This window comes from Tardiphaga sp. (assembly GCF_044336785.1).
Taxonomy (GTDB): Bacteria; Pseudomonadota; Alphaproteobacteria; order Rhizobiales; family Xanthobacteraceae; genus Tardiphaga.
Genome location: NZ_JBIIOT010000042.1, coordinates 1 through 42643 on the forward strand (window position 1 = coordinate 1; position 42643 = coordinate 42643).

Genomic DNA, 42643 nt, shown 5'->3' on the forward strand with positions numbered 1-42643 from the left:
CGCAGGAGGCTCTCATAGATCTTGCCGCCCAGCGTCAGCGTCGGCTGCTGCTGGTTCAACGCGGTGACGAGAATCGGCGGTTCCGGCTGGATGATGGTGTTGAGCGTACCGCCCTTGGTCTGGCCGGCAGCGCGCGTTATGCCCAACGGAATGCCCGAAAGAGCCACCGCACTCACGCCCATCATCTTCGCGAATTCACGCCTATTCATAGTCTTTCCTTTTCACAACAGCGATCGCCAGATGCGTACCATCAGATCTGGCACGCCCGGCGATCGCCGCCCTATGCTGACTTTCAATTTCAACCGAGTGTGACGGCTCCGAATGTCTCATGCACGCCGATGCCGGAGGTGATGACATTCTTCAACCGCTTGTCGATGAAGTTCGGGAAGTCTTGCTCGACCATCCATGCGATCGGGACTTCTTCTACGACGATTTTTTGCACAGCCGTGTAGAGTTCCTGACGTTTGGCGTCGGATGTCGCAACGGCGGCTTCCTCGAATAGCCTGTCTACCTCAGGATTGGAATAGCCCGCGACATTTGAGAACAAGATACCTTTTCGGATGTTCGACGACACATAGCTGCGCGCCACACCCAGAGCGGGATCGCCGAGCTGATAGAGCAGATTGCTCGTCATCTCGTAATTCCAGTTGCTGACACGCTCTGCCCAACCGGCCATGTCGTGATTTTCGAGTTGCAAGTCGATGCCGACACGACCGAGCGACTGCTTGAAATATTCGGCGCAGCGTGTCCACAACTCGCCATAGGGCGGCACCAGATATTTCAGCGTGACACGCTTGCCATCCGCACCGGGCTTGAGCCCCATTTCGTCAAGCAGCGCCTTCGCCTTGTCGAGCGAGTAGTCGTACTGCTTGACGTCCTTCTCGTAGAACCGCGTCTTCGACGACACAGGTCCGGTGGCCACCTTGCCGAGGCCGAAGAACACACGCTGCAGCATCGCCTTGCGGTCGATGGCAAACATCACCGCCTGGCGGAAGCGCTTGTCGTCCATCGGCTTCACGCGCAGATTGAACTCCAGCCAGAAATGCGGCGCGAAGAATTCGTAGCCCTTCGTCGTCATCTCCAGATTGGGCAGCTTCGACAACCGCGCCACATCGAAGAGTTCGACGTCGGTCCATTGCGTCAGCTGCACCTTGCCCTGTTCGAGCGCGACGGCACGCGACGCGCCGTCCGGAATCACGCGATAGATGATCTCGTCGAGATGAGGCTCACCCTTGCGGTAATAGCCTTCATGCTTGACGAGATGGACATGCGATCCCTTCACCCACTCCTTGAGCTTGAACGGACCGCAACCGATGGCCTGCGCATTGGCGGGGTTCTTGCGGAAATCGGTCCCTTCATAAATATGCTTCGGCACGATCGGCGCCGTGGTGCAGTCGAATGAGCCAAGAAAAGGTGCGAACGGCGTCTTCAGCTTGAAGATCACCGTCAACGGGTCCGGCGCTTCCGCCTTTTCGATACGCATGAACGTGCCGCGCGCACGCGCATGGGTCTCGGTGAGCACCTTGGTCACCGAGAACACCACGTCTTCCGATGTCAGTGGCTTGCCGTCATGGAAGGTGATGCCGGGAAACAGTTTGAAGGTGTAGGTGAGACCATCCGGCGACATTTCCCAGGATTGCGCAAGACCAGGCATCGGCTTGAGATCGGCGCCGTAGCGCAGCAGGCTCTCATAGATCTTGCCGCCGAGTGTCAGTGTCGGCTGCTGCTGGTTAAGCGCAGTGACGAGGATCGGCGGCTCGGGCTGGATGATGGTGTTGAGCGTGCCGCCCTTGGTCTGCCCGACGGCACGGGTGACGCCGAGCGGAATGCCCGAAAGGGCGGTGGCGCTGAGGCCGAGAAGTTTCGCGAATTCACGTCGGTTCATCTATATCCCCTATTCAATACTCGAAAGTGATAGACAGTCAGTAAATTGAGATGCTGCACCGCGATCGCTGCGCAACAGTGACATTCTCGATGCTTGGCGGCTCAGCCGAAATGCACGGCCCCGAAAGTCTCGTGCACGCCGATGGCTGTCGACAATACGTTCTTCAGGCGCTTGTCGATGAAGTTCGGATAGTCTTGTTCAAAGGTCCAGACCACCGGCACGTCCTCGACCAGAATCTTTTGCACCTGACTGTAAAGCTCCTGCCGCTTGTCATCGGACGTCGCGACCGCCGCTTCCTCGAACAGGCGGTCCACCTCCGGATTGGAGTAGCCGGCGGTGTTCGAGAACAGGATGCCCTTCTTGATGTTGGACGAGATGTAGGTGCGCGCCACGCCGAGCGCGGGGTCGCCGAACTGATAGACCAGGTTGGCGGTCATATCGTAGTCCCACTCGGCGAACTTCTGGGCCCAGCCGGCAATGTCCGTGGTCTGCAATTGCACATCGATACCGACGCGGCCGAGCGACTGGCGAATGAATTCGGCGGCGCGCGTATTCGCCTCGCTGACCGGCGAGATCAGATAGCGGAGCGACACGCGCTTGCCGTCCGGGCCCGGCTTCAGCCCCATCTCGTCGAGCAGCGCCTTCGCCTTGTCGATCGAATAGTCATAGGTCTTGACGTTCTTGTCGTAGAACCGCGTCTTCGACGAGATCGGACCGGTCGCCAGCTTGCCAAGCCCGAAATAGATCCGCTGCAGCATCCCCTTGCGGTCGATGGCATGGGCGATGGCCTGACGAAAGCGCTTGTCGTCCATCGGCTTGATGCGGTTGTTGAGCTCGATCCATTGATGCGGCGCGAAGAATTCGTAGCCCTTGGTGGACATCTGATAGTTCGGCAGCTTGGACAGCCGCGCCACCTCGAAGAATTCGATGTCGCCCCATTGCGTCAGCTGCACCTTGCCCTGCTCCACCGCCACGGCGCGCGACGCGCCGTCGGGTATCGCGCGATAGATGATCTCATCCAGATAGGGCTCGCCGGGGCGGTGATACCCCTCGTGCCGGACGAAGTGGATATGCGATCCCTTGACCCACTCCTTCAGCTTGAACGGGCCACAGCCGATCGCCTGCGCGTTGGCCGGGTTCTTGCGATAGTCGGTCCCCTCATAAATGTGCTTGGGGAGGATCGGCGCCGTGGTGCAATCGAGCGAAGTGAGGAAAGGCGCGAAAGGCGATTTCAGCGTGAAGACGACGGTGAGCGGGTCCGGAGCCTCGGCCTTCGCAATCCGCGCAAAGGTGACGCGGCCGCGCGCATGGGTCTCCATCAGCACCTTGGTCATGGTGAAGATGACATCGTCCGCGGTCAGCGGTTTGCCGTCGTGGAAGGTGATGCCCGGAAACAGCTTGAACGTATAGACGAGCCCGTCGGGCGAGACATCCCAGGACTTGGCGAGGCCGGGAAGCGGCTTGAGGTCGAAGTCGTAGCGCAGCAGGCTCTCATAGAGTTTTCCGCCGACCGTGAGTGTCGGCTGCTGCTGGTTGATTGCGGTGACGAGAATAGGCGGTTCGGGCTGGATGATCGTATTGAGCGTGCCGCCCTTGGTCTGGCCGACAGCGCGGGTAATCCCGAGTGGAATACCGGACAGGGCCGTGGCGCTCAGACCAAGAAGTTTCCCGAATTCACGTCTGTTCATTCCCGCTTCCCTTGCATTGGCGCCAGGGAAAGCGTCGCGGTTGTGCGCCCTGGCCAGTGGGGAGGAACTTGCAAATTTCGCGCCGCAGCATCATCGCCAGCAATGATGCTGGCAATTGCCGCCATGCCCCAGTGGAATTGCTCGAATTTGAGCTGACTGCCTCAGACGCTGCCTAAGACTTGTCTTCCGCCTGCGCATCGGCCGTCGCGCGGAGGCGACGAATACCGGTCATGATCGCATCGATGTCCTCTTCGAGCTGCCCAAGCAGAACGCCGAAGTTGAAATCGGAGCGATCGCGGATCGAAGCGGCAAGCTGCTCGCGATGCGCGCGAAGATCGAGCAGGGCATCGAGCTGGTTGGTCTGAACATAGGCGGCAACGATCGCCTCGATAGCACTGGTCACGTCGGTGAGTTTTCCTTTCGCGGCCGGATTTCAGCCCGCGGTCGCACCTCACTTCGCATGCGACCAGAGTTCGAATTATGGCGGAGACGGCTACATGGCCTCTCGCCACCAGTTCCGCGGTCCAGCTATCGCGCTGCGACAAACAGACCGATGCGAAGTCCCGAAATGTCGGAACGTGTCGTGAAGGGCGCAGTTGGCGAGGCAGGGGAAGAAACCGAACAGAGGACTGATCTTATGAAGAAGATGATGATCGCAGCGACTGCCGCCATGCTGATGACAGCGCCCGCAGCCTTCGCTCAGAGCGGCGCAAATCCAAACGCTCCGCAGATGAACTCCACCGGTACCGGCGTGACACAGCCAGGTACCAATAGCCGCGGCACCGCCGTGGACGTGCCGGAGCGGAGCGGCAGCAAGATGGCGCCGAGTGCCACCGGTTCGCAGGCAGGTAATAGCTCGAACTCGATGGGCGGCTCCAATGCAGCAACCGGCACGACCGGGATGGGCGGCAACAATTCCGCTGAAGGCCGCACCTCGGGTGGCGGCGGTGGCGCAGGCGGCGGTGCTGGTGGCGCCGGCGGCGGCAACTAAGAACGCAATCGCGTCCTGCTAAAATTGTAAAATGGAAAGGCTCCGGATCGCTCCGGAGCCTTTCGTTTGTTTGCTGCGGGATCGCGAAGCTTACATGATCACTTCGATCAGCTTCGGACCCTGCGAGGCATTGGCATTGTCGAGCGCCTTGCTGAATTCCTCGGCGGTGGTCACCGCAACGCCGGGAACACCCATGCCCTTGGCCATAGAAACCCAATCCAGATTCGGACGATCGAGCGTCAGCATGTCGAGGGCGCGGCTGCCCATGGCGCCGGCGCCGACATTGTCGAACTCGCCCTTCAGGATCTGATAGTTGCGGTTGGCGAACACGACGGTGGTGACGTCAAGATTTTCGCGGGCCTGGGTCCACAGCGACTGCGGCGTATACATGGCCGAGCCGTCGCCGACCATGCAGATCACCTTGCGATCCGGGCAGGCCACGGCAGCGCCGGTCGCGACCGGGGTCGAGAAGCCGATCGAGCCGCCCATGTTCTGCAGCCAGTCATGCGGCTTGGCCGCAGCGGTCGGGGCGAAGAAGCCGCGGCCGGTGGTGATCGACTCGTCGATGACGATGCCGTTCTCGGGAATACCGAGTGCGATGGCAGCAGCGATCGACGCGTGGTTCAGCGCGCCGGTCGGCTTGACCAGTTCGGCATGCTTCTGCGGCTTGACGTCCGACGGCTTGGCGCCGACGGCGCTGGCCAGCGCTTCGAGCGCCGCCACCGAATTCTCGCCATTGGCGGTCATGCGGTGCACATTGCAGCCTTCCGGCTTCAGCACGCTCGGCTTGTTCGGATAGGCGAAAAAGGCCACCGGATCGTTGGCTTCGATCAGGACGATGTTCTTGAAGTTCTTCAGCACCGGAAGTGCCGAGTCGACCACGTAGGGCACGCGCTCGACGAAGAAGCGGCCCTGGCCACGGGCCATGCGCGGATTGTAGGTCTGGCTGATCACCTTGCAGCCCGTCTTGCCGGCGATCTGCTCGGCAAGTGCCAAGCCCTGCTCGGTCAGCGCCGAGCCGGTCAGCAGCAGCAGCGTGGTCTCGCCTTCCTTGGCAAGCTTGGCGGCGACATCGACAGCCGGGGCATGGAAGTTGGCGCGCTGCTCCGGCGCCGGCACCTGAGCAATGCCATCGGCTTCGTTCCAGGCCGTGTCGGCCGGCAGGATCAGGGTGGCGATCTGCGCCTGCGCACCGCTGGCGGCGGCGATGGCGGCAGCGCCGTCGGCGGCCACGGTCTTGGCGCTCGGCGAGGTACGCACCCACTGCGACATCGGACGGGCCAGCCCCTCGATGTCCGAGGTCAGCGGCGCATTGTGCTCGATGTGATAGACGGCATGCTGGCCGACAATGTTGACGATGCCCGAATTGGCCTTCTTGGCATTGTGCAGATTGGCGAGGCCGTTGGCGAGGCCGGGGCCGAGATGCAGCAGGGTCGAGGCTGGGGTGCCCTTCATGCGGTAATAGCCATCCGCCGCACCGGTCACGATGCCTTCGAACAGGCCGAGCACGCAGCGCATGCCTTCGACACGGTCGAGCGCCGCAACGAAATGCATTTCCGACGTTCCCGGATTGGCAAAGCAGACGTCCACGCCGCCTGCCACCAGTGTCCGTACCAGGCTCTCCGCACCGTTCATTATCCAGCTCCAAGTTTTTTCTGCGAAATCGCGGAGTTGATCAATCATTGTTCGGGGAGCGCGTCAAAGGGGGCAGGCGCAACGCTTCGTCGCAAGACATGCGTGGCAAGCGGCCAACGCCGTCAGGCGATTGCGCCGCCGTCTCCCTGCACTTCGAGCGGTTCTCGACAAGCCGCGTTTCTTAAGAGGCTATGGGTTGCGGAGCAGCTTGAATTGTGGCCAGTCTGCGGCTCATTCCATCTGGCGAGGAGTCCATGAAGCGCATCGTTGCCGCCCTGTCCGTCGCAGCCGCCCTGATCGCGGTTGCCATGCCCGCTGAGGCCCGCGTCCGCAATCAGCCGGCGCAGCCCGATTTCGTCGTTGATGACGGCCCCTCGCTGTCCAACTTCTTCTCCAATTTCGGCAATGGCGGCGGCAATGGGGCGAGCCCAATTCCGCGCCAGACCGTTGGCTTCCAGAGCAATTACGCCCCCGGCACCATCGTGGTGAACACCGCCGAACGCCGGCTCTATCTGGTCCAGCCGGGCGGCAGTGCACTGCGATACGGCATCGGCGTCGGCCGTGACGGTTTCCGCTGGGGCGGCGTGCACCGCGTCACCGCCAAGAAGGAATGGCCGAGCTGGACCCCACCGGCCCAGATGCTGCGCCGCCGGCCAGACCTGCCGCGCCACATGGAAGGCGGCCCAGACAATCCGCTCGGCGCCCGCGCCATCTATCTCGGTTCGACGCTTTACCGCATCCACGGCTCTAACGAGCCGGAGACCATCGGCCAGGCCGTCTCGTCGGGCTGCTTCCGCATGACCAATGAAGACGTTACCGACCTGTACAACCGCGTCGCCGTCGGCGCGACGGTCATCGTCAAGAACTGATCGGATCCCCGAAGGTCTCGCCGCATGCGAGACCTTCGACTCCCTGCGTCACTTCTGCGTGGGCGCGACCAAAGAGCCCTTGCGCTGCTGCGCCTTGTGCGCGAACTTGCGCAAAATGCACTCCCCAATTCCATATTCGGGCAAGCGTCTTGGCCTCGTCCTGATCGCGGCCGGCACTCTGCTCGTATCAATCCCTGCTGGCGCCAGCGAGCCTGCGATCATCGCCGCGCATCAGAAGCACCAGAAGAAAAGCTTCACCGACAGCCAGATCATCGACGGCTTTCTGAAGACTGCCTTTGGCGCCGAATATCATCTCGCCGGACGCGTCGATCGCATCCGCAAATATGAGATACCGGTGAGGGTCTTCACCGATGGCGGCTCGGCAACGCGCAAGAAGCAGATCGGCAAAGTGGTCGCCGATATCGGCCGACGCGTGCAGCATCTCAACATCGCGATGGTCGAGAACGGCAACGAAGCCAATGTCACGGTCAAGCTGGTGCGCGACCGGGACCTTTACCCCACCCTAGCTTCGTTCTATGGCGAGGACCGCGCCAACGAAATCCGCACCTCGCTCGATCCGCAATGCCTGTCCGGCTTCCGCAAGAACGATCAGTTCGAGATCGAACGCTCCGACGTGATCCTGACCACGGACAACGGCGATTTCACCTTCTACGACTGCGCCTATGAAGAGATGCTGCAGTCGCTCGGCCCCATCAACGACACCAATTCCGTGCCGTGGACCATGTTCAACGACAATGTCTCGATGGGCTTCTTCGACATTTACGATCAGTATCTGCTCAACATCCTGTACGATCCCCGCATCAAGGCGGGCATGACCGTGCAGCAGGTGCGGGCTGTGCTGCCGCAGGTTCTCGCCGATGTCCGCGTCTGGGTCGGCAAGATCAATGAATTGCCGGCGGATTAGGTCATCTCATCGCAAGGCGTGCGAGATAGGTTGAGAGACCTATCGGAACCCTCCCCGACGCGTTAGGTTGTCGCAACAGACATCTCCCGCGCCGGGATCATTTGCATGACCACACTGCTGCTCTCCCACAAGGCCTCATTCGATCACCTGACGCCGCCCGGCCACCCCGAGCGGCCGGATCGGATGCGCGCCGTGGCGCAGGCGCTTGGCGACCCACGCTTTGACGCGCTGGTGCGCGCCGATGCGCCGGAGGGCAGCCTCGATCACGTCAGCCTGTGCCACGACAGTCACTATATCGACGAGCTCAGGCACGTCGCGCCCGCCAGCGGCCTCGTTTATATCGACGGCGACACGTCGCTGTCGCCCGGCACATGGGAGGCCGTGATGCGCGGTGTCGGCGGTGCCATCGCAGCCACCGACGCGGTCATGAAGGGCGAACACACCAACGCCTTCGTCGCCACGCGTCCGCCCGGTCATCACGCCGAGAGCAACAAGGCGATGGGCTTCTGCTTCTTCGATCAGGCTGCCATTGCCGCGCGCTATGCCCAGCGCACCTATGGCATCGGCCGCACCGCCGTGGTCGATTTCGACGTGCATCACGGCAATGGCACGCAGGAGATCTTCTGGGGCGACAAGACGGTCATGTATTGCTCGACCCATCAGATGCCGCTGTTTCCCGGCACCGGGGCCACGCAGGAGCGTGGCGAGCACGACAATATCGTCAATGCGCCGCTGCGCGATGGCGATGGCGGCGCAAAATTCCGTGCGGCCTTCGATAATCTCATTTTGCCGCAGCTGCAGAAATTCTCGCCGGAGCTGATCATCATCTCAGCCGGCTTCGACGCGCATCGCCGCGACCCGCTGGCGTCGCTCGAACTCGACGCCGCCGATTTCGGCTGGGTGACGCGAAAACTGCTCGACCTTGCCGATCAGACCGCGGGCGGCCGCGTTGTGTCAGTGCTCGAGGGAGGCTACGATCTGCAGGGCCTGCAGGAATCTGTCGCGGCGCATGTGACCGAACTGATGGGCAAGCAAGCACCGGTCTAACCTTGCGTGCAATGCAATCGGGCCGCCACATTGCGCCCGCAAACATCCCTATAGAATCATGCGTCCCAAACGCACACGGAAGAGCGAATGGCCGAGAACACCCACGCTGACGTCAAGAAGCTGACTTTCGAGACCGCGATCGAAGAACTGGAATCGATCGTGCGTCGTCTCGAAGAGGGCAAGGTGCCGCTCGAGGAATCGGTCGCGATCTATGAACGTGGCGAGGCTCTCAAGCGCCGTTGCGACGAATTGCTGCGGCAGGCGGAAGCGCGCGTCGACAAGATCACCACGGATTCGAACGGTCAGCCCGTCGGCACAGAACCGCTGGACGTCCAGTAATCGGGCGCATTGTCCCGACGGCACAACCCATAACCGGCGTATGCGCGTCGATTTTAGCGCTTGGCGCTCGGCGCGGCCTGTTATAGTCCGCTGTCAGTTCGGGGAACCAGCGTGCGCGTCCAGCACCGTCATGTCATCTATGTGCAGGGATACGACCCACGGGGCCTCGCGCAGTACTACCGTATGTTCCGCACCGAGCTTCGCAAGTTCGGGCGCCTTTACTGCCTGACCACCACGGTCGGCCGCCCGAAGGAACATGCCCCCGGTGAATTCGCCCACGAATCCGCCGGCTGGACCATCGAAACCACCGGCGACGGCTGGCAGACCAAAACCGATTACGATTTCCTGCGCTGGGAAGACCTGATCCAGCGCGATCTCGCCGCCCCGATCTGGCGCACCGCCATCCACGGCATGCTGATCTATTGGGGGCTGGTGTTTTCCGGCACCATGGGACGCTTCTGGCGCGCCCATTGGCGCTTTGCCACCTTCATCAGCTGGCCGCATTTCGTGCTCCTCAACGAAGCGATCTGGTCGGCCGCAGCGGCCTGGCTGGTGGCGTGGGGGCTGAAGGGGCTTGGCGTGCACGGCCTTCTGGTCGGCTGCGCCGCAGCCGCCGTGTTCATCGCCGTGCTTGGCTCACTGATGAAATACACGGAAGAGCGGACCTACCTGCTCTATTTGATGGCCGACACCATCTTCACCTGGCAATTCGCCCACGGAAACCGGCCCGAATGGGACGCCCGCATCGATCGCTTCGCGCAGCATCTGGTGAAGGTGGCGCAAAACTCCGACGCGCAGGAGATCGTGCTGGTCGGCCACAGCTCGGGCTCGTTCCTCGGCTCGGAAATCCTTGCCCGCGCCCTGAAGCTCGATCCCGATCTCGGGCGCCGCGGACCCCGCGTGGTCTTGCTGACCCTTGGCGGCAATATGCCGATCGTCGGCTTCCACAAAGGCGCGCAGGACTTCCGCGACAATCTACGCCTGCTGGCCACCGAGCCGTCGATCGACTGGATCGACTGCCAGTCCCGCAAGGACGTGATGAATTTCTATCCGTTCGATCCGGTCGCCGGCCATGGCATCGATGTCGGCAGCGCGAAGCGGAACCCGACCATCATACCGGTGCGATTCCGCGAGATCGTGCGTCCCGAGCACTACAACAGCTTCCGCTGGAAATTTTTCCGGGTCCACTTCCAGTTCGTGATGGCCAATGAGCGGCCGCATGCCTACGATTTTTTCATGATCGTCTGCGGCCCGGTTCCATTGCGCGAGCGGATGGCGCAGCCGGCTACAACCCTCGCACTGGTCGATGGCGACCTCGCAACCCGCGAAAATGCATGGAAGAAGCTTGATTTGGGTCAAAGAAGCGCGGTTTCCGGCGCCTCAGGCGGTGCGTCGCCGGCGGTCCGCCGCATCGGCTGAATGTCCCGCGCGAATGTGCGGGCGGGAACCCGGCCTAACCACCATGGTTGGCTTTGGCGGTGGCTTTGGTGTAAAGGGACAAGGTTCATCCGTAGGCAACCAGGCGCTGGGCCGGTCGTTAACGGTGATAAGCGCTTCAACCATCTGACGAAAATGTTCGGATGACGAAGTTTTCAAGCATGCTAGATACCACGACGAAAAATCGAAGCCCATTATAAGGCCTCGAAACAAGCTTCCCGGTTCCGGGGAATGCGATTGGTCCGAACCGTCTGCCGCCTTCGCGCGACGAACTGGACACTACCGCAATCCCGGACATGTCAAATTGGAATAGTGCCGTGACCAATTTTAGTAAGACCCCGCTGCTCGATACCATCCGGACCCCGGAAGATCTGCGCAAGCTGAAGGTCGAGAAGGTGCGCCAGGTCGCCGACGAACTGCGTCAGGAGACCATCGACACGGTGTCCGTCACCGGCGGCCATTTCGGCGCCGGCCTCGGCGTGGTCGAGCTGACCACCGCGCTTCATTACGTGTTCGATACGCCGCGCGACCGCATCATCTGGGACGTCGGGCATCAGGCCTATCCGCACAAGATCCTCACCGGTCGCCGTGACCGCATCCGCACCTTGCGCACCGCCGGTGGCCTGTCGGGCTTCACCAAGCGCAGCGAGAGCGAATACGATCCGTTCGGCGCCGCGCACTCCTCCACCTCGATTTCCGCTGGTCTCGGCATGGCCGTGGCGCGCGATCTGTCGGGCGGCAAGAACAATGTCATCGCAGTCATCGGTGACGGTTCGATGTCGGCGGGCATGGCCTATGAAGCCATGAACAATGCCGGCGCGATGAATTCACGCCTGATCGTGATCCTCAACGACAATGACATGTCGATCGCGCCGCCGGTCGGCGCCATGTCGGCCTATCTGTCGCGCATGTATTCGGGCAAGACCTATCGCGGCCTGCGCGATGCGGCGAAACAGTTGGGCAAGCATCTGCCAAAACTGATCGCCGATCGTGCCGAACGCGTCGAAGAATATTCGCGCGGCTTCATGGTCAATGGCGGCACGCTGTTCGAAGAACTCGGCTTCTATTATGTGGGCCCGATCGATGGTCACAACCTCGATCACCTGCTGCCCGTGCTGCAGAACGTGCGCGACATGGAGACCGGCCCGATCCTAGTCCACGTCGTCACGCAGAAGGGCAAGGGCTACGGCCCGGCCGAAGCTGCCGCCGACAAGTATCATGCGGTCGTGAAATTCGACGTCGCGACCGGTACACAGTCGAAGTCCAAGCCGAACGCCCCGGCCTATCAGAACGTGTTCGGCCAGAGCCTCGTCAAGGAAGCCGAGAAGGACGAGAAGATCGTCGCCATCACCGCGGCGATGCCGTCGGGCACCGGCGTCGATATCTTCAACAAGGCCTTCCCGAAGCGCACCTTCGACGTTGGTATTGCCGAGCAGCATGCGGTGACGTTCGCCGCCGGCCTCGCCACCGAAGGCTACAAGCCGTTCTGCGCGATCTACTCGACCTTCCTGCAGCGCGGCTATGACCAGATCGTCCATGACGTGGCAATCCAGAACCTGCCCGTGCGCTTCGCCATCGACCGGGCCGGCCTCGTCGGCGCCGACGGCGCAACCCATGCCGGTTCGTTCGACAATGCCTATCTGGGCTGTCTGCCGAATATGGTGATCATGGCGGCTTCCGATGAAGCCGAACTGGTCCACATGGTCGCCACCCAGGTCGCCATCAACGATCGCCCGAGCGCACTGCGCTACCCGCGCGGCGAAGGCCGCGGCGTCGAGATGCCGGATGTCGGCGTCCCGCTCGAAGTCGGCAAGGGCCGCATCATCCGCCAGGGCAAGCAGGTCGCTCTGTTCTCGTTCGGCACCCGTCTCGCCGAATGCGAAAAGGCCGCTGACGAACTCGCAGCGCATGGTCTCCAGGCAACGATCGCCGACGCGCGCTTCATGAAGCCGCTCGATATCGAATTGCTGCTCAAGCTCGCCCGCGAGCACGAGATCCTGCTCACCATCGAGGAAGGCTCCATCGGCGGCTTCGGCTCGCATGTGATGAATGCCCTGGCCGAGCACGGCATGCTCGACGGTGGCCTGCGCATGCGCTCCCTGGTGCTGCCCGATACGTTCCAGGACCACGACACCCCGGCAGCGATGTATGCCCAGGCCGGCCTGGACTCGAAGGGCATCGTCAAGAAGGTGTTCGAGACCCTCGGCAAGGATTTTGCCGCCGAGACCGTCAAGCTCGCGTAAGCGACACACTCTCACTGTCATCGCCCGGCTCGACCGGGCGATCCAGTACACACCGCACTCCCCGCGTTTACTGGGTCACCCGGTCAAGCCGGGTGACGACAAGCGGAAGATAAAACGAGGCAGTTCGAAATCCGGATTGCCTCGTTCTCGTCTGAATTGACGCGTCAAAGTCGGCCCGCTTCGCGATTACGACGGGGACTTCATGAACATCTATCTCGCTGGCCCCGACGTCTTCCTGCCTAACGCCGCCGAGATCGGCCGGCGCAAGGTTGCGCTCTGCAAGCGCTATGGCGCCCACGGCTTCTTCCCGCTCGATAACGATGTGGACGTGAGCGCGACCGATGCTTCACGCCAGATATTCCATGGCAACGAAGCGATGATGAATCGCTGCGACATCGTCATCGCCAATCTCACCCCGTTCCGCGGCCCCAGCGCCGATGCCGGCACCGTGTTCGAACTCGGATACATGGCCGGCCACGGCAAGCTCTGTTTCGGCTACAGCAATGATCCCGCACCTTATGTGGATCGCGTCCGCCGCTTGACCGAGATCACCGACAGCGATGGCCACCTGACCGACAAAGACGGCCTCAGCGTCGAGAATTTCGGCCTCACCGACAATCTCATGATGATGCACGCGCTCGATCTCTACGGCTCGCCGCTGATCGTTCCGCATGAGGCACCATCCGACCTGTGGCAGGACCTCACCAGTTTCGAAGCCTGCCTGAAACTCGCTGCATCCTACTGATCATGACCAAACCCCAGACTGCACCTGCGGCGGCGAAGAAGCGCGCCGATACACTCCTCGTCGAACGCGGCATCTTCGAGAGCCGCGCCCGCGCCCAGGCCGCCATCGAGGCCGGTCTCGTGATTGCCAATGGCAAACAGGTCGCCAAGGTCTCCGAGCTGTTGCTGCCCGACGCCACGATCGAAGCCGAGCCTGCGCATCCCTGGGTGTCGCGCGGCGGCGTCAAGCTGGCCGGCGCACTCGAGCATTACCCGATCGAGATCGAGAATCACGTCTGCCTCGATGTGGGTGCCTCCACCGGAGGCTTCACTGAAGTGCTGCTCGCCAACGGCGCCAGCATGGTGTTTTCCATGGACGTCGGCACCAGCCAGTTGCATCATTCGCTGCAAGGCCATCCGAAAATCGTGTCGATGGAAGCGACTGATATCCGCAACTTCGAAAACAAGCGCCTGCCCGCGCGGCCCGATGTTGTCGTCATCGATGTCAGCTTCATCTCGCTGAAAGCGGTTCTCCCTGTCGCCCTCTCCCTCGCGGCCGCACCGATGAGCCTGCTGGCATTGATCAAGCCGCAATTCGAGGCCGACCGGAAGCACTCCAAGCGCGGCATCATCAAACATGCCGACGTGCATCAGGCCATCTGCGACGACATCACCACATTCGCCAAAGAACTCGGCTGCACCGACATCGAGGTGTTCCCGTCCTCGATCAAGGGCGGCGATGGCAATATCGAATTTTTCATGGGTGCGCGGCGTGGCTGAGCGCATCACCATCGATCATGTCGGCCATCGCGGCGATGGCGTCAGCAGCGATCGTCCGCCAACCTATGTGCCGTTCACGCTCCCCGCCGAGGTCGTCGAGGCCGAAAGCCGCGACGGCAAATGCCGCCTCACACGGATCGAACAACAAAGCCCGGATCGGATCGATCCGTTCTGCACCTATTTCACCCGCTGCGGCGGCTGCGCCATCCAGCACTGGCAACCGACGCCCTATCAGGCCTGGAAGCGCCAGATCGTCATCGACATTTTGAGCCAGGCGAATATCGATTGCCCCGTCGACGCGCTGGTCGATGCCCACGGCGCCGGCCGCCGCCGAGTCACGCTGCATGCGCGCACCAAGGACGGCGAGACCCAGGTCGGCTTCGCCGAAGCCGCAAGCCACGCCATTGTCGCTATCGATGCCTGCCCGATCCTCGATCCCGCGCTGTCAGGCGCGCTCGATGCCGCGCGCGCCATTGCCGAGCTCTTGAAGCCCATGGACAAGCCGCTCGACATTCAGGTCACGTCTGCCGACAACGGCCTCGACATCGACGTCCGCGGAAGCGGACCGATCTCCACGGCACTGATCTCAAAACTCTCCGCCCTCTCGGCCGCGCACAAACTTGCCCGGCTAACGCGGCATGGCGAACTCGTGCTGATGCGCGCACCGCCGGTGGTCGCGATGGGCACGGCAAGCGTCGCCTTGCCACCGGGCTCGTTCCTGCAGGCCACCGCAGCCGGCGAAGACGCCCTCGCCGCACTCGTCCTGCAGCACTGCAAGGGCGCCAAGACGATCCTCGACCTGTTCTGCGGCATCGGCCCCTTCGCATTGCGGCTTGCCGCCAAAGCCAAGGTGCATGCGCTGGACAGCGATGCAAAAGCCATCGCTTCGCTGCAACAGGCCATCAAAGACACGAAGGGGCTCAAGCCCATCAAGGCCGAGGCCCGCGACCTGTTCCGCCGCCCCCTCGTCCCGCAGGAGCTACGCGATATCGACGCCGTCGTGTTCGATCCGCCGCGCGCGGGCGCACAGGCACAGGCCGAGCGCCTCGCGGCCAGCAAGGTGCCGCTGGTCGTCGCCGTCTCCTGCAACGTGCAGACCTTCGCCCGCGATGCGCGCATTCTGATCGATGGCGGCTACAAGCTCGGCAACGTCACACCTGTCGATCAATTCCGCCACACCCCGCATATCGAATTGGTGGCCCGCTTCACGAGGTAGTTGTCTTTTCGTCCGCACTACGCTGGAGTGGCAATGACGCTGCCGCGCAAGAGCAGCACAGGAGGCAACGTGACAGCTCTCGATCCCATCAGCTCCGACATTCTGCCACCCGGCATTCTCTCGCGTTTCATCGACGGCATCAACGGACTGCGGATGCATGTGCTGGAAGCCGGCCATGAGAGCGCCGGCCGCCCCTGCGTGCTGCTGCTGCACGGCTTCCCCGAACTCGCTTACAGCTGGCGCAAGGTGATGCCGCAACTGGCCGCTGCCGGCTATCATGTCATCGCGCCCGATCAGCGCGGCTATGGCCGCACCACCGGCTGGAGCGCCGATTACGACGGCGACCTGCGTCCGTTCAACCTGCTCAATCTCGTCCGCGATGCACTCGGCCTCGTCGCAACGCTCGGCTATCGCCATGTCGATACCGTCGTCGGTCACGATTTCGGCAGCTCCGTCGCTGCCTGGTGTGCACTCGCACGACCGGATGTGTTTCGCTCGGTCGCGCTGATGAGCGCCCCATTCTCCGGTCCGCCATCGATCCCTTTCGATACGGCCGACAGGCCGACAACGCCGAAGCCCGAAGACCCCGTCCATCGCGATCTCGCCGCCCTGCCGCGTCCTCGAAAGCACTACCAATGGTACTACGCGACACGCGAAGCCAACGATCACATGCAGCATGCGCCGCAGGGCGTGCATGATTTCCTGCGTGCTTATTATCATCACAAGAGCGCAGACTGGGCCGACAACAAGCCCTATCCGCTGCAGGGCTGGACGGCCGGTGAACTCGCCAAACTGCCGACTTATTACGTCATGGATCTCAACGAGACGATGGCCGAAACCGTGGCGAAGGAAATGCCATCGCGCGACGCCATTGCTGTGAATAGATGGTTGCCAGACAGCGAACTCGCATACTACAGCGCCGAATATGCCCGCACGGGTTTTCAGGGCGGCCTGCAATGGTATCGCTGCAACACGACAGGGCTGTTCAACGCCGACTATGAACTGTTTTCCGGCCGCACCATCGATGTACCGTCCGTCTTCATTTCCGGTCTGCAGGACTGGGGTATCTATCAGCGCCCCGGCGCCATCGAGACCATGCAGACATCGGCGTGCACGGACATGCGCGCCGTGCATCTCATCGATGGCGCCGGCCACTGGGTGCAGCAGGAGCAAGCCGATGAAGTCAGCCGGCTTCTGCTTGGTTTTGTCAAAGAAACAGGCAGCGCACCACGTTGAACAGATCGACCGGCACGGATAAGTTCTCCGGATGATGATGCGCAAAAGCCTGTTTGTGTTCGGCATCGGCTATAGCTGCCTGCATTTCATCCGTTCTCATGCCGCCGCCTTTGCGGAGATCAGTGGTACCGTGCGTAGCGCGGACAGCCATGCGGCTCTGGCCGGTGAGCCCCTTGCCCCGTTCCTGTTCGATGGCACGCATGCCGATCCGGAAATCCACGAGCGGCTTGAGCGTGCCGATGTGATCCTTGTCTCGGTACCGCCCGACAAGGATGGCGATCCCGTTCTTGTACATTTTGGAGCCGGACTGGCGGAAAGCACGGCCCGCGTGATCTATCTCTCCAGCGTCGGCGTCTATGCCGATCATGCGGGCGCGTGGATCGACGAGACCGCGACCGTGGTCCGCGATGACACGCGGCGCGGCCTGCGCGCACACGCGGAGGCCGCCTGGCAGAGCACCTGCGGCGATCGCCTGCGCATCCTTCGTCTCGCCGGTATCTACGGCCCCGGCCGCAATGCCTTCGTCAATCTCTCTCGCGGCCGCGCCCATCGCATCGTCAAACCCGGCCAGGTCTTCAACCGCATTCATGTCGATGACATCGTGCAGGCGATCGCCGCGGCAGCGATGCATCCGCATGGCGGCGTCTGGAATGTCTGCGACGACGAACCGGCACCGCCGCAGGACGTGGTGACTTACGCTGCCGGACGGATGGATATTCCGCCGCCGCCCGAACAGGATTTCGACACAGCCGACCTCACCCCGATGGCCCGCAGCTTCTATGCCTCAAGCAACCGGATCTCCAACGCAAGACTGAAGACCGGACTCGGCGTTAGCCTGCGATATCCGAATTACCGCAGCGGCCTCGATGCCCTGTGGAACGAGAGCCAGGGCCGGCCGTTGCCCTGAGTTGAACAATTGCGGCATGATCACTCTCATGGATCAAATTACCCCCGTCACCGCCCATCCCGAACTATCCCACCCCAAGCCAGGCATCGTCGGCGCCGCCGTCTATGCCAAGGGGCGCAAGGTCAAGGATCTCGACAGCATCGCGGATGCCAAGAAATGGACGGCGAAGCCTGGCCATGTGGTCTGGATCGGCCTGTTCGAACCCGGCGACGACCTCCTGCATGAGATCCAGCAGCAATTCGATCTGCATCACCTTGCCATCGAGGACGCGCAGAAGGCGCATCAGCGTCCCAAGCTCGAGCAATATGGCAAGGCGCTGTTCGTTGTCGCCCGCACCGCGCAATTGATCGACGGCCGCATTGCCTTTGGCGAAACGCATATGTTCGTTGGGCCGCGCTACGTCGTGACCGTCCGCCACGGCGCATCCAGTTCTTATCGCGCCGTGCGCGAGCGCGCGGAAGCCTGCCCGACCACGCTCGCCAATGGCGAGGACTTCATCCTCTATTCGGTGCTTGATTTCATCGTCGATGAATATGCGCCAGTGATCGATCAGATCAGATCGGAAGTCGAGCAGCTCGAAGACAGCCTGCTGAAGCGCACATTGGCATCGCACCAGATCGAGCGGCTCTACACTTTGCGCCGTGACCTGCTGCGCCTGCGCGATGCCGCAGCCCCGCTCACCGAGGTCTGCCATCGCATCGAGCATGCCGAAGTCGTGCAGATCGATCCCGAAATGCAGCCGCTTTTCCGCGACGTCACCGACCACATCCACCGCGTCAAGGAAGACATCAACAGCCTGCGCGAGGTGCTGGCCTTCGCCTTCGAGACCAGCCTGATGCTGGGCCAGTCACAGCAGACGGATGTTACCCGTCAGCTTGCTGCCTGGGCCGCCATTCTCGCTGTACCCACCGCCCTTGCTGGCATCTACGGCATGAATTTCGAGAACATGCCGGAGCTGAAATGGCAGTACGGCTATTTCGTCGTGCTGGGCGTGATCGGCGCCATCTGCGCCGGCCTATACTGGCGCTTCCGCCGCAATGGATGGCTTTAGCGCGCCGCTCTCGCGAGGTGCCACCAACTGCAACGGCAAGGTTGGCACGATATCGGCGATGACCGGCAGATGATCCGAGATCGCTTTGGCGTTCGGATCCGTGAAGCTCCCAACGATCTGGATGTCGCGCCCATAGATCCGGTCCAGCCGCATCAGCGGCCAGCGCGACGGAAAGGTGCGATGGCGCGTGCGCGCTGGAAACTGCCGCGCCAGCGACTTGCGCACCGAATTGACCCAGAACCAGTCGTTGAAATCGCCGACGATCACGGACGGATGCGTCGGCTCATTCGCCAGCGTCAGCAGCTTTTGCGTCTGCTGGCGGCGTTCGCCGATGCTGAGGCCGAGATGCGTGGCTATGACGCGAAAGATGCCGCCTTTGGTCGCGACATCGGCGACCACGGCACGGCGCGGCTCATGCTCGCCGAACGAGATGTCATGGATTTCGGGCGGCGCGGCCCAGGGCCAGCGGCTGATCAGCATCTGACCATAGTCGCCATCGGTGGTGACGATGGATTTGACGCCCACACTGTGCCCGCCAAGCGCTTCCTGCAAAATAAGAAACGGATTGCTGCCGCCGCCACGCGAGTCGATCTCCTGCAGCGCCACCACATCCGGCGACCATTTCTGGATCAGCGCGATGACGCCGGGCAGATCAAATTTCGGATTGAGCGCGAAGGTGCCATGCACGTTCCACGTCATGATGCGGATGCTTGGCGCAATCACCGGCGGCGGCTCCACCAGGTGACCACGAATTGCGCGCCGATGGAAAACGCGACCCAGACCATGATGCCGAACAATAACAGCGCCACATCAGCCCATGACGGCTGGCGCAGGAGATCGGCGATCTGCGCGCCGAATACCGACATGGCGATCAGGCCCGGCGCCATGCCGATCACGGTGCCGATGATAAAATCGCGAAACCGCACGCCGCTGGCGCCGGCCGCCATGTTCACGAGCGAGAACGGCGCCAGCGGCAGCATGCGGATCAGCACCACCGCGATGATGCCGTTGCCGACGATCTTGTTCTGGATCCGCCGCAGTCGCGGCCCCAGCATGCGCTGCACCGGCTTGATGCCCACAATGCGTCCGACCGTATAGAGCAGCGATGCGCTGGCCAGCGTACCGACCAGCGCCGAGCCTAGCCCTATCCACGGCCCGAGTGCCGCGGCAGTGACGGCAATCATCACTGTGACAGGAAACAACACCAGGCCGCCAATGATGAAGCCCGCCACGATCGCCAGCGGCGCCCAGGGAGAGCCTTCAATGGAGTGCAGCGTCTCCAGCAGCGTATCGGCATTGGTGAACTCATAGAGCGGCGTGAAACGCCACAGTGCCGCAAGCGCGCCGATGGCGCCGACCAGTGTCAGCAGCTTGATCGAGGTCGGCACGGTCGCCCGCGCCGCGCGCTCGAGGCCGAGCGGACGCAGGGGATCGGCGACGGGTGTGACGAAATCCACGATCTCCTTGGCGTCAGGGATGCCGTCCTCGACCGGATGGAGGCTGTGGCCGTTGTCACGCAAAGTGGCAGCCGTCTCGATCAGCGATCCGCTGCGCTTCAGCTCATCGGCGACCACGTGCTCCGACACGCCGCAAAAGTGGCCGAGATGGCGATTGCGGATCGCGGCGATCTTGTTGCGTTCTGCATCATTGCTCGCCTCGATCACGAGATCGCATTCGGAATCCGCGCCCATCGAGCGGTTGTTGAGATTGGCGGAGCCGATGCGCAGCAGCTGATCGTCGATGATGGTCACCTTGGCATGCACCATCACGGCCTCGACGGTGGCGCCTTCCGTGACCTGCGGATGCAGCAGTCGCACACGATCGGCGACGCCGGCATCGTCGAACACCTTCATGAATTCGAGCCGGCCATTGCGCATGGTCCGCGCCTCGATCCAGGACGCATGCGTCTTCGGCGCGATCAGCAGCACTTCGAGCTCCGGCTTCTGCTTGAGCCGCTCGGCCAGTTTTCGCGCGATATGCTCCGCGCTGAGAAACTGGTTCTCGATATAGATCATGCGCTCGGCGGCGTCGATCGATGCCATGAACAGCCGATCGACTTCATTGATGGCCGGCCGTCCCCTTGCATAAGGCTCGGTGCGCGCGATACCGATCTTCACACGCTCGAAATCGGCGGCAAATCCCTCGGGCCAGATACGGCGCTCCACGCCGATATCCGACGCCACCCCGCAATTGGCGCAGGCCCAGCGGTCTCGTACCAGTTCGGCGAGGCAACGCGCGGCCTCGCCATCTACCATCATCTGCACGTCGTGAAAGGGCGGATAAGGCTTGCCATCTGGATCGACGCGCTTCGGATCATGCGCGCGATGTTCATCGCTGTCCCAGCGGCGGATCGTGAGATCGAGCCCGCCGGAAAAGGCAATGCTGTCATCGATCACGGCGATCTTCTGATGCTGCGCCGACCCAGTCGGCAGGCAGTCGTCGTAGCAGAAGATCAGCCGGTCGCTGTTCGGTACGCTGAATTTGGCAGAGGGAAACCATTCGCGTTCGCCTGCATAGATCACCGGCGAATTCCAGATCAGGAGATGGATGCGCAGTTCCGGGCGCTCGACCAGCAACGCATGCAGGAAGGGGCCAAACTCATCGGGATAGCCATCATCCGCCGTACCTTCGGGGCCGACCAGCATGGTGCGGCTATGCACATCCCAGCCGACGATAAAGACAGTATGCTCCGCCTCGATCAGGCAGCGGCGCAGGGCGAGAAAGTAATTGGCGGCATCGTTGAGCACGGTGGCGCGCCGGCACGCCACATGGCGCCAGACCGTCCGGCCTTCCGCGATGATGCTGTCCATTTGCGGACGCGCTTTGTCGAGGATGGCCGTAGAATGCACAACAACAAGCCTGCGTGATTGGGATACCCAACCAAACGCAAGCTTGTGCAGAAAAGTTCCCGCGGGAACTTAGCCTGTAGGATGGGTTGAGCGAAGCGATACCCATCACCAGATGCACCGGAGCATCCGGTGATGGGTATCGCTGCGGCGCTATGCGCCCCCGTTCAACCCATCCTACGCACTCAGAACCCGAGCGCCATGCCGTCCTTGCGATGATCTGAGGCGCCGAGCAGTACACCGCGCTTGTAATCGATCTGGATCGCCTGGGCGCCGCCGATGCCGGCATCCATCATCTGCAGCTTGTGGCCGCGCGCTGCGAGTTCGTTGCGCACCGCTTCGGGGATTGTGTTTTCGACCTGCAACACACCGTTGGTCGCGAACGAGCGCGACGCTTCGGCGGCTTCCTGGATGTCCATGCCGAGATCGAGCACATTGGAGATGTATTGCGCGTGGCCGGTGGCCTGATAGTGGCCGCCCATCACACCGAACGGCATCACGGCGCGGCCGTCCTTCATCAGCATGCCCGGAATGATGGTGTGCATCGGCCGCTTGCGCGGTCCGAGCGAATTCACATGGCCGGGCTTGGCGCGGAAACTCCAGCCACGGTGATGCAGCAGCACGCCGGACTTCTTGGCATAGATGCCGCTGCCGAACGGGCCGAACAGCGAGTTGATGAACGACACCGCATTGAGATCGCGATCGACCACGGTGAGATAGACCGTGTCCTTGTGGATCACGGAATCCCATTCCTCTTCCGGCGACGCCTTCTTCATGTCGATCTTGGCGCGGAGATCGCCGATGAACTTGTCCGACAGGAAACGTTCGACATCGGTCTTCGCCACCGCCGGATCGCAGAAATAAGCGTCGCGGGTGCGATAGGCCGCCTTGGTGGCTTCGGCCAGCACATGGATGCGATCGGCTTCACTCAGGCTCTTGATATTGAAGCCGGCCAGCATGCGCAGGATCATCAGAGCTGCGAGGCCCTGCCCGTTCGGCGGAATCTCGGTGACGTCATGGCCCTGATAGCTTGTCGCGATCGGCGTCACGTAGTCCGAGCGCTGCGCGTCGAAATCATCCGCCTCATGGGCGCCGCCAACGGCACGCAGCGTGGTGATGATGTCGTCCGCCACCTGGCCCTGGTAGAAGCCGTTGCGGCCCTCGCGCGCGACACGGCGCAGCGTGGCGGCGAGTGCCGGCTGGACGCGCTTGTCGCCCACCGCCGGCGCATGGCCGCCCGGCAGATATTGCGCCGTGGCATCCGGATGCAATTCCAGCTTGCGGCGCCATTTGCTCCAGTCGGCCGCGACGCGGGGGGTGATGATAAACCCGTTTTCTGCGGCATCGATGGCGGCTGCGAAGACCTCCGCCAGCGGCTTCGAGCCATGGTCCTTGCTCAGCGTGCACCAGGCATCGATGGCGCCGGGCACGGTGACGGTCTCGATGCAGGTTTCGGGAATGTCGCGGGCGTCGCCGCCGGCATATTTCTCGGAATCGATCTTGGCCGGGGTCCGGCCGGAACCGTTCAGCGCGATCGGCGCGCCGCCCTTGGGCGAATACAGCGCAAAGCAGTCGCCACCGATGCCCGTCATGGCGGGATCGGCGACGCATTGCACGGCCACCGCCGCCAGCGCGGCGTCGATGGCATTACCGCCCGACTTCAGCATCTCCACCGCGGCGAGCGTCGCCAGCGGGTGTGAGGTTGCGGCCATTCCGTGCTCGGCAACGGCGACGGAACGGGCAACGGCCATGAAGTCACGCATGAGGGATCCTCGTCAGTTTGGTGGCATACCAGCAATCTCCGCCCCCAATACATCCGGCGTGACCATTTGTGAATGCAGGGTGACGAACAAATCTCGGACACCGGTTGCATCGCAAAGCAGCATTCCCGCGGGCCGTGAGAGAGCCCGTAGGATGGGTTGAGCGGAGGCACAGCCGGAGCGATACCCATCACCACAATCTCCGGAGCGTGCGGTGATGGGTATCGCTTCGCTCAACCCATCCTACGCCGTCAACCGCTTCAGCGTCGCCGCGCGCGCGGCTGCATACTCATCCCTCGTCCGCGCCACCAGCGTGGCCACCGGCTCGATGGCGTGGACGCCCGACACCGAATGCCCCGCGCTCCACGTATCGCGCCAGCGCGTCACCCCGGAACTGCCGTTGCGCCCATAGAGCGCGTCGGCCCGCTCCTTGGTCATGTCGGTCGGCAGGTTCTTCGGATCGAGCCCGGCGGCGACGATCGAGGGGATCAGCGTATTGGTGTCAAGGCCGGTGAAGGCCCGCGACAGCAGGATGTCGTCCAGTTCCGACGACACCAGCATCGCCTTGTAGTCGGGCTCCGCCATGCTCTCGTCGGTGGCGATGAATTTGGTGCCCATATAGCTGAGATCGCAACCGAGCACTTCCGCGGCAAACACCGCCTCGCCATCGGAGACGCCGCCCGCCAGCACCATCGGCCCATCCCAGAACGCACGCACTGCGCGCGCAAAGGAGAAACCGTTGACCCAGCCGGTCTGCCCGCCAGCGCCAGCCGTCAGCAGGATCAGACCATCGACACCGGCCGCGATCGCCTTCTTCGCATGGCGGATCGAGGCGACATCGGCGAACACCATGCAGCCGCCCTCATGCAGCGACGGCACCACCGCATCGGGCGGGCCGACGCTGGTGATCACGAGTTCGCAGCCCTGGCGGAGCACCGCAGCGACATCCTCCTGCAGCGTCTCGCGGCGGATGATCAGGTTCGGGCAGAACGGCGCGTCCTCCGGCCCCAGCGCGTCAGAGATACGCTGCAGCCACTCCGCGAACTCCGCACCGCTCCGACAGTTTGCGGTAGGAAATGCGCCGATCACGCCGGCCTTGCAGGCAGCGATCACGAGATCCGGCCCCGATACGCGAAACATCGGCGCCGCAATCAGCGGCACCGACAGACGCGGGCGAATGGCCGTCGCAAAACGCGAGGCAGCCTCTTTGCCGGGGCGCTCTGCCATCAGGCGGCGACCGCGGGTTTCGCGACCACCTGCTTGCCGCCGAAGTCGGCGATCGCCTGATCATATTCATCGCGCAACCGCGCGACGACTGTGGCCACGGCCGGTGCATCCTTGATGGAGCCGAGACCCTGGCCGGCGCCCCAGATGTCCTTCCACGCCTTCGCCTTGGTATTGCCGCCGGAGCCGAAGTTCATCTTCGACTTGTCGGAGACCGGCAGATTGGCGGGATCGAGACCTGCAGCGGTCAGCGACGGTGCCAGATAGTTGCCATGCACGCCGGTGATCAGATTGGTGTAGACGATGTCGTTCGCCGCATAATCGATCAGCGCCTGCTTGTAGCCTTCGGCCGCATTGGCTTCCTGCGTGGCGATGAAGCGCGTGCCCATATAGGCCATGTCGGCGCCCATCATCTGGGCGGCGGCGATGCCATAGCCATCGGCGATGGAGCCCGACAGCAGGATCGTGCCGCTATACCACTGGCGCACTTCGCGCAGTAGCGCGAAAGGCGAAATCGTGCCGGCATGGCCGCCCGCACCGGCGCAGACGAGAATGAGGCCATCGACGCCCATGTCAGCCGCGCGGCGCGCATGCTTGATGGTGGTGACATCGTGAAACACCTTGCCGCCATAGGAATGCGCGGCATCGACGATCGACTGCGGCAATTGCAGGCTGGTGATGATCGCCGGCACCTTGTGCTTCACGCAGATCTCCATGTCCGCATGCAGGCGATCGTTGGAGGGATGGCAGATCTGGTTCACCGCATACGGCGCGACCGGCAGATGCGGGTTCTTCGCGGCATATTCACCGAGCTCAGTCTCGATCCGGTCGAGCCATTCCCCAAGGACCGACACCGGCCGCGCGTTGAGCGCTGGAAACGAACCGACGATGCCGGCCTTGCACTGAGCGATGACGAGCTCCGGCCCGGAGACCAGAAACAGCGGCGAGCCCATCACGGGCACGGAGAGGCGATTCTGGAAGATCGACGGCAAAGACATTGTGGTTTCCATCCCGGTTCTGATTGGGAAGGATGATAGCGGGAAATAGCGGCGGGCCGTCGTCCGAATGTGGAGATGCCATCGTCCATATTTGAGCGCCCATAACTCCTCCCTCATGGTGAGGAGGCGCGCAGCGCCGTCTCGAACCATGAGCTGGCTTGGCTCCGGAGCTTGCGGCCATCCTTCGAGACGCGCGCAAGAGCGCGCTCCTCAGGATGAGGGCAGAGTGTGTGTCACCCCAATAACCGCGCTTGATCCGTCTTCGCCTGCTCCGCAATAAAATCCAGCACGGCCCTGATCTGCGGCGCATCCACCAGATCCGGATGCGACAGCATCCAGATCTCCGTGGAGCTGCGCAGCTTCTCCGGCAGCACGCGCACCAGCGACTTATCGGCATCGCCGGAAATACACATCAGCGGCGCGAAGCCAAGCCCGGCGCGCGCCGCCGCCATCAGATCCGTATTCGATGAACATTGCAGCACACGGCGCGAATGGCGCGAGACGCTGTCGAACCACTCCATCAGAGGCCCCTCGCCGACAAGACCGATGGAGCTGTGGCCCTCCCATTCCTCGCGCGTTTTCGGCAGACCGTGCGCGCGTGCATAGGCTTTTGAGGCAAACACGCCGACGCCGAGGCGGCCCACCTTGCGGCCAACCAGATTCTCGTTCCCTGGCCCATACAGCCGAAGCACGATATCCGCCTCACGCCGCCGCACCGACGCCGGCCAGCCATCGACGCGGATTTCCAGCATGATGTCGGGATAACGACGATTGAACTCGGCCACCGTGCCCATCAACCAAGGGCCGGACAGCACCTCGGTGATCGACAGCCGGACGGTGCCGACAGGCTTGTCGCGGATCTCGGCGATCACGGATTCGATCCGGACCGCTTCCAGCCGCATGTTCTCGAGCTGCCGGCTGAGCCGCTCGCCCGCCGGCGTCAGCGAATAGCCTTCGAGCGAGCGCGCGATCAGACGAACGCCGGTAAAGGCTTCGAGCTCGGCAAGCCGCCGGCTCACCGTCTGTGCGCTGACTTTCAGCAATGCGCCCGCGCGCGTCAGGCTCGCCTCCCCCGCAATCACGGAGAACGTGCGCAGCAGATCCCAGTCCAGCCCCTGCATGTCTCATCCCGAACCAATGCGTTCGGGATGATGTACACCCAAGTTCGGCTGCGGTCACTCCGCCGGCGTTGCCGCCGGATGCGCCTGCTGCGGCGCGCTCGACTTCGCGCCGCCCGGGAAGATTTTTCGGACCAGTACATAGAGCACCGGCACGAAGAACACGCCGAGCACCGTCGCCGCCACCATGCCGCCGGCCACGCCGATGCCGATGGCGTTCTGGCTCGCGGAGCCGGCGCCAGTGGCCAGCGCCAGCGGCAGCACGCCGAGCACGAAGGCCATCGAGGTCATCAGGATCGGCCGCAGACGCTGGCGCGCCGCATGCAAGGTCGCATCGATCAGCGACAGGCCTTTCTGTTGCTGCTCGATGGCGAATTCCACGATCAGAATCGCATTCTTCGCCGCGAGGCCTATCGTCGTCAGCAAGCCGACCTGGAAATAGACGTCGTTGCTCTGGCCGAACAAGGTCGCAGCACCCAGCGCGCCGAGAATACCGATCGGCACCGACAGCATCACCGCAAACGGGATCGACCAGCTTTCATACAAAGCGGCGAGACACAGGAACACGATCAGCACCGAGATCGCATAGAGATACAGCGTCTGGCTGCCGGTAAGGCGCTCCTGGAACGACAGGCCGGTCCATTCATGCGTATAGCCGGCCGGCAGTTTCTTCATCTGCTCGTCGACAGCGAGCATCGCGGTGCCCGAACTGGTGCCCGGCGAGGGCTGGCCCTGGATCTGCACGGCGGCGACGCCGTTGTAGCGCTCCAGACGCGGCGAGCCAAAGCTCCAGCGGCTGGTGGCAAAGGCCGAGAACGGCACCATCCCGCCCGACGAATTGCGCACATACCATTTGCCGATGTCGTTGGTGTCCATGCGATAGGCGGCGTCGCCCTGTACATAGACCTGCTTGACGCGGCCGCGATCGATGAAGTCGTTGACATAGGAACCGCCCCACGCCGCCGAGAGCGTGGTGTTGAGATCGGTGAGATTGATCCCCAGCGCCGTCGCCTTGGCCTGATCGATATCGAGATTGAATTGCGGCGTATCGTCCTGGCCGTTCGGGCGCGGCTGCGAGATGCGCGGATCGCCGGCGAGCGCGCCAAGCAGCTGGTTGCGTGTCTTCAGCAGCTCCTCATGGCCGGCATTGCCGCTATCCTGCAGATAGAAGTCGAAGCCCGACGCATTGCCGAAACCCGGCAGTGACGGCGGCAGCACCGCAAACGCCATCGCGTCGCGGATCTTGGAGAACGCGCCCATCGCCCGCGCGGCAATCTGCTGCGCCGATTTGGCGTGATCCTCGCGTTCGGCAAACGGTTTCAGGCTGACGAAAGCGAGGCCCACATTCTGGCCCTGGCCTGCGAAAGAGAAGCCCTGCACGGCGAACACGCCCTGCACGGTGTCCTTCTCGTTCTCCATATACTGCTTCTCGACCTGCTGGATGACGTCGAGCGTGCGCCCGGCCGTGGCACCGACGGGCAGCTGCACCAGCGTGATGATGGTGCCCTGGTCTTCGGTCGGCAGGAACGACGACGGCAGCCGCACGAACAGGAAGATCATGGCGGCGACCACGGCCGCAAAGGCAATCAGCGCCGCCGCCGGCCGCTTCACGAGGCTGCCGGTGGTGGACTGATAGCCGCTCGAAGCGCGGTCGAAATTGCGGTTGAACCAGCCGAAGAAGCCGCGCTTTTCGTGATGGCCCTTTTCCGGCTTCTTCAGGATCGTGGCGCATAGCGCCGGCGTCAGGATCAGCGCGACCAGCACCGACAGCACCATGGCCGAGACGATGGTCAGCGCAAACTGCCGATAGATGATGCCAACGGAGCCCGAGAAGAACGCCATCGGCACAAACACCGCCGAGAGCACCACGCCGATGCCCACCAGCGCGCCGGTGATTTCGTGCATCGATTTCTCGGTCGCCTCGCGTGGCGCCAGGCCCTCTTCCTCCATCACGCGCTCGACATTTTCCACCACGACGATGGCGTCATCGACCAGCAGGCCGATGGCCAGCACCATGGCGAACATGGTCAGCGTGTTGATGGAGTAGCCGGCGATGGAGAGAATGCCGAACGTGCCGAGCAGCACCACCGGCACCGCAATGGTCGGAATGATGGTCGCACGCCAGCTCTGCAGGAACAGGAACATCACGAGGAAGACCAGCACCACCGCTTCGAACAGCGTGTGCACCACCTTCTCGATCGAGAGCTTCACGAAGGGCGTGGTGTCGTAGGGATAGATCACCTTCAGCCCGGCCGGCATGTTCGCCGTCAGCTGGTTGATGCGCGTCTTGACGCCTTCCGAAGTCGCCACCGCATTGGCGCCGGTGGCAAGCGAGATGCCCATGCCGGCTGCGGGCTTGGTGTTGTAGCGCGCCACCGCGTCATAGCTCTTGGAGCCGAGTTCGACGCGCGCGACATCCTTCAGCCGCACGGTCTGGCCGGAAGTCGACGTGCGCAGGATGATGTCCTGGAACTGCTCGATGGTCTGCAGGCGGCTCTGCGAGGTGATCGTCGCATTGAGCTGCTGCCCCGCCACTGCCGGCAGGCCGCCGAGCTGGCCCGCGGTCACCTGGGTGTTCTGCGACTGGATCGCCTGGGTCACATCGCCCGGCATCAGGTTGTATTTGGTCAGCTTCTCGGCATCGAGCCAGATGCGCATCGCATATTCGGCGCCGAACAACTGCACCTGACCAACACCCGACACGCGGCTGATCGGCTCGTTGATGGTGCTCGCCACATAGTCGGCGATGTCGCTCGCATTCATCGAGCCGTCTTCGGAGACGAAGCCGAGCACCATCAGGAAGCTCGACGACGACTTGACGACCTTGATGCCCTGCTGCTGCACCACCTGCGGCAATAGCGGCGTGGCCAACTGCAGCTTGTTCTGCACCTGCACCTGGGCAATGTCGGGATTGGCCTCATTGGTGAAGGTGATCGAGATCTGCACCACACCGGTCGAGGTCGAGTAGGACGACATATATTGCAGATAGTCGACACCGGTCATGTTCTGCTCGATGACCTTGGTCACCGAGTTCTCGGCCGTCTGCGCGTTGGCACCGGGATAGGTCGCGGTGATGGTGATCACCGTCGGCGCGATCTGCGGATATTGCGCGATGGGCAGGCCGAGGATCGCGAGCACCCCGCCGAACATGATCAGGATCGCGAGCACCCACGCGAAGATGGGCCGCTTGATGAAGAAATGCGACATGGTCGATCAGTCCTTGCGCGGCTCGGCAGAGCCGGCCGCATTGGCTTCCTTGCCCGGCGTCTTGGTCAGGCCGGTCTTCGGATCCACGGTCACGTCGATGGTCTTCGCGACCACGCCCGGCTTCGCTTTCTGCAGCCCGTCGAGAATGACGCGGTCGCCATCCTTGGCCCCGTCATCGACCAGCCAGTTCGGCCCGATCGCCTGCGCGACCTTCAACGTGCGCTGTTCGACCTTGCCGTCCTTGTCGACGAACATCGCGATCGCCTCGCCGCGCGGATTGCGCGTCACCGCACGCTGCGGGATCAGGATCGCCTTCGGATCGACGCCGGCAATCACGCGGGCGCGCACATACATCCCCGGCAGCAGATTGCGATCGGGATTGGCGAAGATCGCGCGCGTCGAGACCGAACCCGTGGTTTCGTTGACACTGGAATCGGTAAAGCCGAACTTGCCCTTCTGCGAATGGGTCTTGCCGTTCTCGAGCACCAGTTCGATCTCGACACCACCGGCCGGACGCTTCAGCCGCCCGCTGGCGATCTCGCTGCGAATGCGATCCATCTCGGATGTCGCCTGATCGAGATCGACATAGACGGGATCGAGTTGCTGGATCGTGGTCATTGCATTGGCCTGGCTTGCCGTCACCAGCGCGCCCGGCGTGATGGTCGATTTGCCGATACGGCCCGAGATCGGCGCCAGCACCTTGGTGCGATCCAGCGCGATGGCTGCGGTGTCGCGATTGGCTTCCGCCGATTTGAGGTCGGCCTCGCCCTGCTTGAAGGAGGCCATGGCGCTGTCGACGTCCTGCTGGCTCGCCGCATTGGTCTTGAGCAGCTGCGCCTTGCGCTCTGCGACCAGCCGCACCAGCGCGAGATTGGCCTGCGCCTTCAGAACCGATGCCTCAGCGCTTTCCAGCGCCGCCTGGTACTGCACGGGATCGATCTGATACAGTAGCTCGCCTTCCTTTACCTCGGCACCCTCGGTGAAGACGCGCTTCATCAGGATGCCGGTGACCTGCGGACGCACTTCCGAGACCTGATAAGCGACGACACGCCCTGGCAGCAGGGTCGAGATCGCGGCCTCCTGCGGCTTCAGCGCCATCACGCCGACTTCCGGCGGCGGCGGCGCCTTCGCCTCCGATGCCGGCTTGCCGCATCCGGCCAGGGCGAACACGGCGATCAGAGCCAGCGGGCGAGCAATTCCAGATGTCATTACCATCACCAATGCAAAAACGGCGCACGACACCGCGCAATCCCGCGCGATTGAAGTGGCCGTGAGAAATTTTGGGAAACTCTCTGGTTTCCGCTCAGGAAACTTGCTAGTTTCCTCCCGCGAAGTCAAGCGCCTGGCAGGCAATGCCACTCAAGCGTTTGTGAAGCGGCTCATATAACGGAGTTCATGTTCAATGGTTGCATCGGCAGGCGCAAGGAAACCGCGCGGGCGCGTTTTGCCGCAGCAAAATGACCAGCGCGTGACAACGCCCGAACCGGCTGCGGACCCGTTTGACGAGCGCATTCTGCAATTGCTGGCCATCGCAAAAAGGACCTTTGGCGAAAAAGGCTTCGCCGCGACCACCATGGACGACATTGCCAGCGCTGCCGGCATGTCGAAGAAGACGCTTTACAAGCTGTTCGACAGCAAGAGCGACCTGTTCCGAGCCATGCTCATGAACAATTTGCAGCGGTTTCAGTTCGGCGTCGCGTCCCGGCCGGACATGCCGGTCATCGACGAACTCCGGCACGCCATGCGCTATATCGCCGACGTGGTCTTCAGCTCCGACGAGATCGCCCTGCACCGCCTGATCGTCGCGGAACGAAAGCAGTCACCGGCGCTGGCCGGTATCTTCACTGACGTCATCTTCAAGAGCGGCGACAACGGCGTGGTCGACTGCATCAAACGCATCAAACTGAAATCCACGCTCGAAGACCTGCCGGCGAGAACCGTCGCAGAAATGATGATCGGCGCCGTCTTCAGCCACGACCATTTTCGCGCAATGGTCGATGAATCCCATCAGGTCAACCGGCGCGCCATCAACAAGCGGATCGACGTGGTGATCGCGGTGTTCTGTGAGGAATCGCCGAACACGTAGGATGGGTTGAGCGCAGCGATACCCATCCGACATCGCCCCACCCCTGCCCCAATTTCTTAACCGATTGCTCACCATGGCCGGGCACACTGCGCCATCGCGCAGCATGCCGCTGCGCGGGATCGGACGGGCATGCCATGTTCCAGACATTCCTGCGTTCACGCGCCCAGACCTATCTGCGCAGCATCGTCGGCGAACGCGAATTCCGCGCCCGCTCGCCGGAGCGCGACGCCGAGACCGATCGCGAGCGCCTGGATGCCGTGATGAGCGCCATCGACCAGGCGTTGTCCAGCGCCGAGGCCGAGCAGGCCGGCTTGACCAGGCGCGTCGATGACGTGCTGGCCCGGGCCGCCGTGACGTTCGGCAATGGCGACGACGAATATCTGACGCGTGAGAGCCTCGACAGTCATCATCTCGATCTGTTCGAGACCGAGATCCAGAACGGCCAGCGCCGCATTCGTGACCTCACCGGCACCATCGCGCATTACAAAGCGCTGAAGGACACCTTCGTGTCGCGCTTTCCGGAGTACAAGTCTGCGCCGAAAGCGGATGCGTAGCGTTACAGCCGGAGCAATCTCCGTCTGTCATCACCCGCGAAAGCGAGTGATCCAGTAAACACTGGCTTTTTCCTTCAGCACGACCACTGCCGCATACTGGATCGCCCGATCAAGTGGGGCGATGACAGCGCGTGTCGCACAGCCCTACCCCCGCGCCCGGCGATCGCCGCCTTCGGGCACGCTGCCGCCTTCCTGCGTATCGCTCCAGCGGCGCTTGAAATTGCTGCCGTCCGGCGTCGAGCCGCGGCCGCGCCGTCGCTCGCCGGTAAAGCCCTTCATGTTGTCGTTCACGAAGGTCATGAGCTCGGTACGGAAACGCTCCGCCGAGAATTTCTGCGCATGGGCGCGACACACATCGCGTGAGAACTCATGCTCGCGTGCAATGAAGGCCCGCACGCATTCGGCAATCGCTTCCGGTTCATTGGCATCGAAGAACATGCCCGTCCGTAGCTCCGGCGAAGCCGACACCGTCTCGCGCGCCCCACCGCGGCCGAGCGCCAGCACCGGCGCGCCTTCCGATTGCGCCTCGACGACGATGATGCCGAAATCCTCTTCGGCCGCAAACACAAAGGCCCGCGCCGTCGCCATCAATTCACGCAGGCGCACGTCGCTGACAAAGCCGGCAAAGCTGACATTCGGCCCGGCCATCGCCTTCAGCCGTTCGGCTTCAGGCCCGTCGCCGGCCACGATCAGCTTCTGATCCGGCATCGCATTAAAGGCTTGAATAACCGCCTCGATCTTCTTGTAAGGCACAAGGCGGCTGGCCGCGAGGAAGTGATCGCCAACCGGCAGGTTTTTCGGCAGCGACGACAACGTGACCGGCGGATAGATCACCTTGGCATCGCGGCCATAGACCTTCTTGATACGCTTGGCGATGAAGTTGGAATTGGCGAGCATCGCGTCCGGCCCGTGTGCCGTGCGCACATCCCAGATGCGGATCCGATGCAGCAATGCGCGTGCGAGCGCGCTCTTGATGCCGGCGGTGTAACCGCCTTCGTTGAGATAAGCGTGCTGCAGATCCCATGCGTAGCGCATCGGCGAATGCACATAGGAGACGTGTAGCTGATTGGGCCCGGTGATCACACCCTTGGCGACCGCATAGCTCGACGAGATCACGAGATCATAGCCGGACAGATCGAACTGCTCGATCGCGATCGGCATCAGCGGCAGATAGCTGCGATGCTTGGTCTTGATGAACGGCATCCGTTGCAGGAAGCTCGTATGGGTCTTCTTCTTGATACCGATCTTGTCGCGATCTTCCGGCGACAGCGCATCGAACAGCGCGAACACTTCGGCGTCCGGATAGCATTGCAGGACTTCGCGCAGCACCTGTTCGGCGCCGCCCAATGTGTAGAGCCAATCATGTACGACAGCGACGCGCATCGAGCCTCGAATCGGATCGTGAACAAGCGATTGGCCCTTAAATAGACCAATGCCGAGGTTCTACAATCGAGCCGATACAACTTGCGTTAATTGGGCCACGACCAATTCGTAAAATTTGATTCATACTTCTTACGATCGCATCGCGGCCGCGTGGAAGCCTACCTACCGCGCGCCGATTTTGTGTCGCAACATTTCCAGATGCAGTTGCTAAATACCGAAATATGCGCATTTCGCCGCTAGTAATAATAACAGCAACATCATCGCCCAACGCGGCCAAATGCATGCCGTTGAGATAGCTCAACAGCAATAACGCAGGCGTGACGGCTCACGCCTGCGTTCATCTTGCGTCGCATCAAATGGGTAAGGCTTATTTAGGCCGGACGCTTGGGTCACCGCCCGGACTGCCCGGCGGCGGGATCACCGGCGTAGTGCTGTTATCGGATTTCGGTGCTGGCGAACGCATGGCCGGATCGATATTGCTCGGCGGACACAGCACGCCATCCGACTTCGCCAGCTTGTCGCCGAGGTTCTCCGAACTCTTTCCAGTCGTGTCAGCCGTGATATTGCCCTGCGCATTGGTTTGCGTTGGCGTGCAATTGGCATTGGGGCGGTCGGCCGCCGGCGGCGCTGTCTGTGCGGGCGGCGTGGCAGGTGCCGGTGGTGCCTGCGCAATGGCTGCGCCCGAACCGGCGATCATCAGGCCTGCGACGAAAAGTGTGCGATGAATGCTCATGCAGGGAAAACAGCCGGCAACGCCGGATGTTCCGCAATATCACGCCGAGGCGCGTGGTTCCCTCCCCGGAGCGCGGCGAATGGGGAGGATGGCGCGAAGCGCCAGGTGGGGTCTATCCCACGGCAGAACGTCACGAGAGGAAAGACCCACCCGTCTAGAAGCTCGCTGGACGCTCGCTTCGATCCACGCTGCCCGCTGCACCGCCTCGCGGCTTGAGGGAGGGAAAGAAGATCAGGCCTTCACGTAACGGATCAGCGAAAAATGCCCCATCGGCGCCATCGGGCGCCGCTCGGCGAGCGACACGCCGCCATGAGTCCCGGCCCAGTTCACCAGCCGCGCCCACGGGAATTCCGGGCGCCAGCCGAGCCGGCGCGCCAAGGGCGCAAAGGCCAGCTCGAAGATTTTGCGCGGACCGCTTTCCGCACCGATGTGATTGACGAGGATGAGCTCGCCGCCTGGCTTCAGCACGCGGATGAAATCATCCAGCGTCGCTTCCGGGTCCGGTACCGCAGTGATCACATATTGCGCCACCACCGCATCGAAATGATTGTCCGGGAAGGCGAGATGTTTCGCATCCATCACCGCCAGCGTCTCGACATTAGTCAGATTGTGCTTGCGCACGCGCTCATGCGCGCGGCGCAGCATCGGCTCGGAAATATCGACACCGCAGATCTTTGTGGTGCGCGCATAGTCCAGCAGCGAGAGGCCGGTGCCGATACCGACATCGAGCACGCGGCCGCCAATGCGATCGGCTTCGGCGATGGTCGAGCGACGACCTTCATCGAACACCTTGCCGAATACCATGTCGTAGACCGGCGCCCAGCGCCCGTAAGCCTTCGCGACCCCCGCGCGGTCGATATCGCCAGCCATGCCCCTGCCCAAACTCCCTAGACGCGCATCGCTGCGACGTCGGGCACATTAGCATTGCGTGCAGCCGAACCGACAGAGCTTTTCGCCGCAGCGCTCTTGATGAAACCGCCGCCGAGCACGCGGGCCTGGCCCGATTGCGCGTCGTAGAACACGCAGGCCTGACCGGGCGACACGCCCTCCTCGCCGCCGACCAGTTCGACCTCGTAGCCGATCTCGGTCTTGCGCAGCCAGGCCGGCTGCGGCGGACGGGTCGATCGAACGCGAACGAAGATTTCGAGGCCGGTGCCGATGGCCGCATCGATATGGCCGCCACCGATCCAGTTGACGTCGCGCAGTGCGATCTTGTGCATGCGCAAGGCCTCGCGCGGGCCGACCACGACACGGCGCGCTTCCGCATCGAGGCGGATCACGTACAGCGGTGCCGACGACGCGATGCCGAGACCGCGGCGCTGGCCGATGGTGAAATTGGCGATGCCGTTGTGGCGACCGATGACGTGGCCATCGGTATCGACGATATCACCGGGCTCCATGGCATTGGGCTTCAGCCGCTCGACGATGTCGGTATAGCGGCCGGTGGGCACGAAGCAGATGTCCTGGCTGTCCTGCTTGTCGGCGACCGACAATCCGAACTGCCGCGCCAGCTCGCGCGTCTGCGGCTTGCTCATGTCGCCCAGCGGGAAGCGCAGGTAATCAAGCTGCTCCTGCGTGGTGGCGAACAGAAAATAGCTCTGGTCGCGATCGCTATCCGCCGCGCACACCATGCTGCGCGAGCCGTTGCCGAGATGCCGCGACGCTACATAATGCCCGGTCGCCAGCGCCTGCGCACCAAGCTCGCGCGCGGTCGACAGCAGATCCTTGAACTTCACCGAGCGATTGCATTCGATGCACGGCACCGGCGTTTCGCCCAGCGCGTAGCTCGCCGCGAAATTGTCGATCACCTGCTCGCGAAACTTGGACTCGTAATCCAGCACGTAATGCGGAATCCCGATCCGCTCCGCCACATCGCGTGCATCGTGAATGTCACGTCCGGCACAGCAGGCGCCCTTGCGATGCATGGCCGCGCCGTGATCGTAGAGCTGCAGGGTGATACCGACGACGTCATAACCCTGCGACTTCAACAGCGCAGCCGTGGCCGACGAGTCGACACCGCCGGACATGGCGACGACGACGCGGGTGTCCTCCGGACGACCTTCGAGATCGAGACTGTTGAGCATGGTTCAAGGCCATGGGCTGTGATCGCCCCGGACAAGAACCGACGCGATCGGAAAACACGAGGCAATCCCGGAACTTACAGAGGTCCGATGATGGCTGGGATAGTGCACTTTAATATAGGGGGCGTTGCGCTCAATCAATCGCGACAGGCCGGATACGAACGGCAAATCTTGCCGCCGGGCAGAAACGGAGGGGTGAAAGTACGCCGGGAGCAGGCTACGGGTCGCGGCTAACATATTGAAATATATATATTCTGGATGTTGGCACAGCGCTGGCCCGGTCCTTGCTGAACGAGAGCTGGAACCGTTCTCGAAAGGCTGCCCGTGGTTAGCGTCTCGTCCGATATCGCCTCTGCCCTCTCGCTGCAGTCCGCGCGCGCCAAATCCGGGCGCGACGAGGGAGCATCCGTGTCGGATCACTTCGGTTCGCTGGTCGAACAGAACAGCTCAAACGCGGACGCGGTTCCCACCCAGGCCGCCCGCCCGGATGTCCCTGTCCCGTCCCGCCGCGACGATCGCCCCGCGACGGACCGGCCCAAAGCCGCCGACCGCCGCGATGACCGTGCCGCAGGACCGCCGCAGGATCGCCGCAGTGATGCCGCAACGGATGCATCGCAAACCGGCAAAACCGCGCGCCAGGACGGCCCGCCCGCCAAATCCGATCAAACTACTGATACAAAAGCAGATTCTGCCGACGGCCACAAAGATGCCGCAAGCGACGACGGCGCCGCCGATGGCGCAGCCTCCGACGCCACCACACAGACGGTGAAGGTCGATGTGGCGCCGGTCGCCGTGACGCTCTCCGCGCAAGCTGCCACCGATGCTGCTGTCGGCACCGACACGCCCGAAGCCGGCGGCAGCGCGCAGCCGTTGGCTATCGCCGCTGCGGCCGCCTTGAAAGCCAAGCTCGATGCCGGCGAAGTCGCCGCGCCCGAGACCGGCGCCCTGCCGACCGACGTCCCCGCAGAAGCCGAAGCGACATTCGCCGCGATGATCGCGGGCGCAACGCCGGGCGCCGCCAAAGGCACGAAGAAGATCGAAGGCGGCGACGCGACCAAGACCGCGACATCGACCGATGGCGCAAAGCAGGACGGCAAGACCGACGCCTCGGTCACGGCAGCGCCAACCGATGGCCCAGTCGCGCCAAAACTCGCGACCGACGCCAAGACCGATCAGGCTGCAGCAAACGCGCCGAAGCCGGATGCGAATGCCACAACGACGACCGACGCAAAGCCCGCGGCCGAGCAGACCCACGCGCATCGTACCGAACAGGCCGCACAGCCAGCCTCGTTCGATCAGACCCTGCAAAGCGCGACGCCACAGCCGCAGCCGGCACATCTGCAGGCGACCAACAACGCCGCCGCCCAGCAACTGCAGCCGCAGGTCGCGGCGAATCCGCCGGTGCCGCTGTCCGGCGTCGCCGTCGAGATCGCGCAATCGGCCAAGGCCGGCAAGACGTCCTTCGATATCCGGCTCGATCCCGGCGAACTCGGCCGTATCGATGTTCGCATCGAAATGGACAAGCACGGCAATGTCACCTCGCATCTCACGGTCGAGAAGCCGGAAACGCTGACCATGCTGCGCCAAGATGCGCCGCAGCTGCAGCGCGCGCTGGAACAGGCCGGCTTCAAGACCAATGACAGCGGCATGCAGTTCTCGCTGCGCGATCAATCCTCGCAGCAACAACAGCAGCAGCAGCAAAGCGGCGATCAGTCCGGTCGCCACATGCACCGCCTGACCATCAATGACGACGACACCGTCACCATGGCTCCAGCAGCACGCGGCTATGGCCGCATGTACGGTGCCAATGGCGGCGTCGATATCAGCATCTGAGGAGTAAACCATGGCAGTTGATGCAACGATCTCCAGCCCCGTCGTCTCCGGCACGTCGACGGCAACCTCGAGCTCCAGCACGAGCAGCAGCAGCACGACGGGCATTGCCGATAACTTCCAGACCTTCCTGACACTGCTCACCACGCAGCTGCAGAACCAGAACCCGCTCGATCCGCTGGACACCAACCAGTTCACCCAGCAGCTGGTGCAATTCGCGGGCGTCGAACAGCAGCTCAAGCAGAACGATCAGCTGAAGTCGCTGGTGGAGATGGAGAAGGCCACGCAAGCGACGCAGGCCCTCGTCTATGTCGGCAACAATGTCGCCGTCGATGGCTCGACCGCACAGTTCAAGACCTCGGCGACCTGGAATCTGCTGGCCGACAAGGCATCGACGGCCACGATCAGCATCGCCAACTCCGCCGGTAACGTGGTTTACAGCGGCAAGTACTCGCTGAAGGAAGGTCAGGGCACCTTTGTCTGGGACGGCAAGGGCAATGACGGCGTGCAGTATCCGGAAGGCGCCTACACGATCTCTGCCACGGCCAAAGACGACAATGGCCGCGACGTCGCGGTGTCCACGGAAGTGCAGGGCATCGTGGACTCCGTCGATCTGTCGGCAAGCCCTGCGCTGCTGTCGATCAACGGCGCGAACTACACCGTCGACAAGATCAAGCGCGTGGTGCGCCCGACGACTGTACCGACCACGCCAACCACGCCTACAACACCGACGACCTGATACCGTCTCGTCGGGTGGGCGAAGCGAAGCGTGCCCATCATCACGCGCCTGAGTGAGACATGGTGGGCACGGCGTTGCGCGCCACTGTCCATTCCACGGCCCACGGGCCGACATGAAAGACGCCCCACTGCGCAGGATGGGTTGAGCGCAGCGATACCCATCACGGCCAGGCGCATGCGGTGAAGGGTATCGCTGCGCTCAACCTATCTTGCAGGCGAGAGTATGCCGCTCATCCGTAGCGCCTCTCCCCCTTTTCAAATCGTCAACAAACCCTTTCACAAAGTCTATTCGCATTGGAGTTGTGGGCTTAGGCAAATTTTAAGCCGGCGGGCGTAGTTTGTTTCAGTGAGTTCAGTGGTTGAGAGTAGTGTGAGTACGCCATGACAGAACCCCATCGCCCGAGGGTCAAATACGTCATCGGGCCTGACGGCAGCCCATTAACAATTGCCGATCTACCCGCGCCGGGAACAAAGCGCTGGGTGATCCGACGCAAGGCCGAGGTTGTTGCCGCAGTCCGCGGTGGCCTTCTCTCTCTGGAAGAGGCCTGCAGCCGTTACACGCTGACCGTGGACGAGTTCCTGTCCTGGCAGTTCTCCATCGACCAGCACGGTCTGGCTGGGCTGCGGACCACCCGCATCCAGCAGTATCGTCAGTAAACAAAACCTTAACGGTTCAAGTTTGATGAAAACCGGCTTTCCCCTGGGAAGCCGGTTTTTGCCGTCTGCCAAATATATGGCGATCCGTTAACCAACGTTAACCAACTGGAAACCATAGATCGGCAAAAATTGCCCAGTCGGTCCCTGAGGCCGAATCTCAGGGGCCGATTGTGCAGGGTCTGATCAGTTTCTTCAAAAGTCTCGGCGCTGCGCGCCTGGCGGCCATGTTTGCCGTCACGGTCGCGTTGATCGGCTTTTTCGCTTTCATCATCATGCGCGTGACCACGCCGCAGATGACGACGCTGTTCACCGATCTGACCACCGAGGACTCCTCGGCGATCATCAAGGATCTGGAACGCCAGGCCATTCCCTTCGAGATCAAGAATGACGGTGCCGCCATCATGGTGCCGAAGGACAAGGTCACCCGCCTGCGCATGAAGCTGGCCGAAGGCGGCCTGCCTAAGGGCGGCGGCGTCGGCTATGAGATCTTCGACAAGTCGGATGCCCTTGGCACCACCAGTTTCGTTCAGAACATCAATCACTTGCGGGCGCTGGAAGGCGAACTCGCCCGGACCATCCGGGCGATTGATCGCGTCCAGTCAGCCCGTGTCCATCTGGTCCTTCCCGAGCGTCCGCTGTTCTCACGCTCCATGCCGGAGCCGTCAGCCTCGATCGTGGTCCGCGTCCGCGGCACGCTCGACCAGCAGCAGGTTCGGGCGATCCGCCATGTGGTCGCCTCCGCCGTCAACGGGCTGAAGCCGAACCGGGTCTCGATCGTCGATGAAGCCGGCCAGCTCCTTGCCGATGGCGCTGCCGATCCGAATGCCGAAACCGCCGCCGGCGACGAGCGCCGCACCGCTTTCGAGAAGCGGATGCGCAACCAGGTGGAGTCCATCATCTCCTCGGTGGTCGGCTCGGGCCGTGCACGCGTCCAGCTCACCGCCGATTTCGACTATAACAAGGTGACCCAGACGTCCGACAAGTTTGACCCGGAAGGCCGGGTGCTGCGATCCAGCCAGAGCCGCGAAGAACAGTCGGTCACCGGCGAACGCGACGGGCAGGTCACGGTCAATAACGAGCTTCCCGGCAATCAGGCCCAGGGCACCGCAAACGCCAAGGACCAGAGCAAGAAGTCGGAAGAGACCAACAATTACGAGATCTCCCGCGTTACCAAGACCGAAGTGACCGAAGCCGGCCGGGTCAATCGCATCTCGGTCGCGGTGCTGGTGGACGGCAGCTACAGCAAGAACGAAAAGGGCGAGCAGGTCTATACCCAGCGCCCGAAAGAAGAACTCGACCGCATCGCCGCCCTCGTCCGCTCTGCCATCGGTTTCGACCAGAAGCGCGGCGACCAGGTGGAAGTGGTCAATCTGAAATTCGCCGAAGGTCCCGCCGTGACCCCGAATGCGGAGCCGACCGGCCTGCTCGGCAACCTGCAATTCACCAAGGATGACGTGATGAACGTCATCGAGCTCGGCGTGATGATGCTGCTCGGCCTCGTGGTGGTCTTCATGGTCGTCCGTCCGCTGGTTCGCCGCATCCTCACCCCGGAAACGCCGCCTGCCGCGCTGACCCCACCGCCCGGCATGATGGCGCTGCCCGACAACGTTACGGTCGGCCCCGATGGAACGACCCTCGTCGCAGCCACCGGCGCCAACATGATCGACGTCGCCACCATCCAGGGCCAGGTGCACGCACAGTCGGTGCATCGCGTGGGTGAACTGGCAGACCGCAATCCGAATGAAACCGCCGCCATCGTTCGTCAGTGGCTGCAGGAACCGGCATAATCCCGATGGCAGAAGTTCCCGCACTTACCGGCGACAACAGCAGCGACATCCAGAGCGTGGTTGCCGGCCTTGCCGCGCGCCAGGCCGGCCGCGCGCCATCCAAACCGCTGAGTGGCCCCAAGCGCGCCGCCATCCTGATGCTGGCGCTGGGCGAAAAATACGGCGGCAAGGTGTGGTCGCTGCTCGATGACGACGAGGTCCGCGAATTGTCGTCGCACATGTCCAGCCTCGGCACGATCGAACCGGATACGGTCGAAGACCTGATGCTCGAATTCGTGTCGCGCATGTCGGCCTCCGGTGCGCTGATGGGCACTTATGATGCCACCGAGCGGCTGCTGACCCAGTATCTGCCGGCCGATCGTGTCAACGGCATCATGGAAGAGATCCGCGGCCCCGCCGGCCGCAACATGTGGGAGAAGCTCTCCAACGTGCAGGAAGAGGTCCTCGCCAACTACCTCAAGAATGAATATCCGCAGACCGTAGCCGTGGTGCTGTCCAAGCTGAAGTCGGAGCATGCCGCGCGCGTGCTCGGCATCCTGCCGGAAGATCTGGCACTCGACGTCATCAACCGCATGCTGCGCATGGAAGCGGTGCAGAAGGAAGTCATCGAGCGCGTCGAGCAGACGCTGCGCGTAGAGTTCATGTCTAACCTGTCGCAGACCCGCCGCC

The 42643-nt window shown here is 62.7% G+C and carries 35 protein-coding genes and 2 pseudogenes; 20 read left to right on the forward strand and 17 right to left on the reverse strand.

Going from position 1 to position 42643, the window contains the following annotated elements:
• The 4 genes and pseudogenes from ACIQ2A_RS13770 to ACIQ2A_RS13785 form a co-directional block, all read right to left on the reverse strand.
• Nucleotides 1–209, reverse strand: a pseudogene (locus tag ACIQ2A_RS13770) (ABC transporter substrate-binding protein); the annotation flags it as partial.
• A gap of 89 nt (nucleotides 210–298) precedes the next feature.
• The gene (locus ACIQ2A_RS13775) at nucleotides 299–1885 is read right to left on the reverse strand and encodes an ABC transporter substrate-binding protein (RefSeq protein WP_398479989.1); all 1587 of its coding nucleotides are present in this window, start codon (nucleotides 1883–1885) and stop codon (nucleotides 299–301) included.
• Between the two features lie 101 nt (nucleotides 1886–1986).
• Nucleotides 1987–3573, reverse strand: a complete 1587-nt coding sequence (locus tag ACIQ2A_RS13780; protein ID WP_398479991.1) for an ABC transporter substrate-binding protein — start codon at nucleotides 3571–3573, stop codon at nucleotides 1987–1989.
• Nucleotides 3574–3745: 172 nt separating this feature from the next.
• Nucleotides 3746–3976 (reverse strand): hypothetical protein, encoded by a 231-nt coding sequence (locus tag ACIQ2A_RS13785; protein ID WP_398479993.1) that lies wholly within the window; start codon nucleotides 3974–3976, stop codon nucleotides 3746–3748.
• A gap of 234 nt (nucleotides 3977–4210) precedes the next feature.
• Between ACIQ2A_RS13785 and ACIQ2A_RS13790 the strand changes: the two genes are divergently transcribed.
• Complete coding sequence (locus tag ACIQ2A_RS13790) at nucleotides 4211–4564, forward strand: hypothetical protein (RefSeq protein ID WP_398479995.1); 354 nt, start codon at nucleotides 4211–4213, stop codon at nucleotides 4562–4564.
• A 90-nt stretch (nucleotides 4565–4654) separates the two neighbouring features.
• Here ACIQ2A_RS13790 and ACIQ2A_RS13795 read toward each other — a convergent pair whose 3' ends face one another.
• Nucleotides 4655–6199: an acetolactate synthase large subunit gene (locus ACIQ2A_RS13795; RefSeq protein WP_398479997.1), complete on the reverse strand. Its 1545-nt coding sequence runs from the start codon at nucleotides 6197–6199 to the stop codon at nucleotides 4655–4657.
• Between the two features lie 254 nt (nucleotides 6200–6453).
• On the opposite strand from ACIQ2A_RS13795, the gene ACIQ2A_RS13800 reads away from it, so the two are divergent.
• The 12 genes from ACIQ2A_RS13800 (at nucleotide 6454) to corA (ending at nucleotide 18972) form a co-directional block, all read left to right on the forward strand.
• On the forward strand, nucleotides 6454–7068 hold the full coding sequence (locus tag ACIQ2A_RS13800) for a L,D-transpeptidase (protein WP_398479999.1): 615 nt from the start codon (nucleotides 6454–6456) through the stop codon (nucleotides 7066–7068).
• 115 nt (nucleotides 7069–7183) lie between these two features.
• The gene (locus tag ACIQ2A_RS13805; protein WP_398480001.1) at nucleotides 7184–7993 is read left to right on the forward strand and encodes a DUF2927 domain-containing protein; all 810 of its coding nucleotides are present in this window, start codon (nucleotides 7184–7186) and stop codon (nucleotides 7991–7993) included.
• Nucleotides 7994–8098: 105 nt separating this feature from the next.
• On the forward strand, nucleotides 8099–9040 hold the full coding sequence (locus ACIQ2A_RS13810; RefSeq protein WP_398480003.1) for a histone deacetylase family protein: 942 nt from the start codon (nucleotides 8099–8101) through the stop codon (nucleotides 9038–9040).
• 87 nt (nucleotides 9041–9127) lie between these two features.
• Complete coding sequence (locus ACIQ2A_RS13815) at nucleotides 9128–9379, forward strand: exodeoxyribonuclease VII small subunit (protein ID WP_398480005.1); 252 nt, start codon at nucleotides 9128–9130, stop codon at nucleotides 9377–9379.
• A gap of 111 nt (nucleotides 9380–9490) precedes the next feature.
• The gene (locus ACIQ2A_RS13820; RefSeq protein ID WP_398480007.1) at nucleotides 9491–10798 is read left to right on the forward strand and encodes a hypothetical protein; all 1308 of its coding nucleotides are present in this window, start codon (nucleotides 9491–9493) and stop codon (nucleotides 10796–10798) included.
• 314 nt (nucleotides 10799–11112) lie between these two features.
• A complete protein-coding gene (gene dxs, locus ACIQ2A_RS13825; protein ID WP_398480009.1) occupies nucleotides 11113–13059 on the forward strand; it encodes a 1-deoxy-D-xylulose-5-phosphate synthase in 1947 nt (648 codons plus the stop codon).
• Nucleotides 13060–13261: 202 nt separating this feature from the next.
• A complete protein-coding gene (locus ACIQ2A_RS13830) occupies nucleotides 13262–13804 on the forward strand; it encodes a nucleoside 2-deoxyribosyltransferase (protein WP_398480011.1) in 543 nt (180 codons plus the stop codon).
• A 2-nt stretch (nucleotides 13805–13806) separates the two neighbouring features.
• Nucleotides 13807–14562 carry a TlyA family RNA methyltransferase gene (locus tag ACIQ2A_RS13835; protein ID WP_398480013.1) on the forward strand — a complete coding sequence of 252 codons (756 nt, stop codon included), beginning with the start codon at nucleotides 13807–13809 and terminating at the stop codon, nucleotides 14560–14562.
• Nucleotides 14555–15778, forward strand: coding sequence for a class I SAM-dependent RNA methyltransferase (locus ACIQ2A_RS13840; protein ID WP_398480014.1), 1224 nt, complete (start codon nucleotides 14555–14557; stop codon nucleotides 15776–15778). The genes ACIQ2A_RS13835 and ACIQ2A_RS13840 overlap by 8 nt, the downstream gene beginning before the upstream one ends.
• Before the next feature lie 69 nt (nucleotides 15779–15847).
• Entirely contained in the window at nucleotides 15848–17014 is a 1167-nt protein-coding gene (locus ACIQ2A_RS13845) for an alpha/beta hydrolase (protein ID WP_398480016.1), read from the forward strand.
• A gap of 31 nt (nucleotides 17015–17045) precedes the next feature.
• Entirely contained in the window at nucleotides 17046–17921 is an 876-nt protein-coding gene (locus tag ACIQ2A_RS13850; RefSeq protein WP_398480018.1) for an NAD(P)-dependent oxidoreductase, read from the forward strand.
• 28 nt (nucleotides 17922–17949) lie between these two features.
• A complete protein-coding gene (corA, locus tag ACIQ2A_RS13855; RefSeq protein WP_398480020.1) occupies nucleotides 17950–18972 on the forward strand; it encodes a magnesium/cobalt transporter CorA in 1023 nt (340 codons plus the stop codon).
• Here corA and ACIQ2A_RS13860 read toward each other — a convergent pair.
• The 8 genes from ACIQ2A_RS13860 to ACIQ2A_RS13895 all read right to left on the reverse strand — a co-directional run bounded on the left by ACIQ2A_RS13860 (nucleotide 18937) and on the right by ACIQ2A_RS13895 (nucleotide 31334).
• Complete coding sequence (locus ACIQ2A_RS13860; RefSeq protein WP_398480023.1) at nucleotides 18937–19695, reverse strand: endonuclease/exonuclease/phosphatase family protein; 759 nt, start codon at nucleotides 19693–19695, stop codon at nucleotides 18937–18939. The two genes, corA and ACIQ2A_RS13860, sit on opposite strands and share 36 nt — an antisense overlap.
• Nucleotides 19692–21782: a VTT domain-containing protein gene (locus ACIQ2A_RS13865; protein WP_398480025.1), complete on the reverse strand. Its 2091-nt coding sequence runs from the start codon at nucleotides 21780–21782 to the stop codon at nucleotides 19692–19694. Before ACIQ2A_RS13865 ends, ACIQ2A_RS13860 begins: the two co-directional genes overlap by 4 nt.
• A gap of 221 nt (nucleotides 21783–22003) precedes the next feature.
• Nucleotides 22004–23581, reverse strand: a complete 1578-nt coding sequence (ggt, locus tag ACIQ2A_RS13870; RefSeq protein WP_398480027.1) for a gamma-glutamyltransferase — start codon at nucleotides 23579–23581, stop codon at nucleotides 22004–22006.
• 240 nt (nucleotides 23582–23821) lie between these two features.
• A complete protein-coding gene (locus ACIQ2A_RS13875) occupies nucleotides 23822–24805 on the reverse strand; it encodes an NAD(P)H-dependent flavin oxidoreductase (protein WP_398480029.1) in 984 nt (327 codons plus the stop codon).
• On the reverse strand, nucleotides 24805–25800 hold the full coding sequence (locus ACIQ2A_RS13880) for an NAD(P)H-dependent flavin oxidoreductase (RefSeq protein ID WP_398480032.1): 996 nt from the start codon (nucleotides 25798–25800) through the stop codon (nucleotides 24805–24807). The genes ACIQ2A_RS13875 and ACIQ2A_RS13880 overlap by 1 nt, the downstream gene beginning before the upstream one ends.
• A 233-nt stretch (nucleotides 25801–26033) precedes the next feature.
• The gene (locus ACIQ2A_RS13885; protein WP_398480034.1) at nucleotides 26034–26921 is read right to left on the reverse strand and encodes a LysR family transcriptional regulator; all 888 of its coding nucleotides are present in this window, start codon (nucleotides 26919–26921) and stop codon (nucleotides 26034–26036) included.
• A 54-nt stretch (nucleotides 26922–26975) separates the two neighbouring features.
• Nucleotides 26976–30125, reverse strand: coding sequence for an efflux RND transporter permease subunit (locus ACIQ2A_RS13890; protein WP_398480036.1), 3150 nt, complete (start codon nucleotides 30123–30125; stop codon nucleotides 26976–26978).
• Nucleotides 30126–30131: 6 nt separating this feature from the next.
• Nucleotides 30132–31334, reverse strand: coding sequence for an efflux RND transporter periplasmic adaptor subunit (locus ACIQ2A_RS13895; protein WP_398480038.1), 1203 nt, complete (start codon nucleotides 31332–31334; stop codon nucleotides 30132–30134).
• A 310-nt stretch (nucleotides 31335–31644) separates the two neighbouring features.
• On the opposite strand from ACIQ2A_RS13895, the gene ACIQ2A_RS13900 reads away from it, so the two are divergent.
• Both ACIQ2A_RS13900 and ACIQ2A_RS13905 read left to right on the forward strand, forming a co-directional pair.
• Nucleotides 31645–32211 (forward strand): TetR/AcrR family transcriptional regulator, encoded by a 567-nt coding sequence (locus tag ACIQ2A_RS13900; RefSeq protein WP_398480040.1) that lies wholly within the window; start codon nucleotides 31645–31647, stop codon nucleotides 32209–32211.
• Between the two features lie 134 nt (nucleotides 32212–32345).
• Nucleotides 32346–32765, forward strand: a complete 420-nt coding sequence (locus ACIQ2A_RS13905; RefSeq protein WP_398480042.1) for a hypothetical protein — start codon at nucleotides 32346–32348, stop codon at nucleotides 32763–32765.
• Nucleotides 32766–32909: 144 nt separating this feature from the next.
• On the opposite strand, the gene ACIQ2A_RS13910 is transcribed toward ACIQ2A_RS13905, so the two are convergent.
• The 4 genes from ACIQ2A_RS13910 to mnmA form a co-directional block, all read right to left on the reverse strand.
• A complete protein-coding gene (locus ACIQ2A_RS13910; RefSeq protein ID WP_398480044.1) occupies nucleotides 32910–34148 on the reverse strand; it encodes a glycosyltransferase in 1239 nt (412 codons plus the stop codon).
• A 367-nt stretch (nucleotides 34149–34515) separates the two neighbouring features.
• Nucleotides 34516–34881, reverse strand: a complete 366-nt coding sequence (locus tag ACIQ2A_RS13915) for a hypothetical protein (protein WP_398480046.1) — start codon at nucleotides 34879–34881, stop codon at nucleotides 34516–34518.
• A gap of 231 nt (nucleotides 34882–35112) precedes the next feature.
• Entirely contained in the window at nucleotides 35113–35751 is a 639-nt protein-coding gene (locus ACIQ2A_RS13920) for a class I SAM-dependent methyltransferase (RefSeq protein ID WP_398480048.1), read from the reverse strand.
• Nucleotides 35752–35768: 17 nt separating this feature from the next.
• Nucleotides 35769–36965, reverse strand: a complete 1197-nt coding sequence (gene mnmA / locus ACIQ2A_RS13925) for a tRNA 2-thiouridine(34) synthase MnmA (protein ID WP_398480050.1) — start codon at nucleotides 36963–36965, stop codon at nucleotides 35769–35771.
• A gap of 405 nt (nucleotides 36966–37370) precedes the next feature.
• Here mnmA and ACIQ2A_RS13930 point away from each other — a divergent pair, with 405 nt between their 5' ends.
• The 5 genes and pseudogenes from ACIQ2A_RS13930 to ACIQ2A_RS13950 all read left to right on the forward strand — a co-directional run.
• Nucleotides 37371–38795 carry a flagellar hook-length control protein FliK gene (locus ACIQ2A_RS13930; RefSeq protein WP_398480052.1) on the forward strand — a complete coding sequence of 475 codons (1425 nt, stop codon included), beginning with the start codon at nucleotides 37371–37373 and terminating at the stop codon, nucleotides 38793–38795.
• Nucleotides 38796–38805: 10 nt separating this feature from the next.
• Complete coding sequence (locus ACIQ2A_RS13935) at nucleotides 38806–39531, forward strand: flagellar hook assembly protein FlgD (RefSeq protein WP_398480054.1); 726 nt, start codon at nucleotides 38806–38808, stop codon at nucleotides 39529–39531.
• A 380-nt stretch (nucleotides 39532–39911) separates the two neighbouring features.
• Nucleotides 39912–40187, forward strand: a complete 276-nt coding sequence (locus ACIQ2A_RS13940; protein ID WP_002714638.1) for a DUF1153 domain-containing protein — start codon at nucleotides 39912–39914, stop codon at nucleotides 40185–40187.
• 170 nt (nucleotides 40188–40357) lie between these two features.
• Nucleotides 40358–41974, forward strand: coding sequence for a flagellar basal-body MS-ring/collar protein FliF (gene fliF / locus ACIQ2A_RS13945; protein WP_398480056.1), 1617 nt, complete (start codon nucleotides 40358–40360; stop codon nucleotides 41972–41974).
• Between the two features lie 5 nt (nucleotides 41975–41979).
• Nucleotides 41980–42643 (forward strand): annotated as a pseudogene (locus ACIQ2A_RS13950) (flagellar motor switch protein FliG); the annotation flags it as partial.

Excerpts from the sequence above, each read along its gene's own strand:
- ACIQ2A_RS13835 (WP_398480013.1), top strand. The coding sequence starts at position 13,807 with ATGACCAAACCCCAGACTGCACCTGCGGCGGCGAAGAAGCGCGCCGAT.
- ggt (WP_398480027.1), bottom strand. The coding sequence starts at position 23,581 with ATGCGTGACTTCATGGCCGTTGCCCGTTCCGTCGCCGTTGCCGAGCAC.
- ACIQ2A_RS13905 (WP_398480042.1), top strand. The coding sequence starts at position 32,346 with ATGTTCCAGACATTCCTGCGTTCACGCGCCCAGACCTATCTGCGCAGC.
- dxs (WP_398480009.1), top strand. The coding sequence starts at position 11,113 with ATGTCAAATTGGAATAGTGCCGTGACCAATTTTAGTAAGACCCCGCTG.
- ACIQ2A_RS13895 (WP_398480038.1), bottom strand. The coding sequence starts at position 31,334 with ATGACATCTGGAATTGCTCGCCCGCTGGCTCTGATCGCCGTGTTCGCC.
- ACIQ2A_RS13880 (WP_398480032.1), bottom strand. The coding sequence starts at position 25,800 with ATGTCTTTGCCGTCGATCTTCCAGAATCGCCTCTCCGTGCCCGTGATG.
- ACIQ2A_RS13790 (WP_398479995.1), top strand. The coding sequence starts at position 4,211 with ATGAAGAAGATGATGATCGCAGCGACTGCCGCCATGCTGATGACAGCG.
- ACIQ2A_RS13915 (WP_398480046.1), bottom strand. The coding sequence starts at position 34,881 with ATGAGCATTCATCGCACACTTTTCGTCGCAGGCCTGATGATCGCCGGT.
- ACIQ2A_RS13800 (WP_398479999.1), top strand. The coding sequence starts at position 6,454 with ATGAAGCGCATCGTTGCCGCCCTGTCCGTCGCAGCCGCCCTGATCGCG.
- ACIQ2A_RS13780 (WP_398479991.1), bottom strand. The coding sequence starts at position 3,573 with ATGAACAGACGTGAATTCGGGAAACTTCTTGGTCTGAGCGCCACGGCC.
- corA (WP_398480020.1), top strand. The coding sequence starts at position 17,950 with ATGGATCAAATTACCCCCGTCACCGCCCATCCCGAACTATCCCACCCC.
- ACIQ2A_RS13810 (WP_398480003.1), top strand. The coding sequence starts at position 8,099 with ATGACCACACTGCTGCTCTCCCACAAGGCCTCATTCGATCACCTGACG.
- ACIQ2A_RS13815 (WP_398480005.1), top strand. The coding sequence starts at position 9,128 with ATGGCCGAGAACACCCACGCTGACGTCAAGAAGCTGACTTTCGAGACC.
- mnmA (WP_398480050.1), bottom strand. The coding sequence starts at position 36,965 with ATGCTCAACAGTCTCGATCTCGAAGGTCGTCCGGAGGACACCCGCGTC.
- ACIQ2A_RS13885 (WP_398480034.1), bottom strand. The coding sequence starts at position 26,921 with ATGCAGGGGCTGGACTGGGATCTGCTGCGCACGTTCTCCGTGATTGCG.
- ACIQ2A_RS13935 (WP_398480054.1), top strand. The coding sequence starts at position 38,806 with ATGGCAGTTGATGCAACGATCTCCAGCCCCGTCGTCTCCGGCACGTCG.
- ACIQ2A_RS13940 (WP_002714638.1), top strand. The coding sequence starts at position 39,912 with ATGACAGAACCCCATCGCCCGAGGGTCAAATACGTCATCGGGCCTGAC.
- ACIQ2A_RS13910 (WP_398480044.1), bottom strand. The coding sequence starts at position 34,148 with ATGCGCGTCGCTGTCGTACATGATTGGCTCTACACATTGGGCGGCGCC.
- ACIQ2A_RS13865 (WP_398480025.1), bottom strand. The coding sequence starts at position 21,782 with ATGGACAGCATCATCGCGGAAGGCCGGACGGTCTGGCGCCATGTGGCG.
- ACIQ2A_RS13805 (WP_398480001.1), top strand. The coding sequence starts at position 7,184 with ATGCACTCCCCAATTCCATATTCGGGCAAGCGTCTTGGCCTCGTCCTG.
- ACIQ2A_RS13875 (WP_398480029.1), bottom strand. The coding sequence starts at position 24,805 with ATGGCAGAGCGCCCCGGCAAAGAGGCTGCCTCGCGTTTTGCGACGGCC.
- ACIQ2A_RS13920 (WP_398480048.1), bottom strand. The coding sequence starts at position 35,751 with ATGGCTGGCGATATCGACCGCGCGGGGGTCGCGAAGGCTTACGGGCGC.
- ACIQ2A_RS13775 (WP_398479989.1), bottom strand. The coding sequence starts at position 1,885 with ATGAACCGACGTGAATTCGCGAAACTTCTCGGCCTCAGCGCCACCGCC.
- ACIQ2A_RS13890 (WP_398480036.1), bottom strand. The coding sequence starts at position 30,125 with ATGTCGCATTTCTTCATCAAGCGGCCCATCTTCGCGTGGGTGCTCGCG.
- ACIQ2A_RS13850 (WP_398480018.1), top strand. The coding sequence starts at position 17,046 with ATGATGATGCGCAAAAGCCTGTTTGTGTTCGGCATCGGCTATAGCTGC.
- ACIQ2A_RS13795 (WP_398479997.1), bottom strand. The coding sequence starts at position 6,199 with ATGAACGGTGCGGAGAGCCTGGTACGGACACTGGTGGCAGGCGGCGTG.
- ACIQ2A_RS13830 (WP_398480011.1), top strand. The coding sequence starts at position 13,262 with ATGAACATCTATCTCGCTGGCCCCGACGTCTTCCTGCCTAACGCCGCC.